General features: G+C 43.8%; 47 protein-coding genes (2 of these 47 running past the window's edge). 22 read left to right on the top strand and 25 right to left on the bottom strand.

Annotated features, from left to right (window positions below; all coding sequences use genetic code 11):
- Together NEE14_RS12280 and dut are read right to left on the bottom strand one after the other, a co-directional pair.
- Positions 1-308, bottom strand: partial view of a tetratricopeptide repeat protein gene (locus tag NEE14_RS12280; RefSeq protein ID WP_251968429.1) — the 5' portion only. Its footprint begins 1,444 nt before the window's first position; 308 of the gene's 1,752 nt are visible here — the first part of the coding sequence; the start codon lies at positions 306-308; its stop codon lies off the left edge, out of view.
- 101 nt (positions 309-409) lie between these two features.
- A complete protein-coding gene (gene dut, locus NEE14_RS12275; RefSeq protein WP_251968428.1) occupies positions 410-844 on the bottom strand; it encodes a dUTP diphosphatase in 435 nt (144 codons plus the stop codon).
- Positions 845-1,079: 235 nt separating this feature from the next.
- Between dut and NEE14_RS12270 the strand changes: the two genes are divergently transcribed.
- From NEE14_RS12270 to NEE14_RS12260, 3 genes are all read left to right on the top strand, one after another.
- Positions 1,080-3,758: a TonB-dependent receptor gene (locus tag NEE14_RS12270; RefSeq protein ID WP_251968427.1), complete on the top strand. Its 2,679-nt coding sequence runs from the start codon at positions 1,080-1,082 to the stop codon at positions 3,756-3,758.
- 54 nt (positions 3,759-3,812) lie between these two features.
- On the top strand, positions 3,813-5,117 hold the full coding sequence (locus NEE14_RS12265; protein WP_251968426.1) for a hypothetical protein: 1,305 nt from the start codon (positions 3,813-3,815) through the stop codon (positions 5,115-5,117).
- A 183-nt stretch (positions 5,118-5,300) separates the two neighbouring features.
- Positions 5,301-6,956, top strand: a complete 1,656-nt coding sequence (locus NEE14_RS12260) for an IS1182 family transposase (RefSeq protein WP_338578734.1) — start codon at positions 5,301-5,303, stop codon at positions 6,954-6,956.
- A gap of 177 nt (positions 6,957-7,133) precedes the next feature.
- Here the strand turns inward: NEE14_RS12260 and NEE14_RS12255 are convergent, their stop codons facing one another.
- The 10 genes from NEE14_RS12255 to NEE14_RS12210 all read right to left on the bottom strand — a co-directional run bounded on the left by NEE14_RS12255 (position 7,134) and on the right by NEE14_RS12210 (position 18,500).
- The gene (locus NEE14_RS12255; protein ID WP_251968747.1) at positions 7,134-7,574 is read right to left on the bottom strand and encodes a hypothetical protein; all 441 of its coding nucleotides are present in this window, start codon (positions 7,572-7,574) and stop codon (positions 7,134-7,136) included.
- Between the two features lie 120 nt (positions 7,575-7,694).
- Positions 7,695-9,020, bottom strand: coding sequence for a TMEM43 family protein (locus tag NEE14_RS12250; protein WP_251968748.1), 1,326 nt, complete (start codon positions 9,018-9,020; stop codon positions 7,695-7,697).
- Positions 9,021-9,072: 52 nt separating this feature from the next.
- Entirely contained in the window at positions 9,073-10,500 is a 1,428-nt protein-coding gene (locus NEE14_RS12245; protein WP_251968749.1) for a hypothetical protein, read from the bottom strand.
- Between the two features lie 32 nt (positions 10,501-10,532).
- Positions 10,533-11,672, bottom strand: coding sequence for a hypothetical protein (locus tag NEE14_RS12240; RefSeq protein ID WP_251968750.1), 1,140 nt, complete (start codon positions 11,670-11,672; stop codon positions 10,533-10,535).
- 143 nt (positions 11,673-11,815) lie between these two features.
- Positions 11,816-12,190, bottom strand: a complete 375-nt coding sequence (locus tag NEE14_RS12235) for a DUF805 domain-containing protein (protein ID WP_022456406.1) — start codon at positions 12,188-12,190, stop codon at positions 11,816-11,818.
- Between the two features lie 239 nt (positions 12,191-12,429).
- Positions 12,430-15,060 carry a hybrid sensor histidine kinase/response regulator transcription factor gene (locus tag NEE14_RS12230; protein WP_251968751.1) on the bottom strand — a complete coding sequence of 877 codons (2,631 nt, stop codon included), beginning with the start codon at positions 15,058-15,060 and terminating at the stop codon, positions 12,430-12,432.
- Positions 15,061-15,456: 396 nt separating this feature from the next.
- A complete protein-coding gene (locus NEE14_RS12225; RefSeq protein WP_251968752.1) occupies positions 15,457-16,437 on the bottom strand; it encodes a M48 family metallopeptidase in 981 nt (326 codons plus the stop codon).
- A 401-nt stretch (positions 16,438-16,838) separates the two neighbouring features.
- A complete protein-coding gene (locus NEE14_RS12220; RefSeq protein ID WP_251968753.1) occupies positions 16,839-16,976 on the bottom strand; it encodes a hypothetical protein in 138 nt (45 codons plus the stop codon).
- A 200-nt stretch (positions 16,977-17,176) separates the two neighbouring features.
- Positions 17,177-17,593, bottom strand: coding sequence for a 5-fold beta-flower protein (locus NEE14_RS12215; protein WP_251968754.1), 417 nt, complete (start codon positions 17,591-17,593; stop codon positions 17,177-17,179).
- Between the two features lie 685 nt (positions 17,594-18,278).
- Positions 18,279-18,500: a hypothetical protein gene (locus NEE14_RS12210; protein ID WP_338578732.1), complete on the bottom strand. Its 222-nt coding sequence runs from the start codon at positions 18,498-18,500 to the stop codon at positions 18,279-18,281.
- A gap of 14 nt (positions 18,501-18,514) precedes the next feature.
- On the opposite strand from NEE14_RS12210, the gene NEE14_RS12205 reads away from it, so the two are divergent.
- Positions 18,515-20,170, top strand: coding sequence for an IS1182 family transposase (locus NEE14_RS12205; protein WP_338578731.1), 1,656 nt, complete (start codon positions 18,515-18,517; stop codon positions 20,168-20,170).
- 77 nt (positions 20,171-20,247) lie between these two features.
- Here NEE14_RS12205 and NEE14_RS12200 read toward each other — a convergent pair whose 3' ends face one another.
- Positions 20,248-21,366 (bottom strand): glycoside hydrolase family 43 protein, encoded by a 1,119-nt coding sequence (locus NEE14_RS12200; RefSeq protein ID WP_251966737.1) that lies wholly within the window; start codon positions 21,364-21,366, stop codon positions 20,248-20,250.
- A 132-nt stretch (positions 21,367-21,498) separates the two neighbouring features.
- On the opposite strand from NEE14_RS12200, the gene rpoN reads away from it, so the two are divergent.
- The 9 genes from rpoN to NEE14_RS12155 all read left to right on the top strand — a co-directional run bounded on the left by rpoN (position 21,499) and on the right by NEE14_RS12155 (position 30,581).
- Positions 21,499-22,971 carry an RNA polymerase factor sigma-54 gene (rpoN, locus tag NEE14_RS12195; protein ID WP_251966736.1) on the top strand — a complete coding sequence of 491 codons (1,473 nt, stop codon included), beginning with the start codon at positions 21,499-21,501 and terminating at the stop codon, positions 22,969-22,971.
- An 11-nt stretch (positions 22,972-22,982) separates the two neighbouring features.
- Entirely contained in the window at positions 22,983-23,603 is a 621-nt protein-coding gene (locus NEE14_RS12190) for a hypothetical protein (RefSeq protein WP_251966735.1), read from the top strand.
- 12 nt (positions 23,604-23,615) lie between these two features.
- Positions 23,616-23,996, top strand: coding sequence for a glycine cleavage system protein GcvH (gene gcvH, locus NEE14_RS12185; RefSeq protein WP_251966734.1), 381 nt, complete (start codon positions 23,616-23,618; stop codon positions 23,994-23,996).
- A gap of 1 nt (position 23,997) precedes the next feature.
- Positions 23,998-24,504, top strand: a complete 507-nt coding sequence (gene purE / locus NEE14_RS12180; protein ID WP_251966733.1) for a 5-(carboxyamino)imidazole ribonucleotide mutase — start codon at positions 23,998-24,000, stop codon at positions 24,502-24,504.
- A 48-nt stretch (positions 24,505-24,552) separates the two neighbouring features.
- Positions 24,553-26,385 carry a 4-hydroxy-3-methylbut-2-en-1-yl diphosphate synthase gene (locus tag NEE14_RS12175; protein ID WP_251966732.1) on the top strand — a complete coding sequence of 611 codons (1,833 nt, stop codon included), beginning with the start codon at positions 24,553-24,555 and terminating at the stop codon, positions 26,383-26,385.
- A 125-nt stretch (positions 26,386-26,510) separates the two neighbouring features.
- Entirely contained in the window at positions 26,511-27,707 is a 1,197-nt protein-coding gene (locus NEE14_RS12170; RefSeq protein ID WP_251966731.1) for a phosphatase PAP2 family protein, read from the top strand.
- Positions 27,708-27,805: 98 nt separating this feature from the next.
- Positions 27,806-28,414, top strand: a complete 609-nt coding sequence (locus tag NEE14_RS12165) for an SIS domain-containing protein (protein WP_422394711.1) — start codon at positions 27,806-27,808, stop codon at positions 28,412-28,414.
- Positions 28,415-28,512: 98 nt separating this feature from the next.
- Positions 28,513-29,454 (top strand): carbohydrate kinase family protein, encoded by a 942-nt coding sequence (locus NEE14_RS12160; RefSeq protein WP_251966729.1) that lies wholly within the window; start codon positions 28,513-28,515, stop codon positions 29,452-29,454.
- A gap of 65 nt (positions 29,455-29,519) precedes the next feature.
- On the top strand, positions 29,520-30,581 hold the full coding sequence (locus tag NEE14_RS12155; protein ID WP_251966728.1) for a tyrosine-protein phosphatase: 1,062 nt from the start codon (positions 29,520-29,522) through the stop codon (positions 30,579-30,581).
- A 34-nt stretch (positions 30,582-30,615) separates the two neighbouring features.
- On the opposite strand, the gene NEE14_RS12150 is transcribed toward NEE14_RS12155, so the two are convergent.
- Genes NEE14_RS12150 through NEE14_RS12140 form a run of 3 tightly spaced genes read right to left on the bottom strand, consistent with a single transcriptional unit; the run spans position 30,616 to position 32,828 of the window.
- The gene (locus NEE14_RS12150) at positions 30,616-31,377 is read right to left on the bottom strand and encodes an EFR1 family ferrodoxin (protein ID WP_251966727.1); all 762 of its coding nucleotides are present in this window, start codon (positions 31,375-31,377) and stop codon (positions 30,616-30,618) included.
- 34 nt (positions 31,378-31,411) lie between these two features.
- Positions 31,412-32,413, bottom strand: a complete 1,002-nt coding sequence (locus NEE14_RS12145) for an NADP-dependent oxidoreductase (RefSeq protein WP_251966726.1) — start codon at positions 32,411-32,413, stop codon at positions 31,412-31,414.
- Between the two features lie 34 nt (positions 32,414-32,447).
- Positions 32,448-32,828, bottom strand: coding sequence for a winged helix-turn-helix transcriptional regulator (locus tag NEE14_RS12140; protein ID WP_251966725.1), 381 nt, complete (start codon positions 32,826-32,828; stop codon positions 32,448-32,450).
- 295 nt (positions 32,829-33,123) lie between these two features.
- On the opposite strand from NEE14_RS12140, the gene NEE14_RS12135 reads away from it, so the two are divergent.
- The 5 genes from NEE14_RS12135 to NEE14_RS12115 all read left to right on the top strand — a co-directional run bounded on the left by NEE14_RS12135 (position 33,124) and on the right by NEE14_RS12115 (position 40,878).
- Positions 33,124-33,576 (top strand): hypothetical protein, encoded by a 453-nt coding sequence (locus NEE14_RS12135; RefSeq protein WP_251966724.1) that lies wholly within the window; start codon positions 33,124-33,126, stop codon positions 33,574-33,576.
- A complete protein-coding gene (locus NEE14_RS12130; protein WP_251966723.1) occupies positions 33,551-34,726 on the top strand; it encodes a tetratricopeptide repeat protein in 1,176 nt (391 codons plus the stop codon). Before NEE14_RS12135 ends, NEE14_RS12130 begins: the two co-directional genes overlap by 26 nt.
- Positions 34,727-34,872: 146 nt before the next feature.
- Complete coding sequence (locus NEE14_RS12125) at positions 34,873-37,176, top strand: outer membrane beta-barrel family protein (protein ID WP_251966722.1); 2,304 nt, start codon at positions 34,873-34,875, stop codon at positions 37,174-37,176.
- 218 nt (positions 37,177-37,394) lie between these two features.
- Complete coding sequence (locus tag NEE14_RS12120; protein ID WP_251966721.1) at positions 37,395-39,134, top strand: DEAD/DEAH box helicase; 1,740 nt, start codon at positions 37,395-37,397, stop codon at positions 39,132-39,134.
- Between the two features lie 133 nt (positions 39,135-39,267).
- The gene (locus tag NEE14_RS12115; protein WP_251966720.1) at positions 39,268-40,878 is read left to right on the top strand and encodes a dipeptidase; all 1,611 of its coding nucleotides are present in this window, start codon (positions 39,268-39,270) and stop codon (positions 40,876-40,878) included.
- A 193-nt stretch (positions 40,879-41,071) separates the two neighbouring features.
- Here the strand turns inward: NEE14_RS12115 and NEE14_RS12110 are convergent, their stop codons facing one another.
- Positions 41,072-41,458, bottom strand: a complete 387-nt coding sequence (locus NEE14_RS12110) for a Dabb family protein (protein ID WP_251966719.1) — start codon at positions 41,456-41,458, stop codon at positions 41,072-41,074.
- Positions 41,459-41,642: 184 nt separating this feature from the next.
- Here NEE14_RS12110 and NEE14_RS12105 point away from each other — a divergent pair, with 184 nt between their 5' ends.
- From NEE14_RS12105 to NEE14_RS12090, 4 genes are all read left to right on the top strand, one after another.
- On the top strand, positions 41,643-42,815 hold the full coding sequence (locus NEE14_RS12105; RefSeq protein ID WP_251966718.1) for a C1 family peptidase: 1,173 nt from the start codon (positions 41,643-41,645) through the stop codon (positions 42,813-42,815).
- Between the two features lie 9 nt (positions 42,816-42,824).
- On the top strand, positions 42,825-43,289 hold the full coding sequence (locus tag NEE14_RS12100) for a hypothetical protein (RefSeq protein WP_251966717.1): 465 nt from the start codon (positions 42,825-42,827) through the stop codon (positions 43,287-43,289).
- Positions 43,290-43,754: 465 nt separating this feature from the next.
- Positions 43,755-46,589 carry a leucine--tRNA ligase gene (gene leuS / locus NEE14_RS12095; RefSeq protein WP_251966716.1) on the top strand — a complete coding sequence of 945 codons (2,835 nt, stop codon included), beginning with the start codon at positions 43,755-43,757 and terminating at the stop codon, positions 46,587-46,589.
- A 95-nt stretch (positions 46,590-46,684) separates the two neighbouring features.
- Positions 46,685-47,560: a YitT family protein gene (locus NEE14_RS12090; protein ID WP_251966715.1), complete on the top strand. Its 876-nt coding sequence runs from the start codon at positions 46,685-46,687 to the stop codon at positions 47,558-47,560.
- A gap of 184 nt (positions 47,561-47,744) precedes the next feature.
- Here NEE14_RS12090 and NEE14_RS12085 read toward each other — a convergent pair whose 3' ends face one another.
- The 8 genes from NEE14_RS12085 to NEE14_RS12050 form a co-directional block, all read right to left on the bottom strand.
- Positions 47,745-50,057 (bottom strand): TonB-dependent receptor, encoded by a 2,313-nt coding sequence (locus NEE14_RS12085; protein ID WP_251966714.1) that lies wholly within the window; start codon positions 50,055-50,057, stop codon positions 47,745-47,747.
- A gap of 113 nt (positions 50,058-50,170) precedes the next feature.
- The gene (locus NEE14_RS12080; RefSeq protein ID WP_251966713.1) at positions 50,171-50,533 is read right to left on the bottom strand and encodes a LytTR family DNA-binding domain-containing protein; all 363 of its coding nucleotides are present in this window, start codon (positions 50,531-50,533) and stop codon (positions 50,171-50,173) included.
- A 16-nt stretch (positions 50,534-50,549) separates the two neighbouring features.
- Positions 50,550-51,170 carry a hypothetical protein gene (locus NEE14_RS12075; protein ID WP_251966712.1) on the bottom strand — a complete coding sequence of 207 codons (621 nt, stop codon included), beginning with the start codon at positions 51,168-51,170 and terminating at the stop codon, positions 50,550-50,552.
- Position 51,171: 1 nt separating this feature from the next.
- Positions 51,172-53,460 carry a TonB-dependent receptor gene (locus NEE14_RS12070; RefSeq protein WP_251966711.1) on the bottom strand — a complete coding sequence of 763 codons (2,289 nt, stop codon included), beginning with the start codon at positions 53,458-53,460 and terminating at the stop codon, positions 51,172-51,174.
- A 245-nt stretch (positions 53,461-53,705) separates the two neighbouring features.
- A complete protein-coding gene (locus NEE14_RS12065) occupies positions 53,706-53,894 on the bottom strand; it encodes a hypothetical protein (RefSeq protein ID WP_251966710.1) in 189 nt (62 codons plus the stop codon).
- Between the two features lie 114 nt (positions 53,895-54,008).
- Positions 54,009-55,799 (bottom strand): hypothetical protein, encoded by a 1,791-nt coding sequence (locus tag NEE14_RS12060; protein ID WP_251966709.1) that lies wholly within the window; start codon positions 55,797-55,799, stop codon positions 54,009-54,011.
- 48 nt (positions 55,800-55,847) lie between these two features.
- Positions 55,848-56,780 carry a DMT family transporter gene (locus tag NEE14_RS12055; protein WP_251966708.1) on the bottom strand — a complete coding sequence of 311 codons (933 nt, stop codon included), beginning with the start codon at positions 56,778-56,780 and terminating at the stop codon, positions 55,848-55,850.
- An 8-nt stretch (positions 56,781-56,788) separates the two neighbouring features.
- On the bottom strand, positions 56,789-57,671 hold the 3' portion of the coding sequence (locus NEE14_RS12050) for a nucleoside kinase (RefSeq protein ID WP_251966707.1). It continues 785 nt past the right edge of the window; 883 of the gene's 1,668 nt are visible here — the last part of the coding sequence; the start codon falls outside the window, past its right edge — the gene reads right to left on this strand; its stop codon occupies positions 56,789-56,791.

Below are 57,671 nucleotides of genomic sequence, written 5' to 3'. Positions count from 1 at the left end.
GCGCTCTTGAGCATCTCTACCGCCTTCTCCGGGCGATTCCGCTGGAGCTGGAACATGGCCAGTTCATACAGGACCGGCGAGGATGCCGTATCCAGCGAGAGACAGTAGGAGAAGAGATCGAAGGCCGCGTCGTACTTACCGGCATTCTTCAGGTTGGCTGCTTCGTAATAGAAATAATCAAACTTACGCTGCTGCTCCGGGGTGAGCTGGTTCAGCGGGGCTGAAACAGGCTTCTTCACATCGGTAGCCAACAGGCCGACGGGCAACAGGAGCGACAACAAGATTATATAAGATAATTGTCTAAACATAATACCTATATATGAAGAGACGTAGCGTGCCGCGTCTCTACAGCGCGCCGTGTCTCCAAAATTTTCAATTCTCAATTTTCAACTTTCGATTGACGAAGTTCTCAGTTTTTCCCCGTGTGACCGAATCCGCCGGCTCCCCGTTCGGTATCGTCGAGGACTTCGACCGCTTCCCATTCTACCTGCTGGTAGGAGGCAATGACCATCTGACAGATCCGTTCGCCATCGTTGATGACAAAGGGTTCGTTCGACAGATTGACGAGGATGACTCCGATTTCCCCCCGATAGTCGGCATCGATGGTACCCGGCGTATTCAGCAGGGTGATTCCATGTTTGATGGCCAGTCCGCTCCGGGGACGCATCTGGGCCTCATAGCCGTCGGGAAGAGCGATATACAAGCCTGTCGGGATCAGCTTTCTTTCCAGGGGCTTGAGCTCTACCGGCTCTGAGAGGTTGGCACGGATATCCATACCGGCCGACTGCGTAGTGGCATAAGCCGGCAGCGGATGATGCGATTTATTGATAATCTGTACTTTCATTCGATTGCAATTTTATATAGTGTGCAAAAATAGCTTTTTTGAAGGAAAATGAAAACCAACCGAATTAATATTAACAATTAACAATCAACCAGGAGATGTATTAACGAAAATGAAATATCTGAAACAGAAACCACATACGATTGTAAAACGATCATCAACAGATTGACACGAGGAAGAAACAGCCGGGATCTACTTTTGCAGTGTAGAAAATGAAAACGACAATAATTAATTTACGATGCGCAAATTAGCTTCTTTACTACTGACGCTTTCAGCAACAACGGCTTTGGTACAAGCCGAAAACATCAAAGGTACCGTGGTCGACAAGACAACGAAAGAGCCTCTGATTGGGGCTACCATCCAGGTAGCCGGAACGACGATGGGAACCATTACCGACTTCGACGGTAAGTTTGAATTGCCTGAACTGGAAAACAAAGCTTATACATTAATTATATCGTATGTCTCTTATCAGACACAGGAGATCCAGGTAGACGCCACCAAGCCGCAGTCGCTGGAGGTCACGTTAAGCTCGGACGACAAGCAGCTGAATGAAGTGACGGTGGTAGCCCGCAAGAACCTGGAAGGGGAAAAGGCCCTGCTTCTGGAACGAAAGAAAGCCTCGGTAGCTGTCGAGAATATCGGATCGAAGGAAATGTCGGTCAAAGGGATCTCGAACGTGGAAGAAGGCGTTAAAAAGATTACGGGTATATCGATCGCCTCGGCCGGACAGCTGATTGTCCGCGGACTGGGCGACCGCTACAGCACCACGACACTGAACGGACTGCCTATTGCCTCTCCAAACCCCGATAACAAGCTGATCCCACTGGACCTGTTCCCGACTTCGACAGTCAAGAACATCACGGTCAGCAAGGTGTATGAAGCCAATACCTTCGCCGATTATTCGGGAGCCCATATCGATATCAGCACCAAGGAAAGTACCGGAGGGGATTTCTTCAACATCGGTTTCAACATGGGAGGCCAGTTCAATACGCTCCTGCAGGATTTCTACACCATGGACCGGGCACAGTCGCTGTTCAAGAATCCGGGTATCGACTCCCGTTTCATCAACATGGAGAAAACTGACTTTGAGACAGCCGTCAAAAACGAGAATCCGTTTAATACCTCCTTCGATGTCAAGAAAAGAATCAGTCTGCCGAACTTCAGCGGAAACATCGCCGGCGGTAAAGACTGGGAGGTAGGAGGTCAGACCCTGAGCCTGCTGGCTTCTTTCACAGCCAGCAACGGCGAACAGACCACCCGGGATGCCTTCTTCCGTACCCTGGAAGCCGGAGGCAGCACCCTCGACCGCTTCAACTACGACAGCTATGCCCAGGAACTGAAGTTGGGAGCTCTGGCTAATCTCTCATACACCCTGCGTACAGCCGACCATATCGGTTATACCTTCTTCTATTCACGCAATATCGTGGATACTTACATGCGCCGCGAAGGAATCGACTACGAAGATCATAACCTGATCGGCAACAACAATACAACACATATCTACTCGCTGCAGAATCACCAGATCAACGGACACCATGAGTTCGGTAAGCAGTGGGAACTGAACTGGAGCGGTTCGTACAGCAAGACCGGAAGCAACGAACCGGACCGCCGCCAGCTGATGTTTGAGAAGGACGGCGACAAACTGAAGCTGTTCAAGCTGAACCGCCAGGAGACCATGCGCTACTTCGGAGCCCTGAACGAAGAGGAATGGGTAGGGGATATCCGCTCCATCTACCGCTTCGACGAGAAGAACTTCCTCCGCTTCGGAGCTGTCTATAAAGACAAGCAGCGTGATTTCAACTCCACTCGTTTCTATTACAACCTGAGTAAACTCAATCCGGAAATTACGGATACCTATATCACCAGCAATTTCATGGGATATGACAATGTGCAGAACGGTACCATCGTCATCAACCGCGACCAGCAGCCGAAAGACCAGTATGAGGCCGGACATACCATCTATGCCGCCTTTGCTGAAACGGAATATTATCCGATGGACAACTTCCTGCTGAACATCGGTCTGCGCTACGAACGCAGCGAACAGTGGGTTAATTACGCGACCGACGGCGGACAAGCCAAACGGAACGAATTAAACACCAACGACCTCTTCCCGGCCGTAAACATGAAATATACCCTCGATCCGTCGAACAGCCTGCGACTGTCGGTATCCCGTACGGTAACCCGCCCGTCGTTCATCGAAATGGCCCCGTTCCTCTATCAGGAATCATACGGTTCTTCTCAGATACGTGGTAACGCCGATCTGAAAAACGGATATAACTACAACCTGGACTTACGGTACGAGTTCTTTGATTCGAACAATGTGAACAACATGATCGCACTGACCGGATATGGCAAAATCCTGCAAGACCCGATCGAACGGACACAGACCTTGTCAGGTGGAGCAGCCGTACACTCGTTCCAGAATGCCAGCACAGGTGTAGCAGCCGGTCTGGAGGTTGAATTAAGACGGGAACTGACCCGTGACATCCGGGTAGGCGTAAACGGCTCGTTCATGTACACGAACGTAAAATTACCGGAAGACGGAGGCGCGTACACCAATGCGCAGCGTGCCTTGCAGGGAGCTTCTCCTTACCTGGTCAACGCGGATATCAGCTATACACCGACCATCAGAAACGAAAAGCCGCTGACAGCTACCTTGCTGTATAACCTGCAGGGTCCGCGTATCCACGCAGTCGGTATCTCCGGACTGGGAGATGAAAAGCAGCTGCCGGTACACACCTTGGATTTCGTGGCCAGCTACCAGCTGAATAATCATTTCAGCCTGAAACTGGAAGTAACCGATCTGCTCAACCAGGATATCGTATTCAAGCAGGAAACCAAGAACGGAGACAACCTCGAGGTGGAACGCTTCAAACGCGGTACAGGATTTGAAATCGGGTTCAGCTATGCCCTCTAATCCGTGAGTCAACTAAAAAAGAAATTAATAACATATTCAAAAAATAAATCAGGTATGAAAACATCAAATTTGAAATTCTTGTCGATGGCAGCTATTTCTGCTATGATTGCTTTTACATCATGTGACGACGATGATCCTGTTAACAATCCGGATACAGATAATACGGAAAACCCGGATGAAACATCCGGTTATTCATCTGAATTATTCCTGGCAGAAGGAAATCACAATACCATCAACTTCGACTTCAGCGGTACTTTCAGCAACCTGTTTGTAGGTACAATCGATGGTGGTGCTGATATGCCAAGCGTAAACAGCTTCTTCACGGCAGCTGCTTATCAGGGAGCTGTTTCAGCAGACAACAACTGGACAGCCGGCTGGACACTGACAACCGAAGAAGGCGGAGACAACAAGGCAGACCAGGAAGCGGTAGAAACCCTGACAGGTTCATTGTCTGAAGACAAGACACTGGAAGCTAACAAGAAATACCTGTTGAGCGGTGACTATATCGTGGAGACGGGTGCTACCCTGACAATTCCGGAAGGTGTTACCATCGTTGCCCAGGCCGATGATGACAAGGTAGACTATATCCTGGTTCAGCAGGGAGCCAAGATCGTGGCTGAAGGTACTGCTGAGAAGCCGATCGTCATGACAGCTACCAAGAAGGAAGCCGGAGCATGGGGCGGTATCCACATCTGCGGTAAGGCTCATTCAAATGTTGAAGGCGGTACAGGTAAATCTGAAATCGGTGACGCTACTTACGGCGGCAGCGACGACGCTGACAACTCTGGTGTATTAAAATATGTACGTATCGAATACAGCGGATATGCCTTCGATTCTGAACATGAAGCCAACGGATTCACTTTCTACGGAGTAGGTAACGGAACTACCATCGAATACTGCCAGGCTTACAAAGGCTCTGACGACGGTTTCGAATTCTTCGGTGGTAGTGTTAATGTAAAACATGTCGTATCCGTAAGCTGTAGCGATGACTCATTCGACTGGACAGAAGGATGGAACGGTTATGGCCAGTTCATGGTAGCTTATCAGGAAGCAGAAGAGACATTGGGATATGACTGTGACTGCCTGATGGAATGTGACAACAACGGCGATAACTTCGGTGCTACTCCGGTAGCTCATCCGACATTGGCCAACCTGACCCTGATCGGTAACGGTGGAAGCAAACAGGGTATCCGCTTACGTGCCGGTACGCAGGCTTCTATCTACAACGCGCTGATCACAGGCAAGGGCATGTGCTTAACTACTGAGACAGCCGAAACAGAAGATGCATTGGTAGACGGAACATCTGTACTGAACTATATCACCATGGCAACAGACATTACCTGCAATGGTGCCGAATAAAAAGACAGTCTAATACCATACAAGTGAATATACACACAAACTCACAATAAAACTTGTATCATGTAAAAGAAGGTGTGTCAAAAAGCACACCTTCTTTTTTTAGCACAAAGCCCCGACTTTCACAAGCTGGGGCTTTGTTATTACCTAAAGATTTTGTATCTTTAAGCATAAAGATTTATACATATGGCAAAGATACATTTTCGTCCATACACTCCCAACCAAACGGTACTTTTTCCGCAAAGAATCGATGAAGATATTGCAGAAAACGATCCTGTACGCATGGTTGACGCTTTGGTTGAAAGCCTGAATCTTGAAAGTTTCAGGAAGTTATACAAAGAATACGGCCGTAGTCCTTATCATCCCAAGATGATGCTAAAGGTTATCTTGTATGCCTATATGAACAATATATACTCCTGCCGGAAAATAGAAAAGCTTCTTCGTCGTGATATCCATTACATTTGGTTAGCCGGTTATGAGAAACCGGACTTCATTACTATCAACCGTTTCCGTAACCGGGTGAAGAAGGAGATTAACGAAGTGTTTACCCAAACCGTACTTCTGCTTTCATCCAAAGGTTTCATCAGTCTGAATGTGGAATATATTGATGGAACAAAGATTGAGTCCAAGGCCAACAAATATACTTTTGTATGGCGGAAGAGCGTTGAGCGAAACCGTGAACGACTGATGAAGAAAATCAGTGTTTTGTTAAGCCAAATAGATGACGTCATCGTTCAGGAAAAAGCTTCGGAAAACAACGAGGAAATTGAGTTTACACCTTCCATGCTGACAGAAATGGCGGGAGAATTACGCAATGCCCTTGAGCAAACTTCAGAACCATCCACGAAAGAGCAGAAATCTGCACTGAGAAAGAAACGCAGGCAGCTGAAAGAACTGGAAGCACATAGAGATAAGCTTCAGGAATACAATAACCATCTGGACAATCTTCAGGAGCGCAACTCTTATTCCAAGACAGACAAAGAGGCCACTTTTATGAGAATGAAGGAGGATGCCATGCGCAACGGTCAGACAAAGCCCGGATATAATCTTCAGATTGCTACGGAAAATCAATTCATTATCGATTATTCTCTTTTTCCGAATCCGACTGACACCTTGACGATGATCCCCTTCCTGAAGTCCTTTGCCGACAGATACGGCCAGTTGGCTCATACGGTGGTTGCTGATTCCGGTTACGGATCAGAAGAGAATTACCACTTTATGTCGGAAAACGGGATGGAAGCATACGTCAAATACAATTATTTCCACATAGAACAGCGGCCAAGATTTAAACCGAATCCTTTTAAAGCCGAAAACTTTTTCTACAATGAAGAACAGGATTACTGTGTCTGTCCAATGGGACAAAAGATGCAGAGGGTAGGCACCAGGCATGCGAAAACCGAATCCGGATATGTAGTCGAATATGCCAGGTATAGGGCTGTCAGATGCGAAGGATGTCCGTTAAGATGTCTGTGTTTTAAAGCTAAAGGAAACAGGACGATAGAACTGAATCACCGACTCAGGATATACAAACAGAAAGCCCGGGAACTTCTCTGTTCCGAAGAAGGGCTGAAACACAGAGGGCAAAGGTGTATAGAACCGGAAGCTGTATTTGGACAGATAAAATTCAACATGAACTACAAGCGTTTCCGTCATTTTGGAAAGGACAAGGTTCTTATGGACTTTTCCTTCCTGGCCATCGCCTTCAATATAAAAAAGATGTGTACCAAGATGAATAAAGAGGGTATAAATTGGCCAATTAAACACCTTTACGGCCTTATTACCGCTCATTTAAGCTATTGGGAACAGAATAATCGAGATTATCTTCAGAATATCGCTGCCTGAAAAAGTTAACTACGCTCTTATCGCTGATAAAGAAAAGAGGGTGAATCGCGTATTACGACACACCCACTGTCTATTATAGTTGTTGCATTTGTCTATAGGGATCATATGAACGTGTTTTTGTAAACTAAAATCAGATTGTTAAACTTGCTAAGTTTAATCCGTTCCCATTTTTTTTGTTCAATACCCCTCTATCTCAACTCTACCGTCCTTGCCGCTTAAGTTTACAGTGAATTTACGCGTCGTTCTATCCTTGTCGGTATATGAGAAACCATTGTTGGGTATGCTGCCAAAGAAAGTCATAACTACCATGATGGGGCATTCTGGTACTAGCTCAAATTGTTCGTAAAGCGTTTCTTCGTGGAACGAAATTCTGCCGTTGTCGTCTATTTCGCACTCGCTGAGTTTGAGTACCTTGAAATCCTTTACCACGGTAGTGGCTGAGAACAGAACTTTCACGTACGAATCGGCCGCTCTCGCATTGAATACGTGGTATTCCTTGATTTCCATGAGAAAAACCTCGTCGACAGAACGAACGTATACAGGAGTCGGAATCCCTTTTACTGGCGTTCCGGCTACGGTACTTTGAATACTGTCGGCAAAAGATATTGCCGCTAACAACAAAACAAAAACTCTGAATATGTAATAAGTTTTGCTGTTTTCGCACATGGTAGACTGCCCATTGTAAAGGCGTGGATCTGTTCCAAAACTGCTCATAAAAGCTTTCATTCCTATTATTCCTTACATCTGCACGTTTAATACTTTGGCTTTCTTATTATTTTTTCCTCTTTTCACAAGGTATGCTATGAGCACGACGATGACAGCCAGCAGTATTCCTGCGGTAACGGGACGATAAAACAGCCAAGCCGCGGCAATCACAAGTAGTGACCATACCAATCCCAACACTTTACATATCAAGCCGACACCAAGTCCGACAATATCGGCCAGGAATGGCAGGACTCTCAACAAATCTACCAAGATACCGAAAATCCCCTTTAATCCAGAGACTACCAAGAACAAGCCTATGAAACGTAGTACCCAGGAAATGATTGAATTGCTCAGATGCTCAGTTTCGAACATCTCATCCATGCTTACGGCTCCGGATGTGAGAACAGACAATTTTTTACCGTTTTTTGCGATATACGACTGCAGGTTGTTTCCACTTACTACGGCTATAACGGAAGCATCTCCCGGCATTATTTTTGTAAAGGTGACAGACACATCACCAACTTGCGGATTGTTGGGATTCTTTCCGAAATAAAGCACGTTACCATTAACATGGACATAATTGTAGTCCTGTTTGACAATCTGCCCTGTCTCCGTAGTCGCGACAGTCTCAACCTTTACTGAGTCTCCTTCGGCGATAGTAGATGTTTCTCCGGCAACGGCGGCTGTATTGTTTACAGTAGAAGCAGACGTGCTTTCGAAACTTTTCTTGATATCCCTATTCCACTCACTTAATCGCTCTTCGCTTAAACTCAGTTCCATCGGGACTGTACCGGAAATGGAACCAATCAGATCCTTTGGCAGTTTGTATGCTCCGAATGTTACATTCTCTGCCATATAACTTTTATTTTCGATGTCCATCAACACAAAGTTCTTGTTTTGATAATCAGGATCTTTGAACTCCTGAGAATTGACAGGGTTACCTATCCATTCCTGTTTATAGTAGTAGGTTGTTACTGTTTCCTGACTTCCTCCGGTTTTATCTTTTGTCTCGGTCTCTGAATGCTCTACCCATTGATAGTATTGCACTTTACGTTCCAGTTGTATCGCTACGCATCCTACGCCGAAAGTCAAGTCATTAAGAGAATCCTTTGTTTGGGTGAAAGCTGTGGCATGAATAAGTTTTCCATTTAAAGATGGATCCGGTTTTGATACATCTTCTACATGTACTGCCACTGTTTGTGCTTCCTCCAGCATTTGGGTTATCTGCACAGTACGTCCTTCATTCCACCACAATAAAGCTGTACCACCCAATAATAACAAGAATCCGATACCGATACCTTTTAAAGAATTGGACACCCGGGTTCCATATCCTGTTGTTTTTGTTTCTTGATAAGCCATAATAATATTATTAACGGTTAATCTTTATAATTTACTTTCTAGTATATTCCTGTTAATTACCGATAGGAAGCTGTGCGCCATATCCGGGTTCCGCTCCAAACAACTGCACAGCCTTGTCGAAATTGTAACGGTTTCCGAACATTGAAACTCTTGTGGTTGAAGTTCCCTGTTTGTTCAATCCATGAGCCTCCCTATAAAGATTTGCGGCGGAATTTGGATCATAACTTTCAGTTGTCATTACCTTCAAGGAAGCGAATCCCTTCAAATAAGCTTGATCGATCACATCTTTAAACTTACTTGTACTTGGGAGTTCTCTGTTATTCTCGTATTTTGTCAGCATTTCAACCTCCTCAAAGCGTTTACTAGGTACATAGAGCCATTTACCTCCGCTTGTACCTGCAATCACGAGATCACCCTTGTTCATAAAAAACAGATTGTCGTATGCCGAACATATTTTGCGTTTGTTAGCAGGAAGGTTAGAATCGTCCCAACCGCCGTCCAATGCACCAAAGTTATTACAGCCGAAAATATTATGATGTACATTATGATCTGCTCCATTTTTAAATCGGTACCCGTACCCCATGCTCTCCATTTCTTTTGTCGTCGGCCATGAGAACAACACGGTGTTGTGATGAAAATCGACGGTTGACAGATGAGCACCAGTATTCTGGTTCAAACCTCCGTTAATTTCACAGGAAGCATATAAATTGGAAACAAAAACATTATTATATATTTCCCAGTCACCTCCCATGTTTGTCATGATGATGGCATTGAACGAAGCGTTCAGGAACATACAGTTGCGGACTATGAACTTGCCTGCTACCTTTCCTCCAATAAGACGGATTGTTTTGTTTGGTGGATTTCCTACCGGCATGATACGTCCGGTTTCACAACCTTCAGGACAACCGAAACGTTCGTCTGTTGGATCGGCTTTAGCATATTCATGCACCAAACCCAAGTCGAAGAACAATCCATCAATGATTATGTGTGAATTTTTATCTGAGGTAGCCTCAATCATCAGTAGCCCCTGTCCTATTGTACCTCTTTGTTCCACTGAAGGCTGAATACGTGTAATGTATTTTATAGGGTCACGTTCTGTGAAATCATCGTTCCACCCACCTTCGAGACTGACGTATTTACCTTTTATCTGAATCCATCCGCGGTCCAAATTGCCAAGATAGTTGCCCTGAGATATACGGATCATGTCACCGTTTGTCGCTTTATCAATGGCTTTCTGTATATCCTTCATCGGAGCGTCTTTTGTCCCTTCCGCTCTTGCGCTGCCTTTTTCAAGGCTCACATAAATGGCATTGCCTCTAGTACTAAGAGTTCTGCTTGCCACATTGCCTGCAGACTCGTTTGTCTTTTCTGTCACTGTCTTTTTTGCTCGTTGCAGAAAGTTGCCTACTTGTGCTTCAGCAGCCAGACCCATGACGAACAATATTACCGCTATCAGCACACTATTTCTATAATCTTTCATTCTCATTTTCTCTTTTATTTTACAGATTATTATTATCCTACACTTGATTCTTGCACATAAATACCTTCAATGCTGGTATTAGAATCGAAACAACCATACGGCTTTCCGGATACGGAATGAATAATGAGAAAACCGTTATAAAAAAAGACCTCAAACTCATAATCACATTCACCATACGATAAATGATGTTTGAATGTATTACCGTCCAATATACTTTTACCGTCGGTCAAAGCTTGACGTCCCTTATTTTTGTAATCGATGGAAAACTCCATCACTTCAAGATCAGCTCCAGAACGGGAAATATCGATACGCCCGTAATGTTCAGAATATGATGTCATATTAAAGAAACTATATCCTCCGGCCAATTCCCGATTGTCAGCCTTTAAATAATAGATTGTTGATTTAGAAAAAGGACTGCAATAAGCATCCGCTTCCCTATCCATGGCATATCGTACATCACCTTTATAAGTACGGAGTTTAAATTCCATTTGTGTCGTTTCGTCAAAACATTCCAATGTCTTGCCCACTATATGTCCTAAAAATATTCGCCTTAAAGCACAAACATTTTCCGTATCATAGACGTTAAACAAGATTTCGCCATCCGTATCGATCATACCCAATACTCGGAGAAATTCCGTGCCTACCTCATTTTTCATCATCATTTCGCCTATCAGCACTTTTTTCTGCCGTGCACAAACCAGACGAATTTCCCGATTGTTGATCTGTCCTTCCCATAGATAGTATAAAATAGGCTCTGCTGGTACTTCATCCGTTTTCCGTATCTCTGGTTTCATTTCCGTATGACTCCAAGAACAATTCATATCTTTAACCAAGCTGACATTACCGAAATCATCTACATGATAAATTGAGTATTTGTCTAAAGTAATGTGAGTTCCATGACTAAACAAAATACCCTCGTTACCACTAAAACAATATTGGAAAAGTTGGATATTCTCCGTGATATTATCTATATATACAATACTAAACTGCTGATTGTTACGAAATTCGCAATCTATGAATTTGAATACAGCTGGATTTGTAAGCTTTTTTTCATCCAAAACACAGGCTTTCTCTCTTAGATCCGAGAATTCAAAAACTTTGTAGAGATTGATATAATTGTTTTCTGTCACAGAGATGACACGGTTGCTTCCAAATGCACGAATCTGTTCCATCTCATTTCTAGCCGTTATTCTTATCGGGTTCCCTAGCATGGCTCTGGAAAAACAGAACCATGGTAAAGAGAGCTAAAAGAATGTCTCGTGGAAATATCCTTTTTGCCATAAATTCAGATTTAATGAAAAACACGACTTTTTTATCAGGCTGGATTGCCAAAACGGTTCGCGACTTTCTCGCCTTCTTTTATCAGCAGAATAAGAAACCAGATAGAACCTATAAGAGGTATTAGATTAATAAATATCCATTCTCCTCCTTTGCCTATATCGTGAAGCCTACGCACGCTGACAGCCAATGTAGGTACAAGCAGTCCCAATATGATAATTACTTGCAGTACTAAAATGATATAATAAAGGAAAGAGATACTTGCCACAAGGTTCATCAAGATAGAGAAGACAGCCCCAATGATGAAATAGACCAAATAAAACATCCAAAATTCACTTCTACCGGCACGTCCTTTGAACTGGGCATACTTGCCAAGGATAATCTCCATGAAATTTGAAATAATAGCTCCCATAGTCTTTAAATTTTAAATTAATAAATCATGTTATCTATATAATTGATGTCTGAAGCAAATATATCAGTATTTATTACCTTCAGTTAGGAATATTAGATCAAAAATCGGTATTATTAAACCTTTTTTCTGTGGTACAATCAGGATTTTTTGAATATAAAATGGGTGTATATTTTTTGATTTACAATGTTTTAATTGTCCTGTTTTCTCTCTCAAAAGCAGAATGGTTTTTTGTAGATATTCTACAATTTAGGAGTTTTTCTGTATTGACTGGGGGTGACATTGAACATTTGTTTAAAGACACGTGTAAAATAACTGGTATCTTCAAAACCACAAGTCGTGGCGATATCTCCGATGGCTTGTTCTGTAGAAGCTAGCAGACGTTTGGCTTTTTCCATCCGAATCTGAAGAATGTAGGTGGTAGCTGTATAGTCGGCAATCGAACGGATTTTCCGATTCAATTGCGTTCTACTCATACACATTTTGTCGGCAATAAAATCTGCGTTCAAATCTTTGTCCGCTAAATGGCTATGTATAATTGATGTTAGTCGATTCAGGAAATCACGGTCTCTAGATGATAATTCCACATTTTGAGCAGAACCTTCTTGTAAGGCCTTAGAGAATTTGTCTCGCAATTGCCGGCGCTGCTCCAACAATTTTTCGACACGCACAAGTAACTCTTCTGCATTGAAAGGCTTGATCAAGTATGCGTCCGCTCCTTCTTCCAAACCTCGTATGCGGTCCGCGTCACTGCTTTTCGCTGTGATGATAATGATAGGGATGTGGTTCAATATCTCAGACTGCCGGATTTCATGGCAGAGCATATAGCCATCCATGCCTGGCATCATCAGGTCTGTCAGGATAAGGTCGGGCATGTAATTTTTCGCTTTATCAATGCCTTCTTTGCCGTCAGAAGCATAATTAAGATGGTATTTCCCCTTTAGTAGGGTGCTGATGTAAAATGAAATATCCAGATTGTCCTCCACAATCAGTATGGAAGGACTAAGACTATTTTCAGCGACATTATTCTTAACCTGAATCTTTTCCAGATCATTCTTTCCACGAATTTGTTCTGTAACGTTGGTAGCATCGCTCCATGGAAGTCTCTCTATCGAATCTTGATCAAGTGGTATATAGACTGAAAAAACAACCCCTTCACCTTTCTTGTTGTAAACTTTGATGTTTCCGTTCATACTTTCCACCATCTGGCGTGTGTAGGGAAGTCCTATACCTGTTCCTATCTGCTTCTCGTTGTTTGAACCTTGGTAAAACGTATCGAACAACCGTGGTATTTCCTCTTCGGGAATCTCATTTCCGGTATTGAAAACCTGCAACCTCAACAATGATTTATCTTTTTTCATTTCTATCCTGATAATTCCATTGGCAGGCGTATATTTCAGTGCATTTGAAAGCAGATTGCGCATTATTTTATTAAAATACTCAGGTATAAAATCCATCTCGATGGTATTCGATTCCGGAATGAACAGCAAATTAATGTACTGCGAACAGGCATATTCGCGATAACTGTCAAGAGTCATGCGTATGAATGCGACAATATTTCCCCGATACCACTGTTTACGATCAGCCTTTGCCATAAGTTTTGACATGTCCAGCAATTGATTTACCAATTCCAGCAAATTGTTGCCCTGCCGTTGAATGGAGTTAAGGTAACGTTCCGTCTCGTCTTTAGATACATCGTTATTCCGCATTTGCTCCACCAATCCCAGGATTACGGTGAGCGGTGTACGGAACTCATGTGTGATATTGGTGAAGAATCCGGTACGTATCTGTTCTACCTGTCGTAAAGTACGGTTTGTTTTTGACCTCATCCGCAAAGCATACCAAAGGAATGCTATGGCCGAACAAGTCATCAAAAGAATCAGAATGCTCACAGTTAGGATGATTCGCTTGTTGCGTTGTTCCTCAATGAAATTCTTTTTAACCAAATCAATTTCCTGTGCGTTTTTTTCTATTTCGTATTTAATTCTCAGATTTTGGAGATGATTGATGCTTTCCTCATTTTTCACGCTGTCAGCATATGCCTGGCTCTGTATGTAACTTTCCAAAGCTCTTTGGCAGTCGTTTTGTCCTAAAAAGTATATATAATCCAGCTTATGAATCGCACTCAGATGTTCAAATGAATTAATGTCCCGTGCCGTTTTCCTTGCCTGCGACAAATAAGTTTGTGCTAGGGCAGGGTTGTTAAGTTTGAGAAGTACACGTGCCATCGAAATACATGACTCCAACCAATGCCAATGGTCGCTTTTCCCTTTCATTATGTCATAGGCTTTGTGGTAGTTGGCTAGAGCTTCATCAAGTTCACCTTTTTTTTCGTGAAGGTTTCCGAAATGGTTATAGCAAAGGGATATTCCTAAATCGGATTTAGCCTGCTGATTGTATGACAAAGATTGCTTGAAATAGATATAAGCCGAGTCGTATTCTTCACGGCTTTCAAATATAAAACCTAAGTTGGCCGTGTTGATTGCCTGTCCCAATGCGCTGTTCAATTCCTTTTCTCCGGCTAAGGAATTACGGAAAACTCTTTCAGCCGCATTATTATTCCCCAAGGAGAGATAAATATTCCCGATTCCATTCATGGCAACCAACCGGTTTTTCTTGATGTCATACGTTCTTCCCTTCATTTTCTCTATCAGGCCCAATGCCCTGAAATGGTATTCGGAAGCTTCGGTCAATATCCCGATACGCCGGTAGTTGGTTCCAAGATTATTCAGCGCCTTCACGATTTCAAGCGTGTCATTCATCTGAGTAGCCATCTCCAGACCTTTTTTATGATATTGAATGGCATCGTCAAAAGAGGCATTTTCACGATATACTTTTCCTAATTGTCCGTACGTGGCAACCTGCCCGTACATATTGTTTGCTACTTTAAAAGAATCAAGAAAGATCAATAAAGAATCTGTGTTACAATTTTTTTGTAAAATCGAATCAATTTCTTTTCTAGCCTCTTCCGAATACAGAGGCGAATCACTCTTCCGGCAAGCGAATAATATTGAGAGTCCTGTAATAAGGATATATAGATATGTTTTCATAAATCGTTCATGTATTTTTTATACAACTTACATTCTGACTTGACTTGTAAAGAGCTTCATCGCTCTGTTAATAAAAATCACATATGTTTCTGTTAGCAAAGTTAACATTATATTCTTTGCCTGGCAGGCGTTTAGTGGGTTACTTCGGAAATTTTTTCCCTTGTTTTTCTGTTTGAATTTGTTTCTTAGTTGATACATCTATATCGGGATATTCGATAATTAAAATTGTTCAAGAATGCTTATTCTTTTTTCAATCGGAGGGTGTGTGTCGAATATACCTCCAAGACTTCCGATAAAACCTACAGCCTGCTTCCCCGGATGCTGAATAAACAACTGGGCGACATCTTCACGTGTCACTGCCTCAATGTTAGGGTCTTTGGCAATCTTGCGTAGGGCAGAAGCAAGAGCAAGCGGATTCTTTGTCATTTCAGCTGCTTCGGCATCAGCCAAATATTCCCTTTTTCGTAAAATGGCGAACCTCATCAGTTTAGCAAACAATAAACCTATCAGGACAACTATGAGTGCCAGAAGCAGTACTATTATGACAGCTCCATTACTATTACCATCCTTTTTATTGGAACTGCTATCAGAAGAAGAAAATATTGACTCGAATGCTAAACGTGCAATCATTGAAAACACACCTACAAACACAATAGAAACAATGAGCAGATGTACATCGTGGTTGCGTATGTGCGATAGTTCGTGCGCAATGACCGCTTCTAACTCATCATTTTTTAGTCTATTTATTAACCCTTTCGACAACGTAACCGTATATGTCCGTTCGTTGATTCCGCTTGCGAAGGCATTGAGCGACTCGTCATTTATAATATTGATTTTCGGTATCTTCATACCTTGGCTCATGCAAAGATTCTCTACCAGATTGTAGACACGTTTGTTTTTTTTTCTTTCAAGTGTCGTTGCTCCTGTTGACACTTTTATTATATACGTATTCCAAAAATAGGCTATGGTGAACCATACGAAAATCACTCCAAGAACATAAGGAACCGAGATCGAGTAAACTGAGTTGACGGAAAGCCAGAAGTGCCCCTCTGTCTCAGCTTCTTCAATAAAACCCAGCCATGCGAAAAGAATGAAAAAAATGTACACCACACCTAAGACAAGGCATGGGAACATAAAAAGCAGGAGCGTCGAACGGAAGTCGTTTCTCCTTTTCTGTGTCTGTATCCCGATATATTCCATTAAGTAACCGTTCAATAATAATTTTATATTTTAGGTTTTACAGTTTGTATAACTTCTTTAACTCCTGAAAGTTGAACTTGCAAAACTTGAAGAGTATAAAAAGTCTATAACTATTATGGGAATCCTTGTAATTTGAATTCTTTCCAAGTTTCTGCCTTTTGATATGCATCCAATGTTTCAACAGGCACAGATATAAGTATATCCGGACTGATATTATAAAAAGGGAATGTTGATATTCTTGGAGGCTCGGCAGCCAATATGGTAATTTGTGTGAGAGCGGAACAATTGTAAAACGCAAACTCACCAATGCTTGTCACACTAAAGTCTGTACCATTATAAGTTGCTGTGAATTGGATGGTTACAATACCAGAAAGATAGCTGTAATTATTCTCAAGACTTTCTTACTCAAACGTCACTTCTACGTTTTTTGAGCCTTTGTCGGTAATATTGTAACATAAATCACCGACTTTGAAATCGTATGCCCATGCACCTGTTACGGATAATAGGGTAATGGCAAAAGTAAGTATTGTCGTTGTCATATTCCTTCTAAATTTGATTTTGTAATTTACTGGCAGCAGCTCCTGGGGCGGAGCTGCTGCCACTATAGCTTCCACTTCCATGGCTGCTGTACGATTCCCTTCGGTAAGATCCACCACTATTTTTTATTATACAATATGAGACCATGCTTGTGGTAATTCCGCTTATTTATTTCATAACTTAATTTATTTAACCCCACCTTCTATTTAAAGAAGCCGAAAAAGAAAAAGAGAGCAGCATGCTTAGTGGAAACATTTTCGGCTTTCCCGATTGTAATGTTGGACGCATTTTTCACACTGCCATTGCTTTCTACTTTTCCAATTTTAATGTTGGACGCGTTTTTTACAGTGCCATCGCTGTCAATGGATCCCAACTGACTGTTGTTTTTGTTCCACACTTTCCCGTTACTGTCAATCTTTCCTATTAAGATGTTGCCAGTATTGCGTATTTCTCCTGAGGATGAAATAGACCCAATTTTAATGTTGCCAGCATTTCTCACTGTCCCGTCACGTTCAATTTTTCCAATAGTAACGTTGGAGTTGTCACGAATAGTTTGTGCACCGGCAAACTGGAAAATACCGATTAGAGCCAGCATTGTAATGATTACTCTTGTTTTCATATATGTAATAATTTGGTTAGTAATTAAATACTCATCTATTTCAATACTAATGTTCTATTCGTCTAATACATATAAATAAGTGTTCATGTGCTTCACAATGTTACGATACACTTATTTTATAACTATAGTAGCAAAAGTATCAGAATTTATGTCCGAGGGTTAGGATAATCAGGTTAAATATCAGGATTTTTGGACTATTTTTCGTTTGTGTAATTAGTATTATTTCGATATAAAAAAATATTATATATATAATTTTCAGTGTTTTAGTTATCCTACTTTTAAAAATGATTTTTCTATTTGACGTTATACAATAATTGGAGGGACTGAATTGAGCTAGTGTTACATCAAATATTTGTTTGATTGAGCGTACAAAATAACTAGTATCTTCAAAGCCACCAGCCATGATGATATTTCCGATGAGTTGTTCGGTAGAAGAAGATAACAGATGTTTTACTTTTAACTCTATGATTTGTTCGGAACCTTCGTGTAAAACTTTGGTATATTTGTCTCGTAACTGCTAACATTGTTCCAGCTACTTCTCGACACGTACTAGCTTTTTGATGGGTCAGAAGTTTTTATATATAATGAAGGGTCAATCAATTTTAAATTTCTAAGTAATGAAAGAGGTATCTTTGTACACGTTTTTTTAAGAGATTTAGATTTAAAGTTAGAAGAGTTGCGTAAGTCATGATACTTCTTTTTTATCCTTACTTGTAGATCTAGTTGAATACGGTATAACGGCTTCCTCTCTGAATATAATGTATGGTAAGAGGAAACTGCTCCAATTTGTGGTATGGATATAAAAAGAAGGTGTGTCAAAAAGCACACCTTCTTTTTTTAGCACAAAGCCCCGACTTTCACAAGCTGGGGCTTTGTTATTACCTAAAGATTTTGTATCTTTAAGCATAAAGATTTATACATATGGCAAAGATACATTTTCGTCCATACACTCCCAACCAAACGGTACTTTTTCCGCAAAGAATCGATGAAGATATTGCAGAAAACGATCCTGTGCGCATGGTTGACGCTTTGGTTGAAAGCCTGAATCTTGAAGGTTTCAGGAAGTTATACAAAGAATGCGGCCGCAGTCCTTACCATCCCAAGATGATGCTAAAGGTTATCTTGTATGCCTATATGAACAATATATACTCCTGCCGGAAAATAGAAAAGCTTCTTCATCGTGATATCCATTACATTTGGTTAGCCGGTTATGAGAAACCGGACTTCATTACTATCAATCGTTTCCGTAACCGGGTGAAGAATGAGATTAACGAAGTGTTTACCCAAACCGTACTTCTGCTTTCATCCAAAGGTTTCATCAGTCTGAATGTGGAATATATTGACGGAACAAAGATTGAGTCCAAGGCCAACAAATATACTTTTGTATGGCGGAAGAGCGTTGAGCGAAACCGTGAACGACTGATGAAGAAAATCAGTGTTCTGTTAAGCCAAATAGATGACGTCATCGTTCAGGAAAAAGCTTCGGAAAACAACGAGGAAATTGAGTTTACACCTTCCATGCTGACAGAAATGGCGGGAGAATTACGCAATGCCCTTGAACAGACTTCAGAACCATCCACGAAAGAGCAGAAATCTGCACTGAGAAAGAAACGCAGGCAACTGAAAGAACTGGAAGCACATAGAGATAAGCTTCAGGAATACAATAACCATCTGGACAATCTTCAGGACCGCAACTCTTATTCCAAGACAGACAAAGAGGCCACCTTTATGAAAATGAAGGAGGATGCCATGCGCAACGGTCAGACAAAGCCCGGATATAATCTTCAGATTGCTACGGAAAATCAATTCATTATCGATTATTCTCTTTTCCCGAATCCGACTGACACCTTGACGATGATCCCCTTCCTGAAGTCCTTTGCCGACAGATACGGCCAGTTGGCTCATACGGTGGTTGCTGATTCCGGTTACGGATCAGAAGAGAATTACCACTTTATGTCGGAAAACGGGATGGAAGCATACGTCAAATACAATTATTTCCATATGGAGCAGCGGCCAAGATTTAAACCGAATCCTTTTAAAGCCGAAAACTTTTTCTACAATGAAAAACAGGATTACTGTGTCTGTCCAATGGGACAAAAGATGCAGAGGGTAGGTACCAGGCATACGAAAACCGAATCCGGATATGTAGTCGAATATGCCAGGTATAGGGCTGTCAGATGCGAAGGATGTCCGTTAAGATGTCTGTGTTTTAAAGCTAAAGGAAACAGGACGATAGAACTGAATCACCGACTCAGGATATACAAACAGAAAGCCCGGGAACTTCTTTGTTCCGAAGAAGGGCTGAAACACAGAGGGCAAAGGTGTATAGAACCGGAAGCTGTATTTGGACAGATAAAATACAACATGAACTACAAGCGCTTCCGTCATTTTGGAAAGGACAAGGTTCTCATGGACTTTTGCTTCCTGGCCATCGCCTTCAATATAAAAAAGATGTGTACCAAGATGAATAAAGAGGGTATAAATTGGCCAATTAAACACCTTTACGGCCTTATTACCGCTCATTTAAGCTATTGGGAACAAAATAATCGAGATTATCTTCAGAATATCGCTGCCTGAAAAAGTTAACTACGCTCTTATCGTTGATAAAGAAAAGAGGGTGAATCGCGTATTACGACACACCCTCCTTGCCATTTTTACATCTTCCATTCATCCTGCCAATGGATCACGAAACGATCTCCGTCAAACTCAAGCGGGAGCCAGATATAACGGCCGTCGATCGCATTCTCGGGAGTCCAGCGGTCGCCCATATAAATGAACTTGTCCGGATGTCCCGGCATCGGAAGGATATACGTGCTCTGGGAATGATAGGTCGTGGCCGAATCAGCATCCACACACGGATTTCCCAGTTCTTTCCATTCGCCTAAAACAGAATCGGCTACTGCAGAACGGGCCGCGTTCGAAGCCCAGCCTGTACAGCCCGACATCATCAGGTAATATTTCCCGTTATGCTTGAACATGGCAGGAGCCTCCATGAACCGTCCGGCAAAGCAGCGGATGTAGACACCATTGTGATCGGTATAATCGTCGGTCAGCTGGGCAATCTGCAGCGTACTGTTTTCTTCCGACGCATAGATATGATAGGCCTTGCCGTCATCATCGACAAACAGATTCATATCACGGGCCATCTGTCCGCCCTCTAAATCCCGCTTGTGGATATTCAGCGAGTCCGGATGTCCCGGCAGTTCTCCGCCGGAGTAAGCGTCTTCCAGGGCAGGTACAGGCGCATTCTTCAACTCTTCTGACGCATTTGCAGCCCATTTCCCGGCATTAATACGGCCGGCATGCAGGAATTGATACGGTCCGGTTACCTGGTCGCTGACGGCCACTCCGCTTTGTGCTCCGCGATATCCCATGCCTTTGGGTTCGAGGTGGAACCACATCACATATTTTCCGGTCTTGGCATTATGAATCACCTTCGGGCGTTCCAGGATACAACCTTTCTCGATCGGACTGCCCGAGCCTTCGGGTTCTACCGACAAAGCGATGCCCTCATCTATCCAGTTGTACAAATCGTCTGATGAATAGCAGTGAACCCCCACATTGGCCCGGTTACCTGCCTCACCTTCCGTCTTATGTTCACCAAACCAGTAATAACGGCCTCCATCGTACAGGATGCCTCCTCCATGGGCATTGATATGCACCTCCGCGTTGTCGAGCCAGATTTCACCGGGCTTAAACGACTGGTAGCGTTTCCCCTCCTGGCATGAAAATAGTCCTGCTACTAACAGGGACAAGCAAAATGTTTTCCACATACGTTTAGTTTTTAAGTTTTGCAAACTTAAGGATTGAAACCTGGGCGTACAAGAAATTTAAAGGAAAAGACGAAAAGATTTGTCTATAAAAAACTATATTTGCATAATCATTCAGGCTAACGAGTATTTGATATGTTAAAACAACAGTTACGGCAACAACTTCAACAGAAGCTTTCTCCTCAACAGATTCAGCTGATCCGCTTGCTGGAACTTCCTGCTATCGAGCTGGAAGAGAAAGTAAAGCATGAGCTGGAAGAGAATCCTGCCCTGGAGGAAGGCAAAGAAGCACCGGAAGATGATTATGATGTAGCAGAGCACGACAACCCGGATGACGGGGAAGGCTCAGAAGGAGGGGAATCGGATGCAGACCTGGATTTGTCATTAGGCGATTATATGTCGGAGGATGACATTCCTGAATATAAGTTGCAGGAGATGCGCGAACGGAGTGAAAAGAAAGAAGATATCCCGTTCTCGGTCAGTGAGTCACTGAATGAATTTCTGGTTCAGCAGCTGCGCCTGCGTAATCTTCCGGAAAAAGAGATGAAGATGGCCGAATACATCATCGGGAATATTGATGATGACGGATACCTGCGCCGTGACTTAGGAGCCATAGCCGATGACCTGGTATTCCAGGCCGGACTGAATGTGGAAGAAAAGGATATTTACCCCATCCTGCAGATTATCCAGGATTTTGAACCGGCAGGAGTAGGGGCCCGCAACTTGCAGGAATGCCTGCTGATCCAGCTGCGGAAGAAGGAACAGACTCCGGAGACACGGATTGCCATCCGGATCCTGACCGACTATTTTGACGAGTTTACACGCAAGCATTATGACAAGATACTGCGCGGACTGGAGATCAACGAAGAGACGCTGAAGAAAAGCATCCGCGAGATTACTCTCCTTGATCCGAAACCGGGTATTGCCTGGGGAGGAACAATGGAAACGGCAATGAGCCAGATCGTACCGGATTTTATCGTCGATTCGAACAACGGCGAAATTACCTTGTCGATGAACAACCGGGGGATTCCCGACCTGCGTATCAATCAGGAATATGTAGATATGTTCCAGGATTATACAAGCAACAAGGCCAATCAGACAAGCGACCGGAAAAATGCCGTACAGTTCGTAAAGCAGAAGCTCGATTCGGCCCAGTGGTTCATCGACGCGGTCAAACAGCGGCAGGAAACCCTGCAACGCACGATGGAAGCCATTATCGCCCTGCAGAAGGACTTCTTCCTGACAGGCGATGAATCGTCTCTCCGCCCGATGATCCTGAAAGACGTGGCAGAACGGACGGGATATGATATTTCCACCATTTCACGTGTCAGCAACAGCAAATATGTACAGACAAACTTCGGTATTTATCCGCTGAAATATTTCTTCTCGGAATCCATGCAGACAGACAAGGGAGAAGAAATCTCTACCCGCGAAGTCAAGAAAATCGTAAAAGAGCATGTAGATGCAGAAGACAAACGGAAACCGCTGACGGATGAAGAACTGGCCGCTATCCTGAAGGAAAAGGGATACGTCATTGCCCGTCGTACGGTAGCTAAGTATCGCGAGCAGCTGGGAATTCCGGTAGCCCGTCTGCGGAAAGAAATATAAAGGAACAGCTCATGAAAGTATTAGCAAACATATTATCGGTAGTCTTTCATCCGTTGCTGATGGTCACCTACGGAGTCGCCTTAGCATTTGCCAGCACCTATCTGGCTGTCTATCCGCTCCAGATGAAACTGCTGATTCTCTCGGGAGTATTCCTGATGACGGCCGTTGTACCGGGTATCTTCATCGCCCTGCTGGTGAAATATGGCAACGGAGGAGACCTGGCACTGACCAACCGGAGGGTACGCACCTTGCCGTACCTGCTCTTTGTCGCTTCGATCGTGGCCTGTGCCTTTTTCCTGCTGCGGATGCTGATGCCTTTCTGGCTCGTGGCCATCCTGTTCGGGACGGCAGCCGTGATGCTGATGGCTATGGGTATTAACTTCGTATGGAAGATCAGTGCCCACATGATCGGTATAGGAGGCCTGTTAGGAGGTGTTATGGGAGTAGCCCAACTTTATGCGCTCAATCCGTGGATCAGCTTCATCATCGGATTCCTGGCAGCAGGGTGTTTGGGAACTTCCCGCCTGATACTGAAGCGACATACACCGGCTCAGGTCTATGCCGGGTTTGGGTTAGGATTTATAGGTATTTATATATCTTCATTATTAAGTTATTTCTATTTTTTCATTTAAAACACTTGAGATATGAATTTTCCTACAGATGTAAAGTACACAAAGGATCATGAATGGATCCGTGTTGATGGCGACGTAGCATACGTTGGCATTACTGATTACGCACAGAGCGAACTGGGTGAAATCGTTTATGTAGATATCACAACTGAAGGTGAAACCGTAGGCAAAGAAGAAGTTTTCGGTACAATCGAAGCTGTTAAGACGGTATCTGATTTGTTCATGCCGGTTACTGGCGAAGTACTGGAAGTTAATCCGGAACTGGAAGACGCTCCTCAGTTAGTGAATGAAGATGCTTATGGCAAAGGCTGGATCATCAAGGTTTCTGTATCAGATGCAGCTGAGCTCGACGAACTGTTGTCGGCTGCCGAATATGAACAATTAATTGCGAAATAAAATGACTCCGGTTGTTAGTATCATCATGGGCAGTACTTCGGATCTGCCCGTTATGGAAAAGGCAGCCAAGTTCCTCGACGAGATGGAAATCCCGTTTGAGATGCATGCGCTGTCGGCTCATCGGACACCGGAAGAAGTAGAAAAATTCGCCAAGGGAGCCAAGGAAAGAGGTATCCGTGTCATCATCGCAGCAGCCGGTATGGCGGCTCATCTGTGTGGTGTCATCGCTTCCATGACGACTGTTCCGGTTATCGGTGTGCCTATCAACTCGACACTCGACGGTATGGATGCCCTGCTGGCTATCGTTCAGATGCCTCCGGGAATTCCAGTGGCTACCGTAGGGATCAACGGAGCCTTGAATGCCGGTATCCTGGCTGTACAGATGCTGGCTGTCGGTGACGAATCTCTGCAAGCGAAACTGGCCCAATACAAGGAAGATCTGAAGAAGAAAATTGTAAAGGCCAACGAAGATCTGGCAAAAGTATCTTTCAAATACAAAACCAATTAATTTTACGTAGAGACGCAATCTTTTGCGTCTCTACCTGATTAGGAACACATGGATTATTTCAATTACAAACGTCGTCAGTCGTCGGTAGTCCAGATCGGGAATACACCTATGGGAGGTGACAATCCGATTCGTATCCAGTCGATGGCCAATGTTTCCACCATGGATACGGAAGCTGCCGTACAACAAGCCATCCGGATGATCGAAGCCGGAGCCGAATATGTCCGTTTCACAGCACAGGGCGAACGTGAAGCGCACAACTTGGGTGTTATTCGCCGCCAACTGAATGAACAGGGATATACCACTCCGCTGGTAGCCGATATTCATTTCAACCCGAAAGCTGCAGATGCAGCAGCTGTCGAGGTAGAGAAAGTACGTATCAATCCGGGAAACTATGTGGATAAGGTAAAGACCTTCAGCCACCAGGAATATACGGACGAGGAATATGCGGCCGAACTGCAGAAAATACGCGACCGCTTCGTGCCTTTTCTCCAGATATGCAAGGAACATCATACGGCGATTCGTATTGGAGTAAACCACGGTTCTCTGTCTGACCGGATCATGAGCCGGTATGGTGATACGCCGCATGGGATGGTCGAATCGTGCATGGAGTTCCTGAGAATCTGTCGGGATGAAGACTTTCCGAATGTCGTTATATCCATCAAAGCTTCCAATCCGGTAGTCATGGTCAAGACCGTCCGGCTGTTGGTAAAGACCATGGAAGCAGAAGGCATGAACTATCCGCTTCATTTGGGCGTTACGGAAGCGGGTGACGGCGAAGACGGCCGTATCAAGAGCGCCGTAGGTATCGGTGCCCTGCTGGCCGACGGCATTGGAGACACCGTTCGGGTTTCCCTCTCGGAAGACCCGGAAGCTGAAATGCCCGTTGCCCAGAAACTGGTCAATTATATCCTGGAACGGGAAGGTCATCAGCCTATCACCGGTGAGCTGGCTCCCGGTTATGACCCGATTGCCTGCCAGAAACGGAAGACACGGGGCGTGGAAAAGATAGGTTCAGACTTCCTGCCGATTGTCATCTCCGACCGGTCTCAGGGTGATTTCGAGTTCAATTACGAAGCGATGCCCGATTTCATTTATATCGGCCAGGAGAATCCGGATAACCTGCCGGATACATTCCGCATGCTGGTAGATGCCCAGTTCTGGAAACCACGTGCGAACGCATTCCCTTACTTTATTGCTTCTGAAGCAGAAGAGATGAAAAACTACGATTCTCCGCTGAAGTTCATCCGCCTGACTTACCCGGACCTGACGGATGAGGTACTGGAGATTCTGAAAAAAGACAAAACGGTGGTTGTCGTACTGAGTACCCACCGCCGCAACGGATTAGGTGAACAGCGGGCAGCCATGCACCGCCTGATGAAAACGGGCGTAGATGTCCCCGTAATTCTTCATCGTGAATACAACGAACCGGATATCGAATCGCTCCAGCTGAAAGCTGCGGCCGATCTGGGAGCTCTTCTGCTCGACGGTTTCGGCAATGGTGTCATGCTCCATGATAATGCCATCCCGGCCCAGACACTCGACCAGACGATGTTCGGAATCCTGCAGGCAGCCAAAGTCCGTATCAGCAAAACGGAATACATTTCCTGCCCGAGTTGCGGACGTACGCTATACGACCTGCAGACAACGATTGCCCGCATCAAAGAAGCGACTTCACACCTGAAAGGACTGAAAATCGGAATCATGGGCTGTATCGTCAACGGACCAGGTGAAATGGCCGACGCCGATTACGGCTATGTAGGAGCCGGGCGTAACCAGATCAGCCTCTATAAAGGGAAAGAATGTCTGGTCAAGAATATCCCGGAAGAGGAAGCCGTAGAACGGTTGATCCAGCTGATCAAGGATAATGGCGACTGGAGATAAATAAAACAATAGTGTTGTCAAGCTTTTGGCAACACTATTTTTTGCCAGCTTGTATTCTCCCGTACGGGATTCATAAAAGAGAGAAAAGGAAAAAGTTTATTGATATATTAGGTTAAATCTGCTTTATGAGATTTCTGTGTTTATTCATAGCTTTGGGCACATCTGTCTTTTCCGGCTCCGTTTATGCCGCAACCATCGATACGCTGGATATAAACGAGAATCTGTCGATGATACAGAAAGTACAGCGGACATCAGCCTATCAGATCACCAAACAAGGCGTTCCTCTGCTGTTCGCAAGTGCCTTAGCCACCACAATCGACAAAAGAATACAGGAAACACGCCAGGCCAACATGTCATCTTTTTCTTATCACTTTGACGACTACCTGCAATATGCGCCGATGGCCGCCATGTTCGGAATGAAGCTGGCAGGCGTTAAAGGGCGAAGTAACTGGGGCGAGATGATGACAGCCGATGTCTTTTCTGCCGCCCTGATGGCCGGTGTTGTCAATGGACTGAAATATACGGTGAAACGAGATCGACCCAACCATAGCAAAAACAATTCATTCCCGTCCGGCCATACGGCTACAGCCTTCATGGCCGCCACCATGCTCTATAAAGAATATAAAGACCTGAGTCCCTGGGTAGGAATCGGAGCCTATTCGGCAGCTACGCTGGTGGCAGCCGGACGAATGATGAACAACCGTCACTGGCTGTCGGATGTCCTGGCCGGAGCAGGCATCGGCATCATGTCGACAGAAGTAGGATATATCTTATCGGATCTGATTTTCCGGAAGAAACCGGTGTTCGACCTGCTCGACGACGATGTATCCTATTCCAGGATTCCCTCTTTCATCGAGTATTCCATCGGCTACAGTTCTTTGTTTCCACGCAAAATAAGCTTAAACGGAAAAGAACTGACGTCTTACCAAGGATTGAATACCACCATCTCGGCAGCCTACTACCGGCAGAACGGCTGGGGAATCAACCTGCAGGCAACCATTCAGTCGGCCAAGCTGACCCAGGGTGAGGGCATCGCCGGTGCCACATCCTTCAGCATAGGTCCCGGTTACACGTACCGGGTAATCCCACGTATTTTCCTCAACTCCAAGCTCGAGGTGGGTTACTGCCAGTTGCTCTATAACCAGGATGTGCTGCATAAAGGTATTTCCGGCACGGCTGCCACGTCACTGCTGGCCCAGATATCACCGGCCATGGGTTTCCGTCTGTATCTGGAATATGTCTATACCAGTCTGCCTTATTTCGAAACAAACAAGCGCCTGAATTACCTGAATACCGGCCTGGCCATATCGGCCCTGTTCTGACAGGATAAATCTGCGTGAAAAAGGGAAGGAATGCAACGAGTTTGAGAAAAAGATGTATTTTTGTACTTCAGTATATCAAACAAGCATAGAAAATCATGATGACATACGAAATCGCATCTATTTTAGAGAAAGAAGCGAATGCCGTACGAAACATTCCCGTCTCTTCCAATTACGAAGAAGCGGTCAATCTGATTGTGGAGTATGTGCACGCTCGTGGAGGGAAACTGGTAACAAGTGGAATGGGTAAAGCAGGACAAATCGCCATGAATATCGCAACGACCTTCAGCTCGACCGGTACGCCGGCCTTCTTCCTGCATCCCAGCGAAGCGCAGCACGGCGATCTGGGCATTGTCCGCCCCAACGATATCATGCTGTTGATTTCCAACTCGGGCAAAACACGCGAACTGGTCGAACTGGTTTCGCTTACCAGAGGCCTGGTTCCGGAGATGAAGTTCATCGTTATCACCGGAAATCCGGAAAGCGAACTGGCCCGGGAAGCAACCGTCTGTCTGCCAACAGGAGCACCGGCCGAAGTCTGTCCGTTAGGATTGACACCGACAACCTCAACCACGGTCATGACCGTTATCGGTGACATCCTGGTAGTCAGCACCATGAAACGGATCGGTTTTACCAACAGCGATTACGCCAAACGCCATCATGGCGGCTATTTAGGCTCAAAAAGCCGCGAACAGAGCCAGAAAGAATAAAATCAGGTCTACAAGTTTCCCGGCTGAACCACCCCGCAAAACCAACGGGAATCGGGAGTGATTCATGAGAGAAACGGATTCAAAATAAGTGAGAGGAAATGAGAAAAGTAATAGGAATTGGAGAGACAATACTGGATATTATTTTCCGGGGGAACCAGCCTTACGTGGCTGTACCGGGAGGATCCGTATTCAATGGCCTGGTCTCATTGGGACGACTGGGTGTAGATGTGCTTTTTATCAGTGAAATCGGGAATGACAAGGTCGGGGATATCATCCAGCAGTTTATGCAGGAGAACCATATTTCCACCCAGTATGTAGATCGGTTTCCGGATGGGAAAAGCCCGCTGTCGCTGGCATTCCTGGACGAGCACCAGAATGCGCAGTATTCCTTCTACAAAGACTATCCGAAACAGCGGCTGGAAGTACCGCTTCCACCCATCGAAGAAGATGATATTTTCATCTTCGGTTCCTATTATTCCCTGAATCCGGCTTTACGGAAACGGGTTTATGAATTCCTCGAATACGCGAAAGAACGGGGGGCCATTCTCTATTACGATCCGAATTTCCGGAAGGCCCATGCCCACGAAGCCATCCACGTGATGCCTACCGTCCTGGAAAATTTCGAGTTTGCCGATATCGTCAGGGGTTCGGATGAAGACTTCTACAACCTGTTCCGGCAGACCGACCTCAACCAGGTATACCAGGATCATATCCAGTTTTACTGCGATAACTTTCTGACTACACGTGGAGCCGACGGAGTAGACCTGCGGACAAGCCGTTTTTCGGCCCATGTCGACGCACAGCCTATCCAGCCGGTCAGTACCATCGGAGCCGGCGACAATTTCAATGCAGGCATTATTTACGGGCTCCTGAAATACCAGATCCGGAAGGATGATCTGCCAACACTCAGTCAGGAGCAATGGACGAAAATCATCCAGTGCGGTATTGACTTTTCAGCCGAAGTCTGTCAGAGCTACGACAATTACATTTCCTGTGAATTTGCCGGTAAATATGGAAGTTTCCAAGCGAAACTTAAATAAATATAAGATATTGGGAGAATTTCGGGGATTTTCTATCTTTGTGTTGATAGATAGAAGTTGGGAGAATGGTGAAGAAAGAGCAGATTTTCGGATTACTGACATGTTTACTGGCATTGTTCGGATGCAAGCCGGAATCATGTGATATCAAGGCGTTGTGTGTGCGTGATGAAATTGGTAATTACATTATCAAATGGGAGACTAATCCGGTTATCCAAGGAACAGCGAAACTGTATGTTTCGGATGTACCGGACAAGTTCGATATGAGCCACCCGGCCATTACAACACCGATAGAAGATGGTTTTATCCGCTACATCACCGAGAATAACATCCAGCGGAAGTATTTCCGTATCACCTTCAACGATCATTTTCCACAGGATATCGCGGCCCAGTACACCTTTATGGAAGGAATCCAGAATTTCCGGGATGTAGGTGGCTATAAATCAAAGAAAGGCAGGCATATCCGCTGGGGGAAGATTTACCGTTCGGGCAATATACACAACTTCACCTCCCAGGATTCCATCCGGATGAGTGCCGCCGGTATCAAAACCATCATTGATCTACGGACGGCTCATGAAGTAAAAGAGAGACCCATTTATTTCCCTAATACGCAAATCATTCACATCCCCATTCCCTGCGGCAATAAGGACGAAATGATGCAGCGTATTCTCGAAAACAAGGTACGTAAACGGGACGGTTCTCTTTTCATGGAAGATGCCTACATCCGTTTTATCGCCAATAATACGGAAGACTTCGGAGAAGCGCTCCGCATCTTGCTCGATAAGAAAAACTATCCGGTACTGATCAGTGGTGAGTTGGGAAAAGACCGGGTCGGGATTTTTATCTCGTTTCTGTTTTCCATTCTGGATATTTCACAAGAATCCATTACTCGGGAATATATGGCTTCCAACCATTATATCAACCCGGGATTTATGGCCAAAACAGCTTCTTCACTCAGTTCGGATTCACAAGAGACAATGACGGTCCTGCTGTCTGTCAGTGAATCGTACCTGAATATTGCCTATCAGGAAATCGAAAACCGATACGGATCATTCGACAATTACCGGGAGACTGGGCTCAAAATCTCAGGAAGAAACAAAGACAAGCTCAAAGATCTCTTGCTGAAATAGGCAAGAGGCCATGCAGGTTCACTTAGCCAGCTTATCAAATATACAGTTCGCATTCTTTTCTTACAGAGCAGGCCTTCTTAAGCATCAGATGTACGATGGCAAGAAGCAAGCCATTAACCTTTCTGGCCTGATGAGGACAGACTGCAACGCAGCGCATGCAGGAAATACAGGCTTTCTTTTTCACTTTTGCCGGATCACTCGGACTGATGGCCCCGACAGGACATTTGGAAATACAGACACCGCATTTCGTACAGGCCTCGGTTGCTTTGGGCACGATACCCGCATTTCCGGCCTTTCTGTACGGTCTGTTGCCCGGTATGGCAGGAGTAGAGAAGTCTCTTTCATTCAGCTTGTCGACTATCTTATCGGCAAACGCTTTCAAATGCTTCTCGTCGGCCTGATCAGGACGGCCCGCGGCATATTTGTGCGCGATGGAGTGTTCTGCTATCGCTGCGACAGCAGCTATAACCGTGAACCCGGCCTGCTGCACAAGATCCTGAAGTTCAACCAAGGTGTCTTCATAAGCACGGTTACCATAAACACAAACGATAACAGCCTTGGCGCCGTTTCCCTGAATTTGTGAGATACGTGCAGCCGCCGGAGCCGGTACACGTCCGCTATACGAAGGAACAGCTACGATGGCAACCTCATCTTCCTGTAGCGCAATGTCACCAAAGTTCTTCTTTCGGTCAGACAGATCAATGTTTACCGACGTTCCATTCAACGCTTGGGCCAAAAATCCGGAGACTTTCCGGGTTCCACCTGTCGGACTAAAACAGATTTCATACAGTTTCATACTTTTCTACCTCCTTCTTCTATCCTTATAAGGTTTACATTTGAATCATCACCTTACCGTTGAGCCGTCCTTCAGCTACAAGTTGAAGGGCCTCATTTACCTGAGACAAAGAGAATATCCGGGGATCAACATCCGGAACGATATGATATTTCTCTACCATTTCCGTTATTTTCCGGAGCTGGACGCCATCCGCGCGGACGAATATGAAACGGTATTCTTTCCCTTGTTTTCGAGCAGCCCGGTCATACCTGTATCCAGCTACCGTAAACAGCAGTTTCTTAAACCAGGGGAAACCATTTCGCAGGGCAAACATTTTATTAGGAGCGTTCCTCAAACTCAGTAACCGTCCTCCTTTTTTCAGGACAGACAGCTCATGCTCAAATTCGGAAGCGCCCAAAGTATCTATGACGTAATCGACGCCAGACAAGAGATCCCAATAATTCTCTTCCGTATACACGATATACTGGTCAACTCCCATTTGCTCAAACTTCTCCCGTGAACGCCTATTGCCCGTGATGATGACACGAAGCCCCATGGCCTTTGCGACAGGTACAGCCATTTGTCCAAAACTTCCGGAACCTCCGGGAATCAGCAGGGTTTTACCGGACTGTACTTCCAGTTCTTCCACAAGTCCCTGATAAGCCGTCAAACCGGTTAAAGGAATGGCCGCAGCCGTAACAAAGTCATAGCCGGATGGCATCGGAGCAACAGCCCGACAGTCAACGGCCACGTATTCGGCAAAAGCACCTATTTTATGCAGGGGCAATAGGGCATAAACGGAATCTCCGACCTTAAAATCCCTCACATCTTCGCCAACGCTTTCCACGATCCCGGCACATTCGTTTCCCAATGTAAGAGGCATGTGATAATCTTGGACCAACCGTATACGGCCTGTAAGGATCAGGTTCTCCAAAGGATTAACCGCCGCAGCTTTTACCCGGATCAGCACTTCATGTTTATCCGGCACAGGAACGGGAACCTCATTGATACTCACATTGATTTTCTTTGCATATTTCTTTATCTGAGCTGCTTTCATCTTCTTGGTACTTATCGTGTGTGAATTGAATTATTTATTCAGGCTGCGACATGGCTTTTCTACGGTCGTGCATGACCTCTTCCATATGCTCGGCCGCCCATTCCAACAAGGAAGTCAGGATCGGCTTCAGGGATTCGGCCCTGACTGTAAGTGCATATTCCACCCGTGGCGGTATTTCCGAAAAGACAGTCCGAGTGATATAGCCATCCTCTTCCAATGTTCGCAAGGTCATCGTCAGCATCCGCTGGGAAATATCAGGCATGTGCTGCCTTAACTCCGTAAAACGCATGCTTTCCTTGCCGGATCTATCCAGAATATATAAAACTAACAAGGCCCATTTATCACATATTCTTGCCAACACATTCCTGACCGGACAGGCAGGGAATGTGGCATCCTGTACCGTTGATCTCTTCATGACTATTTATATCACCTAATATTAATGATGCACAAAAATAAGAAATATCATTTTAATAACCAAGTATATTTTTTATACTGGAAAATAAAGCGTATTATCATGGATAAAACCGGTAAACAAATTCTGATATTATCCGTTCCACCTTCCATCTTCGTTCGATACTTGGAACTACCTTATTTCAACAACTATATGACAAATATCAGTATGAACCAACATTCTGTTGGATGTAATCTTTCTTTTTTCCTTAACGGTTTTCTTAAAAGAAAGATATACTTTTGTATCAAAAGGGACAAGTATGAGAAATATACTATATATCATTATATTAGCAGTGGCGTTATGTGCATGTAACAATTCCACACAAAAAGAGAGGATTTTAGATACGGCAGAATCAATGGCCGTTGAGCATCCCGATTCTGCCCAAACAATACTGGAAACATTATATCCATATTCAAAATTGACACAACAACAAAGAGCACGATGCGGCATATTGCTCGCTACGACAAAACTTCAACAAAGCAAAGCCTTTGCCTCCGATAGACTATTGGACAACAGTGTATCATATTTCAAGCAGAATTGTGACAGCATAGAGCTATTCAAAGCCTATCAGCTCAAAGCCTATCAGGCTATGTGGCGTGGGCAACAGGATTCAATGTCCTATTATTTGCAGCAGTCAATCAACATGATAGGTGAGGGAAATAAAAACCCAGCTATATTCTTTGTATATGAAACTGGCAGATATTTATTGTGAACCGTCTGCTGAAAAAGATTACAATAAAGCAATAGTATATGCAAGGAAAGCATTAACTTATGCGGAGACAGAACAACAAAAGGCCTATGCTCTACACCAAATTGGAGCCTGCTATGGCTTCATCAATGAAAATGACTCCGCATTGGTTTATATCGCCCGTGCCATTGATTTTTCACAACAAAATAAAGGAGAATCTAATTATACAACCTATGTGCTGAATTATGCAAATACACCAGGCGTAAATTACGAAAAAGCCAAAAGCTATTTAACGGAATTACCTGAAAACAGTTTGGGAAGGTTGATTACTTTAGGTTTTCTCAATCTAAACAACAGGCATACAGGCATTGCAAAATATTTTTGCGACAAAGCTGATTCGTTATATAGTAGCGCCCCTGATAAGTATTCAATCAATACATACAACAGCCTTAGAATACTCAATGCATGTGTAAAATACACCTTGGGTGAAGAAGTTTCTGCAAGTGAAGGGATTTCAAGGAACGATTCAATTTCACAAGCCATTTCAAGAAAAGAAGCTTTGAATAGTGAGATTTCAAGCAACAACTTACTATTGCAGAAACACATTCATGAATCGCAACTAAGAACCCAAAGAAAGATTGTCATCATATTATCAATCGTATTCTTTGGTATAATATTGTTCTTCCTATACGACAGAAATAACAAGAAACGATATATAAAAATAAGAAAAGAACTGGACCAGATTCGTGTCAATCAGATAGAATTACAATCTATTGATTCTGAGAATGACCAAAATTCTGAATTGACTAAGATTTGGAAGAAAAGAGCTGATATTTGCAGAGACAATTTCATTCGGAATGGATGGATGAAGAAACTTCAAATATTAGAAGGAAATGATAAACATTCCAATGGTTCTTTTCTCCCGCCTGCAGAAAGGGACAAACTCAGGAAACAGTTATTCGAAGAATTCACAGACATGATAATCGATATAAAAGCGGCAGGCAATGGAGTCAATCTGGATGATCTGACACTATGTCTCCTTTGTCTTCTGAAAATAAATAATACAACGATTTCCAAATGCATGGGGGCTTCGGAAAACGCTATCAGAACTCGAAAAAGCAGACTTAAAGAAAAGCTTGACCCTCAGATGTATCAATTTATATTCGGTAGATAATAAACTAATATACATCATAATATACAAACATTGAAACAAATATGAAACACTGAAACGCACATTGCAACAAATCTGCAATGCATAATTCTAAAGCCCCTATAACCAAAATCATACTTTTGCATTGAGTCATAAAAATGCAAGCAAGTATGAAAAGAAATCTTTTATTTATTTTCGTTTTAATGATTGTGCCATTTACAGTCAAGGCGCAAATCAAAGGTGTGATATGTGACGAGAACCAGAACCCCGTAGAGTTTGCAAATGTTATTTTGATGGGTGCTGATTCCGTATATATCGCTGGTACAGTAACAGACGTAAGCGGTAAATTTGATTTTTTAACCGATTATTCAAACGCAAAGTTTCTACAAATTTCCGCTCTCGGATACAAGACAATTATAAAAACGCTGGATGAGAAAAACGATATTGGAACACTCGTGCTCGTTTCAGACAATATTCTGCTGGACGAAATTACAGTAACGGCACGACCTTCTCAACATTTGACAAAAGGTGGCATAATCACAACTGTAAATGGGTCTGTTTTAAGCCTGCTCGGGAATGCAATGGATGTGATTGGACAACTTCCAGGCGTTAAGCGTGAAGATGACAAATTTACTGTTTTTGGCAAAGGGACACCCATAATATATGTGAATGGGAGAAAACTGACGGACAACAGCGAATTATATAGAATGTCATCAAAAGATATTGCAAGTGTGGAAGTAATCAGTAATCCCGGTGCAAAATATGGCGCGGAAGTAAAATCGGTGTTATTAGTCCGCACAATCAAGAAACAAGGAGACGGATTAAGCGGCTCAATACAAGGTGTCGTCCGGGCTGCCCACTCCTGGTCTAATTCAGACAACCTTTCTTTCAATTTCAGGAAGAATAATCTTGACATATTCGGGGCCTTTGCTTTCGACCATTCAAGGCGATATCAGCAGCAGAAAAATGTCACCATGATAAATACTGGGCATAATCTGTATGATCTGAATTCTGACATTATCATATTGCCTGTCAGCACAACTTATAATGCCAATTTAGGTTTCAACTGGCAAATTAACCCTAAGAATGTATTGGGAGCAAAATATGAATTTCAAGGTACACCTTACAATCATTCAGACTGGACCACAAATGAAACGATCGAATTAAATGGTATCCTTGATGATAAAATAGATTACTATACATACTGGAAAAGAAAGAATATGCCGACGAACATATTGAATATGTATTATATAGGCGAATATGGAGATTGGACGCTTACTGTAAATAACGACTATTATTCAAGCCGCAATAAAGCTGAACAGGAAATAGATGAAATCAGTTTATCGGAAGGGAAATCGGCAATAAGCAGCCTGAATCGCATCAACAGTTCAATGTTTGCCTCCAAATCCGTCCTGGATTACGTCTTTGGCAAAAATACACTTGAGGCCGGTTATGAGTACACTTATACAAACAGAACTGACCGATATGATAACTATAATGATTTTTTGCCGGATGCAGATGATAATATCAAGGAACATAATATTGCCGGTTTCATAAGTGCCACTTTTCCCATAGGAGTCTATGAACTTTCAGGGGGATTAAGGTATGAGCATACTATATCCGATTACTATGAGAATGGGCTTTTAATATCAGAGCAAAGCCGAAAATATGATCGTCTGTTTCCCAATATAGACTTTACGTTCCCTATTAAAAAAGCTAAGTTTACTCTATCATACACTGCCAAGACAAAACGGCCGCTGTATAGTCAATTGAGCAGCAATATACAATATGACGACCGCTTTACCTATGAAACAGGAAATCCTCTATTGAAACCGGAAATGAATCACGATGTTTCTTTATCTGGTATTTACAAATGGGTTTTCTTTTCAGCAAGCTATCAATATGTAAAAGATGCTATAGTCGGGATTGTTGAAGCATATAAGGAAGGAGAACCAGTAAATCTGATGACTTATATGAATTATGATCATATCTCAAAATATACAGCGATGGTATCTCTATCCCCTAAAATATCAATCTGGTCACCTCGTCTCCAATTTTATCTGATGGGGCAAAACCTTAAAATACCATTTATGGGGACAGAACTGCGAATGAACAATCCATTTTTGTTTATCAATTTCTACAACAGCCTATCTGTTGGAAAAGGTTTCACCATTACAGGTGATATGCTATATCATACATCGGGAGATATGGATGTGGTTACACTAAAACCGTCATGGCAAATAAATCTGGGTGTAACCAAAACGATTGGGAACTGGTTCTTCCAGCTTAGTGCAACAGATATATTCAAAACAGCCCGTAATTCAATGATAACCTATGGAACTCAAATGAAACTTGACAAATGGAACTATAGTGATTCACAGGCCGTTCGGCTTACCATACGTTATGCATTTAACTCTACGATGAGCAAATATAAAGGAAGAGGTGCTGGTCAAAGCGAAAAGAATCGTTTATAAGATTCAGATTAAGAGAAATGGAGACAGAGTTGACCATCGGCATGTTAAATATCGTCAGACACTGACAAAGCTATCATCATTGACCTTAGGAACTTATATTTTTCATATCTCAAAAATAGTTTACATTATTCTTCCTAAATCCATCAGAAATCGGGCGAGTTTTTGTATCTTTGCAAACTGAAAACGATCCGTTTTTATAATCATCTAACAGACAGAATTTGAAAACATTTGAAGAATTAGGAGTTGCCGCACCGATATTAAAGGCAATTCAGGAACTGGGGTATGTTTCCCCGATGCCCGTACAAGAGGAAGTGATTCCTTATTTACTGGGACAAGATAATGATGTTATTGCTTTGGCTCAGACAGGAACCGGTAAAACGGCTGCCTTTGGTCTGCCTATTTTACAGAAGATAGAGGTGGAAGATTACCAGCCTCAAGCATTGGTATTATGCCCGACACGGGAGCTCTGCTTGCAAATCGCCGACGATTTGAATGACTATTCCAAATATATTGATCACCTGCGTGTACTGCCTGTATATGGTGGTTCCAGCATTGAAAGTCAGATCAAGACGCTGAAACGTGGTGTTCACGTCGTTGTAGCGACACCGGGACGATTACTCGACCTGATGAACCGGAAAACGGTCGATCTGAGTCATATCCGCAATGTCATCATGGACGAGGCCGACGAAATGCTGAACATGGGATTTACTGACAGCATCAATGCGATCCTGGCGGAGGTTCCGGCTTCCCGTAATATGCTGCTCTTCTCGGCAACCATGCCACAAGGGATTGCAGCGATTACCAAACAGTACATGAATCACCCGAAAGAGATCGTCATTGGTAACAAGAACGAAGGGAATAAGAATATCCGGGATATCTACTTCATGGTTCGTGCCCAGGATAAATACCTGGCGTTAAAACGTATCGCCGACTTCTATCCGAATATTTACGCCATCATTTTCTGCCGGACACGTAAGGAAACGCAGGAGATAGCCGATAAACTGATCCAGGACGGATACAATGCCGATTCACTGCACGGCGAACTGAGTCAGGCGCAACGCGACTATGTGATGCAGAAGTTCCGTATCAAGAACCTGCAGTTGCTGGTTGCAACCGACGTAGCTGCCCGTGGTCTGGATGTAGATGATCTGACCCACGTGATCAACTATGGCTTACCGGATGATATCGAATCGTATACACACCGCCGCGGACGTACCGGAAGAGCCGGGAAAACCGGTATTTCCATCTCCATCTGCCATATACGCGAGAAAGGGAAGATCAAGGAAATCGAGCGGGTTATCAACAAGAAGTTCGAGAAAGGCGTGATGCCTTCAGGAAAGGAAATCTGCGCCAAACAGCTTTTCAACCTGGTTGACCAGATTGAGAAAGTAAAGGTGAACGAAGAAGAAATCGCCGAACTGATGCCGCAGATCTACCGCAAGCTGGAGTGGCTGGACAAGGAAGACATCATCAAGCGTATGGTTTCTCTGGAATTCAACCGCATGATTGATTATTACAAAGACGCGGACGAAATTGAAACCGTTGATGAGAAATCCAGCCGGAAAGACCGCGAAGGCGGAAGAAAACGGAAAGCAGAAGAAGGCTTTGTCCGTTTCTTCATCAACTTCGGAAAGACCGATGGCTTATACACCAACCAGCTGATCGACCTAGTCAACAAATGTGTTCCGGGAAAAGTCCGGATCGGCCGGATCGACCTGATGGAGAAATTCTCATTCTTCGAAGTGGAAGAGAAGGAAGCCCGCCGGGTAGAAAAGTGCATGAACAACTTCGAAGTGGACGGCCGGCGAATCGTTGTGGAAGAAGCCCAGGAAAAAGGAGAAGGAAAAGGGAAGGAGAAAGAACGGAAACGCCGCAGCACCGCCCAGAAACGCTTCGAACGGGCCAACGGAAAGCCGGGCAAACAATCATTCGGCGATAAAAAACGGAAAAAGAAATAAGGGGTTCATACCCATTCAGGAAGGTTACTTTCCGGCCCGGAAGGTAACCTTTATTTTATTCTTCCCTCCAAGAACATACCAGCTTATCCTGAAAAAGCGTATCTTTACCGCACAAATCTAATAACAGAACAGAATGAAGAAATACGTATTGACAGTGATCAGCCTGGTTTGCTGCTGTTCTTTTCTTTTAGCACAAGAATATAATTCTACTTTACCTCCGTTGAATCCGGAAAGCTGCACAAGCATCATGGTAGGTAAAAAGGCCTCGACCGACGGTTCAGTTATGACAAGCCATACCTGCGACGGCAACTATCGTACCTGGATGGAAGTTGTTCCTGCAGCCCGGTATGAGAAAGATACGACCGTATCGATCTATTCGGGACGGATGCATACAACTACTCCTGATGACCGTACCGGCATGACACTGAAAGGCTCCATTCCGGAAGCCCGTTCAACCTATCAGTTTCTGAATACCGCTTATCCCTGCCTCAACGAAAAGCAGTTAGGTATTGGAGAAACGACGATCTCCGGTCGGAAAGAACTGGTCAACGAGAAAGGTATGTTCATGATCGAAGAACTGGCCAAGATAGCCTTACAGCGTTGTACGACCGCCCGCGAAGCAATCCGTCTGATGGGCGACCTGGTCAAGAAATATGGTTATGGCGACTGGGGTGAATGTCTGACCATTGCTGATCCCAACGAAGTATGGCATTTCGAAGTCTTCGGAGAAGGGCCGGACCAGCTTGGCGGTGTCTGGGCCGCAGTACGTATTCCGGATGATCATGTGGGCGTATCGGCCAATGTGCCTCGTATTTCTACGCTCAACCTGAAAGATACCGATCATTACATGGCCTCGGAGAATGTGTTTGACGTGGCCAAGAAATTAGGATTCTGGGACGGCAAGAAGCCTTTCCGTTTCTGGGAAGCTTATGCCGGCGGGAATTATTTCGGCGAAAAGAAATCATTCAGCCTGCGCGAATATTATATCCTGAATGCCTTGGCTCCTTCGCTGCATCTTTCGTATGACGCGGAAGAACTGCCCATCAGCGTTAAACCGGACTCTGCCGTATCGGTACAGAAAGTGATGGCACTGCTCCGTGAAACCTATGCCGGTTCGGAGTTCGACGTGACCAAGAACCTGAAAGTAACAGCCAAGAATAAAGAGACCGGTCGGACCGATACCATTATCAGTCCGGCTGCCAATCCGTGGATGACATCGGATATGATCACCATGCTGAACGGGATCAAACCCAATACCGTACAGAAGAATCGGTTGGTAGCGGTGCCGCAATGCTCTTATTCAACCGTGATCCAATTACGAAGCTGGTTACCGGATGCCGTCGGCGGCGTTGCCTGGATCGCCTTCGATAATCCGGGACAGAGTCCGCGTATTCCGGTTTTCGCAGGAACGACTTCTCTGCCCGCCTGCTTTGCGGTCTGCGGACAGGCGGCCCATCGGGAAGATGCCATCGTCTGGAAATACCGGACTGCCAACAAACTGGCCACCGTCCGCTGGGGAGCAACTAAAGAAACCGTCTTATCGGCCGTCGCACACTTTGAAGAGAAAGGACTGTCGGAAATGCCTTTCGTAGAAAACCGTTATCAGACTTTATCCCAGACAAAAGGAGAAGAAGCGGCACGGGCTTATCTAACCCAATACACTGCCGACTTTGCCGGAGCTACTATCCTGCGTTGGGAAGAAATGGCCGACGCATTCTGGAAGAAATTTGCCAGAGGGTTTTAACGACTACAAAGCACTTCCTTCCTCCAGATTTTACGACAGCTCAGTAAGTCTTATATAGAATCCAATCAAAAACCCCTCCGTCTAGCGAGAAACTATACGGAGGGGTTTATATATCAAGAATTCTTAAGTATCATTTTGGGATTCTTGAGTATCACATTGGGTATCATTCTGGCATTCTTGGGTATCATTTCATTTACCTCGTCCAATAATCCAGGACGGTGACGGCAGAGGCTTTGTTTCCCAATACCTTCCCGAATTCTTTATGGGCCGGATGTACCAGATAGGCATCGCGGTCGGCTTCCGAATAGAAAGTAACGAAGAAACAGTGCGTCAATCCGTGCTGTAATCCCTCCGGACTGCAGTCTGTTCCCCACTCATAATCCTTGATCAGATCGATCTTCGATGGTAGTTCGCCGAAAGCATCTTCTACCGCTTTCACCTGTTCAGCTGTTACTTCGGGCTTGAAGCCGAACATAACTACATGACGAAGCACCTTGTCCTGTTTCGGTTCTCCGGAGCAACTGCCTAATGTAAAGGCCAATGCCAATAACGAACCTGTTAATAAAGCCAGTTTCTTCATACGTTTGTTGTGTTTAAGTACATAAATCCGTTTATAATTTTCACGAAAGTAATGAATCCTTTTCAGATAGGCAATGACAGAGCCTCTTACTTTTCTTTTTGGCCTGAATATTGGGAGATAAACGAACAATATCGTATCTTCGTCGCACAACGGGATGATTGATCAAATAAATCCATTATACAACATGAAAACATTTTTACTTTCTTGTGTTTTTGCCTGCATGGCGTCAGGAGCCATGGCTCAGGGATATCAGTTTACTGATGAAGTGAAAGTACCGGCTACTTCGGTCAAGAACCAGGCTGCCAGCGGTACCTGCTGGTGCTTTGCCACTACTTCCTTCATGGAATCCGAATTACTCCGGATGGGAAAAGGCGAGTACGACCTCTCCGAGATGTTCATCGTCCGCCAGAAATACATCAATCAGATGAAAGACAACTACCTGCGTCGCGGAAAAGGGAATGTAGGCCAGGGTAGTCTTTCGCCTACCTGGATGCACGCTTTTGAGCAGGTCGGCATCGTACCCGAAGAAGTCTATCACGGCATCAATTACGATTCGGACCGGCATAACCACGAAGAACTGGCTTCGTACGTAGAAAGCATTTCTGAAACAGCCATCAAGCTGCGTTCCAACAGTCCGGAATATCAGGAGCTGGTAAACAGCCTTTTCGATATTTATTTCGGAAAGGTCCCGGAAAAATTCACTTACCAGGGGAAAGAATATACACCGAAAAGCTTTGCCGCTTCCTTAGGACTGGATATGAACAACTACGTAGAACTGACCAGCTTCACACACCAGCCGTATTATCAGAAGTTTGACATCGAAGTACCCGATAACTGGGAACACCAGCTGATGTATAACCTGCCGCTCGACGAAATGATGCAGACCATGGATTATGCCCTGAAGAACGGTTATTCGGTTTGCTGGGACGGCGACGTAAGCGAAAAGGGCTTTTCGTTCATCAACGGCGTTGCCATCAATCCGGAAGTCAACAGTGTAGATACTTACTCCGGGACAGACCGCGCCCGCTTTGAGAAAATGAATCCGAACGAACGTCTGGAAGAAGTCTATAAGTTCGAACATCCGTATCCGGAAGTCAACGTAACGCCCGAAATCCGTCAGAAAGGGTATGAGACCTTTGTTACGACCGACGATCACCTGATGCATATCACCGGTATCACCAAAGATCAGAACGGCACGAAGTATTACATTACCAAAAACTCCTGGGGAACCGAACGGAACCGTTTTGGAGGTTATCTGAATATGTCGGAAAGCTTTGTGAAGGCAAAGACTATCTATATCCTGGTGCACAAAGATGCCATCCCGAAAGAAATCAAAGCGAAGTTAGGTATCCAATAAGACAGCCTTATGAAGAAAATCAGTCTATTACTATTGGTAACCATTCTGGGCAGCTTTGCGGCCTGCGATGACGAAGACAGCCCCAAGAGGTCTGAAGTAATGTCCGCGCAATGCCAAGACGAAAGTTTACGGGGCTTCGAGGAGGGCGATTCGCTCACTTACACTGTAGAGGGTAATACGATAGGCATCGCCATCCGGAATTTGCAGCGTCCGTGTGACCTGACTAAGTTCCAATATCTGTTGGAACAGAAAGAGGGAAACCGGATTGTTTTGACAATTGAGGAACTGGACGGAGGCGCAGTGAATTGTATCTGCCCGATGAATTTTGATTATTCTGTCGGAAACCTCACATCCGGAGAAACTTACTACTATGAAGTTCGGGTGAAAGCTTATTCCACCCAAACTGAATTTACACCGTATACATTCAGCTTTACTTGCACAGAGAAAGCCACAGGAACGGTTTATCAAGAATAATCTCAGACGAATGAGGCTATCCATTTAAAAGGGCCATATTACCAATCGTTTTCGGACTGATTATAAAAAATTCCCCTGCTCCTACGATGAATAGAAGCAGGGGATTTATTTGAAAATTGAGCTTGAAAAAACACGCCGGCTTTTCGGCAAAACACGCCGGGAAATCACCAATATACGCCGGCTTTTGCTTCATTTCCTACCAGCTTTCTCATCAAAACCCTCGAAAATTGGTTTTAATTCTCGGGAGAATCGCTTTTCAATCCCGCTTGCTCCACAATTTGTCTTTTTTCCTCATTTAGAATGTTAGCAAAAAGAGGTCATTCGGCGCATTTTGTAAGAGAGTAAGCGGGATTTCTTAAAATGCCCATCTCGCCAGCAAAATTCAAAACAGAAACGGGAGCAAACCAAATAAAATCACTACTTTTGTATTTCAAATAAAGATAATTGTTAAAGGTATAACCAGATATGGAATACAATTTCAGAGACATTGAGAAGAAATGGCGTGAATATTGGATCGCCAACAAGGTCTATCAAGTAGAGATTAACGAGAAACCCAAGTACTATGTGTTGGATATGTTTCCGTATCCGTCAGGAGCCGGACTGCATGTAGGGCACCCGCTCGGTTACATTGCTTCTGATATTTATTCCCGTTACAAAAGATTGTGCGGCTTCAACGTGTTGCACCCCATGGGTTATGATGCCTATGGACTGCCGGCCGAACAATATGCCATTCAGACCGGACAACATCCGGCTATCACAACGGTCAATAATATCAATCGTTACCGGGAACAGCTGGACAAAATAGGGTTCTCATTTGACTGGAACCGCGAAGTCCGCACGTGTGATCCGAAATATTACCACTGGACACAATGGGCTTTCCAGAAGATGTTCAACAGCTACTATTGCAATGGATGCCAGAAGGCACAGCCCATCAGCAAACTGATAGCTTATTTTGAAGAGAAAGGTACGGAAGGCTTGGATGTGGCTTGCAGCGAAGAGCTGAGCTTTACAGCCGAAGAATGGAAGGCCAAGAGTGAAAAGGAACAGCAGGAAATCCTGATGAACTACCGGATCGCTTATCTGGGCGAGACGATGGTGAACTGGTGTCCGCAGCTGGGAACGGTATTGGCTAACGATGAGGTAGTAGACGGTGTATCCGAACGTGGTGGTTATCCGGTTGTCCAGAAGAAGATGCGCCAGTGGTGCTTGCGTGTTTCTGCGTATGCTCAGCGTTTGCTGGACGGACTGGAAACAGTCGACTGGACAGATTCACTGAAAGAAACCCAGCGTAACTGGATTGGTCGTTCGGAAGGTACGGAAGTCCGCTTTAAAGTAAAAGACCAGGATTTGGAATTCACCATCTTCACAACCCGTGCCGATACGATGTTCGGTGTTACCTTCATGGTTTTGGCTCCGGAAAGCGAATTGGTTCCGCTGCTGACTACTGAAGCTCAGAAAGCCGATGTGGAAGCTTATCTGGACCGTACCAAGAAACGTACCGAACGCGAACGTATTTCCGACCGTCGGGTAACAGGTGTATTCAGCGGCTCATACGCCATCAATCCGTTTACAGGTGATGCCGTTCCGGTATGGATCAGCGATTATGTATTGGCCGGTTACGGAACAGGAGCCATCATGGCCGTTCCTGCACACGACAGCCGCGACTACGCATTCGCCAAACATTTCAATTTGCCGATCATCCCGTTGGTAGAAGGCTGCGATGTCAGTGAAGAAAGCTTCGATGCAAAAGAAGGTATCGTATGTAACTCACCGAAGGCAGGCGTTACTCCTTACTGCGACCTGAACCTGAACGGACTGACCATCAAGGAAGCCATTGCTGCCACGAAGAAATATGTAAAAGAACATCAGTTAGGACGTGTAAAAGTAAACTTCCGTCTGCGTGATGCTATTTTCTCCCGCCAGCGTTACTGGGGCGAACCGTTCCCGGTTTATTACAAGGACGGCATGCCGTATATGATCGACGAGAGCAAACTGCCGTTGGAATTACCGGAAGTAGCGAAGTTCCTGCCGACTGAAAGCGGCGAACCTCCATTGGGACATGCTACCAAATGGGCCTGGGATGTAGAGAAAGGCGAAGTGGTAGACAATGCCTTGATCGATCAGAAGACGGTCTTCCCGCTGGAATTAAATACAATGCCGGGATTTGCCGGATCAAGCGCTTATTACCTGCGTTATATGGACCCGCATAACGACAAGGAACTGGTATCTAAGGAAGCTGATGAATACTGGCAGAACGTCGACCTGTATGTCGGTGGAACCGAACATGCAACCGGTCACCTGATCTACTCTCGTTTCTGGAATAAGTTCCTGCACGACCTGGGAGTCAGTGTAAAGGAAGAACCGTTCCAGAAGCTGATCAACCAGGGTATGATCCAGGGACGTTCGAACTTCGTTTATCGTATTAAAGATACCAATACATTCGTATCATTCGGACTGAAAGACCAGTACGACGTGACTCCGCTGCATGTGGATGTCAACATCGTATCCAACGATATCCTCGATATAGAAGCCTTCAAGAACTGGCGCCCGGAATACAACACAGCCGAATTTATCCTGGAAGACGGCAAGTATGTCTGCGGATGGGCTGTCGAGAAGATGTCAAAATCCATGTTCAACGTCGTCAACCCGGATGTCATTGTCGAGAAATACGGAGCAGACACCTTGCGTCTGTATGAAATGTTCTTAGGCCCGATCGAACAGTCAAAGCCATGGGATACCAACGGAATCGACGGTGTACACCGCTTCCTGAAGAAACTCTGGACGTTGTTCTACGGAACGGCAGACAGCCTGCAGGTAAGCAACGACGAACCGAAGGCAGAAGAACTGAAGTCGCTGCACAAGCTGATCAAGAAGGTAACCTTCGACATCGAACATTTCTCATACAATACGTCGATCAGTGCCTTCATGATCTGTGTCAACGAACTGAGCTCTCTGAAATGTAACAAACAGGCCATCTTGGAACCGCTGGTCATCCTGCTTGCTCCGTTTGCACCGCACGTTGCAGAAGAACTGTGGCATGAATTAGGCCATAACACTACGGTGTGCGATGCCCAATGGCCGGCCTACAACGAAGCTTATCTGGTAGAGAACACTGCCGTTTACGCCATTTCGTTCAACGGGAAAGTTCGTTACAACTTAGAATTACCGGCTGACATGCCGAAAGAAGAAGTGGAGAAGACAGCGCTGAACCATGAGAATTCCGCTAAATGGCTGGAAGGAAAGTCAGTGAAGAAGGTTATCGTTGTACCGAAGAAGATTGTCAATATCGTAATTGGATAAAACAAACAAATAAAAATAACATGAAACGCCGAAGGAAGCAGCAGAACAGACATTCTGCTACCCGTCTTCGGCGTTTTTTATAAATAGATAATACTATGAATCTCAAATCAAACAAGTATTTTTTTGAAATACAGGACTATCTGATGATCCTGTTGGGAACCTTACTGTATGGTTTCGGTTTTAATGGTTTTATCCTTTCCAATGAAATTATCACGGGAGGGTTGAGTGGTATCTGTGCTTTGATTTACTTTGCCAGCGGTCAAATGATACCGGTGTCCATTTCTTATTTTGTCATCAACATCATTCTGCTGGCCATTGCCTTGAAAATATTGGGATTGAAGTTCTTGTTAAAAACGATCTTCGGTGTATTCTCTCTGTCGGCCTCTTTGTCCTTGTTCGAAATGCTGCTGCCGGAGCCGATTATCAAGAACGAACCGTTTATGTCGATTATCATTGGTGCCTGCCTGTGCGGTTCTGGTTTAGGACTGGTCTTTTCAGCCAACGGAAGTACGGGAGGAACCGATATCATCGGGGCGATTATCAACAAATACAAGAACATATCAATCGGGCGTGCCCTGCTGTTCTGCGATTTCTTCATCATCGGATCTTCCTATGTTCTTTTCCATGATGTTGAAAAGATCGTATTCGGTTTCGTTGAAATGGTCATCAGCAATTACTTGCTCGACTGGGTGGTGAACGGCAACCGGCAGTCGGTCCAATTCCTGATCTTCTCACAGAAACACGATGAAATTGTCGAAAAGATCCTGCATGACATGGGCCGTGGCTGTACCATCCTTGACGGTACGGGCGGATATTCAAAACGACCCGTAAAAGTAGTTGTGCTCCTGGCCAAGAAATCAGAGTCACCGGCCATATTCCGACTGGTCAAGAATATCGACCACAACGCATTTATCTCTCAAAGCATTGTCAGAGGCGTATATGGCGAAGGATTTGATCCGATTAAAGTATAACACATTGGGGAAATAATAGAATATAAGCGGGAAAGTCATGTGAATAAAATAAACGGTTGGCAGGTAAACTACCAACCGTTTCCTATTTGAAGTGTGATACAAAAGAATATTTTGCGATCATACGTAAGCAAGTTGCCCCGCACTCCATCGTATCTGGCTGCTGGATATGTAGAAATGACTTCATTTATTTAACTTTAATACTGCCAATTCCTGAATCCGAGTTATATAACCGTTGCTGCTGATAGCGTTTCTGTTGTACTTTGTTCTTGAACGTGTATGATATTCCGATCATCGGCATCAAATAGCGGTCGGTGAACTTTTGTACTGAATGATAATAATAACCTGCATCTTTAATCGTCTCTTCAATGTGGTTATCTCCGGCAGCAAAATAGCGTAATCCGGCCGTCAATGCCCAGTTCTTAGGCAGGTTCCAGGTAAATATCATTTCTGATTCCGGTGTCGAGAATAATTTACTGGTTTTTGAGTAACGATATCCACCATAAAATAAATAGGCATACAGGGATACTTTCTTGTAAAACAGATTCAAAGACGCGTTTGCCCCCCAATTGTTCCCGCTGAATGGCATTCCTTCGATAAAGTCTTTCTGATAATAAACGCTCATATTCAGATTACCGAAGGTTGAGAGGTTGAAACGGGTGTTTATTCCCGTACGCAATTGCTGCAAGTTGTCCAGATTCTCATAGGTCTGCACATACCGGTTTCCTTCCATGTAACCGATATCCGAGATTTGTTTGGCAGAATAATCATACAGAACAAACGGCGAAAGATAGATGCCTTTATGATTCCAGGTATAAGATAAGTTCACCGTATTATCCACATAAGGCTTCAGATACGGATTCCCCTGAATCAGCATCAGGCTGTCGGCAGATGTATTGCGTGGATTCAGCAAGCTGATGTCCGGCGAAGTACGCTGGCGGGAAAAGTATAACTGGAAAAAAGATTTTTGGTTCAGATTGTATGTCACCGACGCTCCTGGCACAAAAGTGACATACCGGTTGTGTATGCCGTCCGCATTGGTAAAAACAAAATCAACACCCAACGATAACTGATAAGACAAATTGGGCAAAACAGAATGCGACAAGTCTCCGAAAATATATTCCCTCAAATCCTTGTAATGATAAGTGGGATAATTGTTGCCCACGTCTTCAATGGACGAATGCTGCATATAAGTATTTGCCCCAAAGTCCATCTTCAGTTTGTCTGACAACTGCCAATCGTAGTTTATATCTACGTTCAGAGATTTCTTTTTGTTATCCAAATCTACAACCGATTTATAGCTGGACAAGGCAGACTCTTCCACACGGTCGCTTTGCGCTCCCGAACCGAACCAACCGAACCCACCTTTTATTTCCAGGTAGTTATCAGTCGGAAAGGTATGTTTGTAATAAAGATTATACGTATTCATATAATAATGATTATCCGTGGACTGCCATGCAGTGAGAGGAGCTGATTCATCCGCGGCCAAATCAGTGATTGTTCCGGAAGAAGTCTTGTTAATATCATTCGGATTTGTGACAAACGAAACAGCCCAGCTCAAATAATTTTTATCCGATATTACCCAATCCCCACCGACATTGGCACTTATCATGTTGGTATTAAATCTTTGCTGCTGAGATAAATCACGAATGATGCCACTTGTTTCCGTATGTTCCTTTAAATCCGCATCATCATTATGGAAATAGAACTGCTGTGCCGTGAGATACAAGGAATATTTGCTGTTACCGGCACCTAAAGAAAGTCCCGAAATCCCATATACCGCTTCTACATTATGCCGGGAATAAAGATTGCCATTCAGATAAGATTTCTCCTTTTCACGCTTGATCTTTATATTCAGAATCTTACTTACGGCTTGCTCTCCACGGTATTTTGCCGAAGGATTTTCTATTACGTCCACTGATTCTATCATTTCCGGATCCAGGCTATCGAAATATCCCGGACGGTTCACTCCATTAATCAGTATAACCGGTGTTTCGCCCGAACTTAACCGGATGGTACGGTTACTTTCATCAATAATCAGTTGAGGAATTTCGCGCAAGGACTCATACGCCGATTTAGCTTTCAGTGCCTGAGAGGAAAGGGCATATGACGTATATCCGGTGCCGGCTTTCACTAAATCCCGGCGGTCGGCTTCTACCGTCAGTACGTCCAGTTCCTCAGCATCTTCTTGCAAAATAAAAGAATATGCCTGCTGCTGTTGCGCCAAGTCTATGGAGTGTTCCTGCATTTGATAACCCAGCATGGATATGATACAGCGACATTCATTCTTCGGAAGATTCTTCAATTCGAACAGTCCTTTCGCATCCGTGATAGTTCCTCCCATCAACGAATCAGCAGCATAAAGCATGATTGTTGCTCCCGGCAATACTTCTTTCTGTGGATTAACTACTGAGCCGGAAAAATTATACTGCGCATAAATCAGTGTGTGGAATAATAATCCGAATGCGCATAACATGTATTTACACCGATTCTTTTTCATGGTATTTATCATTTTAAATGAACATAACGATATTATTAATATTCTTTTATATTACCAAATCAGTTTAAGCCATTATTACCAAACGTTCGTTTTTCGATACCGAACGTATACTGTTAGGCCTCATTTGAATTAGCATACAAAAGAAAAGCTTCCCGGACTAACTTTTTTCTGCGTTCGCTTATTTTATATTCCAAGCCTCTTTTTAAGTGAATCCAATATGCTCCATCTTTAAATATCAATTCAGAAGCATGGAACATGTTAACAATGACTTGACGATTTATTCTTATAAAATTATTTTGCAATAAGTCTTCTATTTGGATCATACTTATATGAATTAAAACCTCTTCATTTTTAAATATCAACCAAATATTGGGCTTATTGTATACGAGTGCAACCAAATCATTACACAAAGATGATTTTAGGCCATTCTTATAAGAATAAATGATTATATTGTCCTTTACTTTCAGTGTATCCATGTCTCTTGTTCTTTTTCTAACTCGGTCTTATTCCAGATTGAGAAGCAGGCGGTATTTTGCCGTATCTCCCAACAACAGCCAAGGAGTTGCCAGATTGGGTAGCGCATGAACCGCTTATTGCAGATATCCGGTGGCCTGTAACGTGTCTCCCAATGTATAAGCCAAATAGCCGTAACGGGCATAATCGGCGGGTGTCACATGCGGTGGTAAAACAGGCTGACCGCATAAGTGAAATCCAACCGGAGAGCATCAACAGGACTTCCGCCCAGATGTTAGTGATATAGCCTAACGGACTGAACAGAAAACGGAACGCATCCGAAAACTTGTCAATCGCCATCGCACTGAACAGTTCCTTTTCGTAGAGAAAGGAATGCTTCTTCTCTTTAGGTACGAACATGGGCGTAATGAATTTGTCGATAATCATCCGTACTTGTTCGGGCGTATATTTACCTACCTTCTTTTCGGCATAGGCGATAATGGACTGTCCTTCCGTCTCGTGGCGTTGTAACTCTTCCACCAACTCCACTATGGGCTGACTGGCTTCGTAGTATTGACCGCCACACGAGAGCAGTACACGCTGCTCTTGGACAGATGCCGATAATTTCTGATGGATGATGATGCCGTTATATTTGTCCATATTATCTTACTTTTAAGATGGCACTGTTGATACTTCTATCCACATCGTTGTTTTCTCGCGACGTTTTCTTTCCGAAGTCGAAGGTGTAAGCGAGTTTGACGTAGGCGGTCTGTTGGTAGATACGACTGGTTTGTACTTGGTTGTAACGGTACACGCCATAGTTGGCATACTCGCGGTAATGCTGATGTTTGGTAAATGGATTCTCAGCCCCCACCTCTGCCATCCAGTTTGTGCCACTGTAGCGGACGGACAGACCGTAGATGGCGGGTGTCTTTGTGTAAATCAATGTTGATTGATCTAACTTCCGCTCCGTTGTCTTGGCATACGCATTGATAGCAAATGCTTTAATGAAGTAGTTTACATCCAGGGAGGCAAAGAAGTTGTTTTCGTGCAAGCCGGAGACTTCCGGGACATTCATGTAATTGTATTTCAGATTTACATTTGTACGGAAATTCTCAGAAAAACGGCTGGATATGGCAATCTCCACATTAGTGGTACTAAATGAATTATTAGAAGCATAACTACTAATCAATTTATTACCTTCCACTGAGTAATGGTTATAGATATTATTCTTATTATATTCATAATATAACTTTCCTTGGACATTAAACAAGGGATGAAACGAACCTTCATACATTCCAAAGATTGTATAAATTTGTGTATTATCCAAATATGGATTACCCCGTTTGATTTGATAAAAATCAATAGTCTGATTCGCTGTATTCAGATAACTAATATCTGGTTGATTATTTCCCAAAGCAAAAATTAAAAACAGCCATTGTTTGGAATCAAGAGAACAACGTACCCCCGTGTTCAACCTTAAGTTCCATATCTCTAGCAAGTCCTGTCCACGCAATTTATAATTGATCCAAGAAACTCCCGGAGCAAAGATAGCCATGACTTTTTTGTTAAATGTATGGGTGTATTCTGTTGCAAGTAAAGTTTCACCTTCCCAAAGATGTTGCAAGGAGGAATAATCACCACCATAATTAGTAGAGGTAATATTGTGGAAATGAGTAATTTTAGTATATAATGAATTCTTTTCATTGGGCTTGTAATTATATCCCAAGAAAGCATCAAAAGAATAAAGATCTTCATCTACATTGCTTAATGAACGTTGTTCGTTTTCCGTATATAGCCGATTGTACTTGTTTTTAGTATATGCTCCGTTCAAACGTACTTTTATGAATTGCCGATCATCCACACGGAACACACCCGTCAGGTTGATTGCTCCTTTCTGGCTTTTATAATCCCTCCTTTCAAATGAGTGAATAGAGTCATGTTCCTGCCTGTTATAATTTAATATCCTGTTTTGCTCATCGTTCGGCGTATCATCACGAACAAACGATGCCGAAGCAGACAAGTCGCATTTTTTCGTATTATTACTCACTTTAAATTGCGCATATTGCTGATTACTTTTATAATGGGCATTATTATTCATTGTAGTTCGATGAATCGTATGGTCAGGAAAGAACAAATCCTCGCTCTTCCCGATTTCCGTTCCATTATATTTTGCCATTTTAGCCCCTCCAAAGAAAATATAACTCGTATTATTATGCAATATCTTGGATGCGATATTATAAATTCCTTTCGTATATCCAATAGTTTGATCTCCATCCAGCGTGATATAACCACCTGTTTTATATATTTTCGTTATATAATTCACCGATGCCGCATCCCCGGTAAATTGCCCGGTTTTCGGCATAACATAATATTCAACCCTTTCAATGTCTTTTGGCTGTAAAGCTTGGATTTCGCGCATATCAGCTTCAACTCCATTGATGTATAAAGTAACTTTTCCAGCTAAGGATGTTACCGTTTTGTTCTTTCTATCAATAGTTAAGCCTGGAATCATCAGGTTGTAAAGTAAATCATATCCACCAAATGCATGTTTAATTTGTTGTTTGTCTGGAATTATCAGCAGGTGGTCTTTCTTTTGAATAAATGAATTACCGGTTACTTTAACCTCATTCAATACAACTTTATCAGTTTTCAAGATTATAGGAGGAAATTGATAATCGGTAGTTGGCATTTCGAATGGAATAACCTGAGTAATATATCCAATATAACTAACAGAAAGTAAGTATTTCCCTGCCTTTACGTCTCTTATAGTAAAACACCCTAAACTATCTGTTGTTGATCCTTGCAAAGGAATGGAATCTAATGAGAGTATTTGTACATTTGAATAAGGTAATTCCATTTCATTTTCATCTACTATACTACCAGTCAATATTTGCTGTGCTTGCAAATTAAAGAGACAAACAAAGAGACAAAAAAAAGCCAATTTCATATTCACCACTTATATATTTAAATGTAACAACTGCTTCATAATATAAGAATATTCATTATTGTATCACGTTATAAAGATTCTCAATCCTACTTATTATTGTTTAGCAAAGTCCACAGCGTAGGTTTGACCTTCTTCAGTCGTCAATGCCATCTGATAAATACCCTTTGGCAAATGAGCCACTGAAATCACATACATACCAGCAGGCACATCCACGATTTCGCAATAATAGAGAGTACCGTCTTCATCTACAATTTGTATTTGCAGATTATCATCGCTTTTGCAGATTCCAGGACAAATTCATCTTCGACCGTTATCATGTCAAGAGAGAGGTTTTCAAAGTCTTCACACAGAGAAATATCTGTCTCATGGATTTCGGCAGGTGCATTCATACAAACCAACCACGCCATACTTACTACACATATAACTTTTTTCATATGCTTATAACACCGTTTTAATTTCAAAACGGTGCAAAAATAAAGCTATTAGTTGGGGGATGCCTCAAAAACTTGTTCACAAAAAGTTCACAAATTGCTCACTGAGATAAGCAATTATAAATCAGCGATAAATTTATCTAAATCAGTCGCTGAACCATCTTTATTGAAAAACTTCTTGTATAAGCGAGTACGCAAATTGGAGATGGCAGAGGCGTTCCCTTTATTCATGATTTTCGGAAAAGCTTTGAGTGGAACTTCCAGTTTTAATAAAAAACAAGTCCGCAATTCTATCTCTGAAATTTTAGGATAAAGGGTATGTAAACGCGGAATGAATTGTGGAAAACACTGTTTGATCAAGTCACGTAATTCTTCCCATTGCGGGGCATTCTCTGGTACATGATCCCAATGTTTTTCTTCATGGAACCACAGATAGATTGGCGTCTGCCGCATTTCCTGTTTGCGAAGTTCTTTTTCTTGTCGTGCCAGCACCTTTTCATCCATATAAAGTTGGATATGCCGGTTTGAAATTTCCAGTTGGGTTATTTGATATTGTAAATGTTGGCACGTTTCGGTCTTTTTGTCCCGTTCTTTTTGGGCTGCTTCTATCAATAGCTCCAATTCTTTTATTTGGGTTTGGTTCTTTTGTATTTCATGTTTCTGTTCCTGTTCCGTATCCTTCTCTCTTTCCAATTCAAGCCTCAAATCGGCTAACTTTTTTTCTTGTTCCGCTACGTTTTGCCGATACTGTTTGAATCTCCGAATGCCCCTGCTGACCAGTATACCCAGTCCCAATAAGATGAACAGGGCTAGATAAAGAAGTTTTTGCTGGCGTTCGGTTTGCAGTAATAAGCGATCTTTCTCTTGTTCGATCTGTTGGTAATTATAAAGCGTATGTATTTTGTAAATCGCTTCTGTTTGTGTCCTTCTGGCAATACTGTCTTTCAGTTGAGAACTTTTGCGCTCATAACGGAGTGCCTGCACCAAGTCTCCTTGTTTTTCACTCAAAGAAGCAAACTGCCGGTAAACCTCACGCTGCACATCCAAAGAAGCCTTTTGTTGTAAAGACTTTCGGAAATACATCGAGGCAGAATCAAGTTGTCCGGCATGGAGGCAAATCTTCCCTTGTGAATACAGCGCGATCGGATTTTTGTTTTTTATTTCTTGTGGCAGCTTGTGTATCAAGGCAGCACCTTTATCGATCATTCCGTGATCCATAAATGCTGAGATGTATTCATTTAGAATAAGGTTAGTTGCAATAGAATCTTGAGCTATCAAAGCTGTATTATAGGCTCGTTGGTAATAATAGGCCATACTATCTATCTGTTGGTATTTATCGAAAATACGGGCGATATTCCTTAAACTGACGGAAACTCCTCTTGCATCTCCATGCTTCTCATAGATTCGATATGAAACTTTGGTCGCTTGAATAGCTTCCGAATATAATTCTTGGTAAGCGAACAAGTAGCTCATCTGTTCATAGAGGCGGCCTGACAATTCTGGTCGGTCACATTCGTGACTGATTTCAGCAGCTTGCTGGAAAGCTTGCAACGATCGTGGTGAATCCCCCAATGTGCGATACACCCGTCCTAACATATAATAAGCTTCCAACTGTTTGTCAGGATCACCTTGTTTGTCGTAATAAGACACAATAGGTAGAATGATAGAATCCGAAGTCTGCCGGATATACAATTTGTCTTCGGCACGTAAAGTCAAAAGCGCATGGTACATCCTCGTTTCTTCCGGCTCTTCCGAAAGGATCGAATCGACCGATGATAAATAAAAAAGAGCACTGTCCGGATCTGTCTCCAAACAACGGATCGCCTGCCGCATCGCTTCGGGATATTCTTTTTGAAACCCGCAAGCCGAAAGACAGAGACAAATAAATAAGGTGATGCAGCTTTTCATAGGCGTTTAGTAATGTGCTTACAAAGATATAGTTTTTTTGCTAAAGACTCACACAAAAAATAAGGCAACTCCCGCCACACTTATCACCGCACCAAGAACCTGACGGAACGTAATTACCTCCTTAAAAATCAGCTTCGAAGGCAGGAGAATAATGATAGGAGTGAGGGCCATCAGGGTAGAAGCCACGCCGGCATTCGTATACTGTACAGCCATAAGTGACAATGACACACCGACAAAAGGACCGAAGAAAGTACCCGAAGCAGAGGTTACCATCGCGGATTTATCGGAAAACGAAGAGATAAGCTTTCTGATTTCGCCCCGGCAGAGAAGTATGATCAGAAAACCGACTACACCGGCGAATGCCCTTATCTGCGTGGCTTCAAAGGGCAACATAAACTCTTCCAATGAGGTGGCCGGCGGATTGTAATCAAGATAACAGTTCATTCCGATCTTGCTTAATACGAGACCTAAGCCTTGTCCCACGCCGGCACCGATACCATAGAGGACACCTTTCAGCGGTAACTGGATACCTACCTTATGACTGTTTTCCCCACTTTTGCCAATAATAGAGAAACCTATACCCACAATACAGACAAGCATCCCGATAATGGCATAGGTGCCCATTTTCTCGCCAAGAAAAACATATCCTGCAATGGCAGCCGTAGGAGGCGCAAGGGTCATAAACAGTTGCCCGAAACGGGAACCGATGAGCAGATAGGAGTTGAACAGGCAAAAATCGCCAAATACATAGCCTACCGCTCCAGAAAGAATAAGCCACATCCAGGCATCCTGTCCGGCATCCCACGGAGCTATGTGCCCGGTTGTCAGCTTCAACGAAATGGCCAGCATAACGATGGCCATCAGTAATCGTACGATATTGAGAGTCAGTGCACCGATTCTCTTCCCGGCATATTCAAAACAGATGGCTGTGATTGTCCATGATACGGCAACGATCAGCGAAATGATTTCTCCCGTGTACATAATCCGTATCAGTATTCAAAACTACCGCCACCCAAGAACTCTCTCAGCAGTGAAGTCTTGGGCAAATCTTCCTGTGGGATATATTTGAAATACCGCATGAATCGCAGCAATCGGTAGGCTTCGGCATTGGCAGGCGACTTTTCCGGAACATTTGCCAGAATGGGTTCTGCATACGCCCGAAGAGCAGCCAACTCATACAACATCGCACTGTTGAAGGTCGCATCCGCATATTCCTGATATGGGAAGATCCATTTATCTTCACCCCGACGCACACTCGGCCAGCGGTTGATGGTCTCTTCCGCTGAATATCCCCGGTACCGATAATCCCGGATGATACGACGCAGCAACCGGTTGTCGGTCGTAGGAATCCAGTTGTGGTTATCCAGCGAAATAGAAGTCAGGGCAGAAACATAAATCCGATACTTCAGCGAATCGTCCAAATGAGCCGTCAGCTCCGGATTCAACCCGTGGATTCCTTCAATGACGATCACCGAATTATCATAAAGCTTCATTTTCTTTCCCTTATAAACCCTTTTACCAGAACTGAAGTCGAATGAAGGCATTTCTATTTCTTCCCCATTGATCAGCCGCTGCAAATCTGAATTAAAATAGGGCAGATCCAAAGCATACAACGACTCAAAATCATAATCGCCCGATTCATCTTTCGGCGTATCTTCCCGATTCACAAAATAATCGTCGAGCGAAATGCCTACAGGACGGAGCAAATTCGTCGCCAGCTGAATTTCCAGACGCTTACAGGTCGTCGTCTTTCCAGACGAAGAAGGACCGGCAATCAGCACAATGCGTACTCCTTTCTTGTACCGTTCGGCAATCTCATCCGCGATATGGGCAATCTGCTTTTCCTGCATCGCTTCCGAAATCATAATCACC

It is taken from the genome of Parabacteroides sp. AD58, from assembly GCF_023744375.2.
Taxonomy (GTDB): domain Bacteria; phylum Bacteroidota; class Bacteroidia; order Bacteroidales; family Tannerellaceae; genus Parabacteroides; species Parabacteroides absconsus.
This window is presented reverse-complemented; position numbering and strand designations above follow the sequence as displayed.

Coding starts and splice junctions, on each gene's coding strand:
- dut (WP_251968428.1), bottom strand. CDS start 844: ATGAAAGTACAGATTATCAATAAATCGCATCATCCGCTGCCGGCTTAT.
- NEE14_RS12270 (WP_251968427.1), top strand. CDS start 1,080: ATGCGCAAATTAGCTTCTTTACTACTGACGCTTTCAGCAACAACGGCT.
- NEE14_RS12265 (WP_251968426.1), top strand. CDS start 3,813: ATGAAAACATCAAATTTGAAATTCTTGTCGATGGCAGCTATTTCTGCT.
- NEE14_RS12260 (WP_338578734.1), top strand. CDS start 5,301: ATGGCAAAGATACATTTTCGTCCATACACTCCCAACCAAACGGTACTT.
- NEE14_RS12250 (WP_251968748.1), bottom strand. CDS start 9,020: ATGGCTTATCAAGAAACAAAAACAACAGGATATGGAACCCGGGTGTCC.
- NEE14_RS12245 (WP_251968749.1), bottom strand. CDS start 10,500: ATGAAAGATTATAGAAATAGTGTGCTGATAGCGGTAATATTGTTCGTC.
- NEE14_RS12240 (WP_251968750.1), bottom strand. CDS start 11,672: ATGGAACAGATTCGTGCATTTGGAAGCAACCGTGTCATCTCTGTGACA.
- NEE14_RS12235 (WP_022456406.1), bottom strand. CDS start 12,190: ATGGGAGCTATTATTTCAAATTTCATGGAGATTATCCTTGGCAAGTAT.
- NEE14_RS12230 (WP_251968751.1), bottom strand. CDS start 15,060: ATGTACGGGCAGGTTGCCACGTACGGACAATTAGGAAAAGTATATCGT.
- NEE14_RS12225 (WP_251968752.1), bottom strand. CDS start 16,437: ATGGAATATATCGGGATACAGACACAGAAAAGGAGAAACGACTTCCGT.
- NEE14_RS12220 (WP_251968753.1), bottom strand. CDS start 16,976: ATGACAACGACAATACTTACTTTTGCCATTACCCTATTATCCGTAACA.
- NEE14_RS12215 (WP_251968754.1), bottom strand. CDS start 17,593: ATGAAAACAAGAGTAATCATTACAATGCTGGCTCTAATCGGTATTTTC.
- NEE14_RS12210 (WP_338578732.1), bottom strand. CDS start 18,500: ATGCTTAAAGATACAAAATCTTTAGGTAATAACAAAGCCCCAGCTTGT.
- NEE14_RS12205 (WP_338578731.1), top strand. CDS start 18,515: ATGGCAAAGATACATTTTCGTCCATACACTCCCAACCAAACGGTACTT.
- NEE14_RS12200 (WP_251966737.1), bottom strand. CDS start 21,366: ATGTGGAAAACATTTTGCTTGTCCCTGTTAGTAGCAGGACTATTTTCA.
- rpoN (WP_251966736.1), top strand. CDS start 21,499: ATGTTAAAACAACAGTTACGGCAACAACTTCAACAGAAGCTTTCTCCT.
- NEE14_RS12190 (WP_251966735.1), top strand. CDS start 22,983: ATGAAAGTATTAGCAAACATATTATCGGTAGTCTTTCATCCGTTGCTG.
- gcvH (WP_251966734.1), top strand. CDS start 23,616: ATGAATTTTCCTACAGATGTAAAGTACACAAAGGATCATGAATGGATC.
- purE (WP_251966733.1), top strand. CDS start 23,998: ATGACTCCGGTTGTTAGTATCATCATGGGCAGTACTTCGGATCTGCCC.
- NEE14_RS12175 (WP_251966732.1), top strand. CDS start 24,553: ATGGATTATTTCAATTACAAACGTCGTCAGTCGTCGGTAGTCCAGATC.
- NEE14_RS12170 (WP_251966731.1), top strand. CDS start 26,511: ATGAGATTTCTGTGTTTATTCATAGCTTTGGGCACATCTGTCTTTTCC.
- NEE14_RS12165 (WP_422394711.1), top strand. CDS start 27,806: ATGACATACGAAATCGCATCTATTTTAGAGAAAGAAGCGAATGCCGTA.
- NEE14_RS12160 (WP_251966729.1), top strand. CDS start 28,513: ATGAGAAAAGTAATAGGAATTGGAGAGACAATACTGGATATTATTTTC.
- NEE14_RS12155 (WP_251966728.1), top strand. CDS start 29,520: ATGGTGAAGAAAGAGCAGATTTTCGGATTACTGACATGTTTACTGGCA.
- NEE14_RS12150 (WP_251966727.1), bottom strand. CDS start 31,377: ATGAAACTGTATGAAATCTGTTTTAGTCCGACAGGTGGAACCCGGAAA.
- NEE14_RS12145 (WP_251966726.1), bottom strand. CDS start 32,413: ATGAAAGCAGCTCAGATAAAGAAATATGCAAAGAAAATCAATGTGAGT.
- NEE14_RS12140 (WP_251966725.1), bottom strand. CDS start 32,828: ATGAAGAGATCAACGGTACAGGATGCCACATTCCCTGCCTGTCCGGTC.
- NEE14_RS12135 (WP_251966724.1), top strand. CDS start 33,124: ATGAGAAATATACTATATATCATTATATTAGCAGTGGCGTTATGTGCA.
- NEE14_RS12130 (WP_251966723.1), top strand. CDS start 33,551: ATGAAACTGGCAGATATTTATTGTGAACCGTCTGCTGAAAAAGATTAC.
- NEE14_RS12125 (WP_251966722.1), top strand. CDS start 34,873: ATGAAAAGAAATCTTTTATTTATTTTCGTTTTAATGATTGTGCCATTT.
- NEE14_RS12115 (WP_251966720.1), top strand. CDS start 39,268: ATGAAGAAATACGTATTGACAGTGATCAGCCTGGTTTGCTGCTGTTCT.
- NEE14_RS12110 (WP_251966719.1), bottom strand. CDS start 41,458: ATGAAGAAACTGGCTTTATTAACAGGTTCGTTATTGGCATTGGCCTTT.
- NEE14_RS12105 (WP_251966718.1), top strand. CDS start 41,643: ATGAAAACATTTTTACTTTCTTGTGTTTTTGCCTGCATGGCGTCAGGA.
- NEE14_RS12100 (WP_251966717.1), top strand. CDS start 42,825: ATGAAGAAAATCAGTCTATTACTATTGGTAACCATTCTGGGCAGCTTT.
- leuS (WP_251966716.1), top strand. CDS start 43,755: ATGGAATACAATTTCAGAGACATTGAGAAGAAATGGCGTGAATATTGG.
- NEE14_RS12090 (WP_251966715.1), top strand. CDS start 46,685: ATGAATCTCAAATCAAACAAGTATTTTTTTGAAATACAGGACTATCTG.
- NEE14_RS12085 (WP_251966714.1), bottom strand. CDS start 50,057: ATGAAAAAGAATCGGTGTAAATACATGTTATGCGCATTCGGATTATTA.
- NEE14_RS12080 (WP_251966713.1), bottom strand. CDS start 50,533: ATGGATACACTGAAAGTAAAGGACAATATAATCATTTATTCTTATAAG.
- NEE14_RS12075 (WP_251966712.1), bottom strand. CDS start 51,170: ATGGACAAATATAACGGCATCATCATCCATCAGAAATTATCGGCATCT.
- NEE14_RS12070 (WP_251966711.1), bottom strand. CDS start 53,460: ATGAAATTGGCTTTTTTTTGTCTCTTTGTTTGTCTCTTTAATTTGCAA.
- NEE14_RS12065 (WP_251966710.1), bottom strand. CDS start 53,894: ATGAAAAAAGTTATATGTGTAGTAAGTATGGCGTGGTTGGTTTGTATG.
- NEE14_RS12060 (WP_251966709.1), bottom strand. CDS start 55,799: ATGAAAAGCTGCATCACCTTATTTATTTGTCTCTGTCTTTCGGCTTGC.
- NEE14_RS12055 (WP_251966708.1), bottom strand. CDS start 56,780: ATGTACACGGGAGAAATCATTTCGCTGATCGTTGCCGTATCATGGACA.